The 47,202-nt window shown below is 57.9% G+C and carries 41 protein-coding genes, 1 tRNA gene and 1 other RNA gene (1 of these 43 cut by a window edge); 31 read left to right on the top strand and 12 right to left on the bottom strand.

Going from position 1 to position 47,202, the window contains the following annotated elements:
• From Q7V20_RS16225 to Q7V20_RS16240, 4 genes are all read right to left on the bottom strand, one after another.
• Positions 1-225, bottom strand: partial view of a phosphomannomutase/phosphoglucomutase gene (locus Q7V20_RS16225; protein ID WP_304793395.1) — the beginning only. Its footprint begins 1,152 nt before the window's first position; 225 of the gene's 1,377 nt are visible here — the first part of the coding sequence; its start codon is at positions 223-225; the stop codon falls past the left edge of the window.
• 83 nt (positions 226-308) lie between these two features.
• Positions 309-1,241 carry a lipopolysaccharide heptosyltransferase II gene (gene waaF, locus Q7V20_RS16230; RefSeq protein ID WP_304793398.1) on the bottom strand — a complete coding sequence of 311 codons (933 nt, stop codon included), beginning with the start codon at positions 1,239-1,241 and terminating at the stop codon, positions 309-311.
• 31 nt (positions 1,242-1,272) lie between these two features.
• The gene (locus Q7V20_RS16235) at positions 1,273-1,461 is read right to left on the bottom strand and encodes a zinc-finger domain-containing protein (RefSeq protein ID WP_304793401.1); all 189 of its coding nucleotides are present in this window, start codon (positions 1,459-1,461) and stop codon (positions 1,273-1,275) included.
• Between the two features lie 169 nt (positions 1,462-1,630).
• The gene (locus tag Q7V20_RS16240) at positions 1,631-2,551 is read right to left on the bottom strand and encodes a branched-chain amino acid transaminase (protein ID WP_304793404.1); all 921 of its coding nucleotides are present in this window, start codon (positions 2,549-2,551) and stop codon (positions 1,631-1,633) included.
• 163 nt (positions 2,552-2,714) lie between these two features.
• On the opposite strand from Q7V20_RS16240, the gene Q7V20_RS16245 reads away from it, so the two are divergent.
• Positions 2,715-4,016 (top strand): adenylate/guanylate cyclase domain-containing protein, encoded by a 1,302-nt coding sequence (locus Q7V20_RS16245; RefSeq protein ID WP_304793407.1) that lies wholly within the window; start codon positions 2,715-2,717, stop codon positions 4,014-4,016.
• Here the strand turns inward: Q7V20_RS16245 and glnE are convergent.
• Entirely contained in the window at positions 4,013-6,715 is a 2,703-nt protein-coding gene (gene glnE, locus Q7V20_RS16250; RefSeq protein ID WP_304793410.1) for a bifunctional [glutamate--ammonia ligase]-adenylyl-L-tyrosine phosphorylase/[glutamate--ammonia-ligase] adenylyltransferase, read from the bottom strand. The two genes, Q7V20_RS16245 and glnE, sit on opposite strands and share 4 nt — an antisense overlap.
• Positions 6,716-6,824: 109 nt before the next feature.
• Between glnE and Q7V20_RS16255 the strand changes: the two genes are divergently transcribed.
• From Q7V20_RS16255 to Q7V20_RS16270, 4 genes are all read left to right on the top strand, one after another.
• Entirely contained in the window at positions 6,825-10,682 is a 3,858-nt protein-coding gene (locus Q7V20_RS16255) for a YhdP family protein (RefSeq protein WP_304793413.1), read from the top strand.
• A 125-nt stretch (positions 10,683-10,807) separates the two neighbouring features.
• Positions 10,808-11,590 carry a carbon-nitrogen hydrolase family protein gene (locus Q7V20_RS16260; protein ID WP_370652486.1) on the top strand — a complete coding sequence of 261 codons (783 nt, stop codon included), beginning with the start codon at positions 10,808-10,810 and terminating at the stop codon, positions 11,588-11,590.
• Positions 11,587-13,023: a metalloprotease TldD gene (gene tldD / locus Q7V20_RS16265; protein ID WP_304793419.1), complete on the top strand. Its 1,437-nt coding sequence runs from the start codon at positions 11,587-11,589 to the stop codon at positions 13,021-13,023. The genes Q7V20_RS16260 and tldD overlap by 4 nt, the downstream gene beginning before the upstream one ends.
• A 71-nt stretch (positions 13,024-13,094) precedes the next feature.
• Complete coding sequence (locus Q7V20_RS16270; RefSeq protein WP_304793422.1) at positions 13,095-13,520, top strand: bacteriohemerythrin; 426 nt, start codon at positions 13,095-13,097, stop codon at positions 13,518-13,520.
• 14 nt (positions 13,521-13,534) lie between these two features.
• Here Q7V20_RS16270 and Q7V20_RS16275 read toward each other — a convergent pair whose 3' ends face one another.
• Entirely contained in the window at positions 13,535-13,930 is a 396-nt protein-coding gene (locus Q7V20_RS16275; RefSeq protein WP_304793425.1) for a hemerythrin family protein, read from the bottom strand.
• Positions 13,927-14,331, bottom strand: a complete 405-nt coding sequence (locus Q7V20_RS16280; protein ID WP_304793427.1) for a bacteriohemerythrin — start codon at positions 14,329-14,331, stop codon at positions 13,927-13,929. Before Q7V20_RS16280 ends, Q7V20_RS16275 begins: the two co-directional genes overlap by 4 nt.
• 56 nt (positions 14,332-14,387) lie before the next feature.
• Between Q7V20_RS16280 and Q7V20_RS16285 the strand changes: the two genes are divergently transcribed.
• From Q7V20_RS16285 to efp, 17 genes are all read left to right on the top strand, one after another.
• Entirely contained in the window at positions 14,388-15,314 is a 927-nt protein-coding gene (locus Q7V20_RS16285) for a bifunctional riboflavin kinase/FAD synthetase (RefSeq protein WP_304793430.1), read from the top strand.
• Positions 15,307-18,114, top strand: a complete 2,808-nt coding sequence (ileS, locus tag Q7V20_RS16290) for an isoleucine--tRNA ligase (protein ID WP_304793433.1) — start codon at positions 15,307-15,309, stop codon at positions 18,112-18,114. Before Q7V20_RS16285 ends, ileS begins: the two co-directional genes overlap by 8 nt.
• Positions 18,107-18,583 (top strand): signal peptidase II, encoded by a 477-nt coding sequence (gene lspA, locus Q7V20_RS16295; RefSeq protein WP_304793436.1) that lies wholly within the window; start codon positions 18,107-18,109, stop codon positions 18,581-18,583. The genes ileS and lspA overlap by 8 nt, the downstream gene beginning before the upstream one ends.
• Positions 18,564-19,487 carry a 4-hydroxy-3-methylbut-2-enyl diphosphate reductase gene (gene ispH / locus Q7V20_RS16300; RefSeq protein WP_304793440.1) on the top strand — a complete coding sequence of 308 codons (924 nt, stop codon included), beginning with the start codon at positions 18,564-18,566 and terminating at the stop codon, positions 19,485-19,487. Before lspA ends, ispH begins: the two co-directional genes overlap by 20 nt.
• A gap of 17 nt (positions 19,488-19,504) precedes the next feature.
• The gene (locus tag Q7V20_RS16305) at positions 19,505-20,536 is read left to right on the top strand and encodes an FAD-binding oxidoreductase (protein WP_304793443.1); all 1,032 of its coding nucleotides are present in this window, start codon (positions 19,505-19,507) and stop codon (positions 20,534-20,536) included.
• A 45-nt stretch (positions 20,537-20,581) separates the two neighbouring features.
• Positions 20,582-20,657 (top strand) — tRNA-Thr (locus Q7V20_RS16310).
• 42 nt (positions 20,658-20,699) lie between these two features.
• Entirely contained in the window at positions 20,700-21,881 is a 1,182-nt protein-coding gene (locus tag Q7V20_RS16315; RefSeq protein ID WP_304793446.1) for an efflux RND transporter periplasmic adaptor subunit, read from the top strand.
• Positions 21,878-22,567 (top strand): ABC transporter ATP-binding protein, encoded by a 690-nt coding sequence (locus tag Q7V20_RS16320; protein ID WP_304793449.1) that lies wholly within the window; start codon positions 21,878-21,880, stop codon positions 22,565-22,567. The genes Q7V20_RS16315 and Q7V20_RS16320 overlap by 4 nt, the downstream gene beginning before the upstream one ends.
• Positions 22,568-22,697: 130 nt before the next feature.
• Positions 22,698-23,906: an ABC transporter permease gene (locus Q7V20_RS16325; protein WP_304793452.1), complete on the top strand. Its 1,209-nt coding sequence runs from the start codon at positions 22,698-22,700 to the stop codon at positions 23,904-23,906.
• Between the two features lie 54 nt (positions 23,907-23,960).
• Positions 23,961-24,245, top strand: a complete 285-nt coding sequence (locus tag Q7V20_RS16330) for a DUF6516 family protein (RefSeq protein WP_304793455.1) — start codon at positions 23,961-23,963, stop codon at positions 24,243-24,245.
• Positions 24,242-24,625 carry a hypothetical protein gene (locus Q7V20_RS16335; RefSeq protein ID WP_304793457.1) on the top strand — a complete coding sequence of 128 codons (384 nt, stop codon included), beginning with the start codon at positions 24,242-24,244 and terminating at the stop codon, positions 24,623-24,625. Before Q7V20_RS16330 ends, Q7V20_RS16335 begins: the two co-directional genes overlap by 4 nt.
• A 49-nt stretch (positions 24,626-24,674) precedes the next feature.
• The gene (locus tag Q7V20_RS16340) at positions 24,675-26,417 is read left to right on the top strand and encodes a hypothetical protein (RefSeq protein WP_304793460.1); all 1,743 of its coding nucleotides are present in this window, start codon (positions 24,675-24,677) and stop codon (positions 26,415-26,417) included.
• Positions 26,414-28,147, top strand: coding sequence for a hypothetical protein (locus tag Q7V20_RS16345; RefSeq protein WP_304793463.1), 1,734 nt, complete (start codon positions 26,414-26,416; stop codon positions 28,145-28,147). The genes Q7V20_RS16340 and Q7V20_RS16345 overlap by 4 nt, the downstream gene beginning before the upstream one ends.
• A gap of 4 nt (positions 28,148-28,151) precedes the next feature.
• On the top strand, positions 28,152-29,351 hold the full coding sequence (locus Q7V20_RS16350; protein WP_304793466.1) for an ABC transporter permease: 1,200 nt from the start codon (positions 28,152-28,154) through the stop codon (positions 29,349-29,351).
• 90 nt (positions 29,352-29,441) lie between these two features.
• The gene (locus Q7V20_RS16355; RefSeq protein ID WP_304793469.1) at positions 29,442-30,284 is read left to right on the top strand and encodes a 23S rRNA (adenine(2030)-N(6))-methyltransferase RlmJ; all 843 of its coding nucleotides are present in this window, start codon (positions 29,442-29,444) and stop codon (positions 30,282-30,284) included.
• A 6-nt stretch (positions 30,285-30,290) separates the two neighbouring features.
• The gene (earP, locus tag Q7V20_RS16360) at positions 30,291-31,547 is read left to right on the top strand and encodes an elongation factor P maturation arginine rhamnosyltransferase EarP (RefSeq protein ID WP_304793472.1); all 1,257 of its coding nucleotides are present in this window, start codon (positions 30,291-30,293) and stop codon (positions 31,545-31,547) included.
• Positions 31,548-31,746: 199 nt separating this feature from the next.
• Positions 31,747-32,304 (top strand): elongation factor P, encoded by a 558-nt coding sequence (gene efp / locus Q7V20_RS16365; RefSeq protein ID WP_304793520.1) that lies wholly within the window; start codon positions 31,747-31,749, stop codon positions 32,302-32,304.
• A gap of 233 nt (positions 32,305-32,537) precedes the next feature.
• On the opposite strand, the gene Q7V20_RS16370 is transcribed toward efp, so the two are convergent.
• The 3 genes from Q7V20_RS16370 to Q7V20_RS16380 form a co-directional block, all read right to left on the bottom strand.
• Entirely contained in the window at positions 32,538-33,440 is a 903-nt protein-coding gene (locus Q7V20_RS16370) for a D-hexose-6-phosphate mutarotase (protein WP_304793476.1), read from the bottom strand.
• 29 nt (positions 33,441-33,469) lie between these two features.
• Positions 33,470-35,254: a GspE/PulE family protein gene (locus tag Q7V20_RS16375; protein ID WP_304793479.1), complete on the bottom strand. Its 1,785-nt coding sequence runs from the start codon at positions 35,252-35,254 to the stop codon at positions 33,470-33,472.
• A 214-nt stretch (positions 35,255-35,468) separates the two neighbouring features.
• A complete protein-coding gene (locus Q7V20_RS16380) occupies positions 35,469-36,455 on the bottom strand; it encodes a hypothetical protein (protein ID WP_304793482.1) in 987 nt (328 codons plus the stop codon).
• A gap of 241 nt (positions 36,456-36,696) precedes the next feature.
• Between Q7V20_RS16380 and Q7V20_RS16385 the strand changes: the two genes are divergently transcribed.
• Genes Q7V20_RS16385 through Q7V20_RS16395 form a run of 3 tightly spaced genes read left to right on the top strand, consistent with a single transcriptional unit; the run spans position 36,697 to position 39,998 of the window.
• Positions 36,697-38,643 (top strand): adenylate/guanylate cyclase domain-containing protein, encoded by a 1,947-nt coding sequence (locus Q7V20_RS16385; protein WP_304793483.1) that lies wholly within the window; start codon positions 36,697-36,699, stop codon positions 38,641-38,643.
• Between the two features lie 30 nt (positions 38,644-38,673).
• On the top strand, positions 38,674-39,162 hold the full coding sequence (locus Q7V20_RS16390) for an SH3 domain-containing protein (protein ID WP_304793486.1): 489 nt from the start codon (positions 38,674-38,676) through the stop codon (positions 39,160-39,162).
• Entirely contained in the window at positions 39,159-39,998 is an 840-nt protein-coding gene (locus tag Q7V20_RS16395; protein ID WP_304793489.1) for a M48 family metalloprotease, read from the top strand. The genes Q7V20_RS16390 and Q7V20_RS16395 overlap by 4 nt, the downstream gene beginning before the upstream one ends.
• A 10-nt stretch (positions 39,999-40,008) precedes the next feature.
• Here the strand turns inward: Q7V20_RS16395 and Q7V20_RS16400 are convergent, their stop codons facing one another.
• Complete coding sequence (locus tag Q7V20_RS16400; protein WP_304793491.1) at positions 40,009-41,271, bottom strand: OmpP1/FadL family transporter; 1,263 nt, start codon at positions 41,269-41,271, stop codon at positions 40,009-40,011.
• Positions 41,272-41,655: 384 nt separating this feature from the next.
• On the opposite strand from Q7V20_RS16400, the gene Q7V20_RS16405 reads away from it, so the two are divergent.
• The 6 genes from Q7V20_RS16405 to Q7V20_RS16430 all read left to right on the top strand — a co-directional run bounded on the left by Q7V20_RS16405 (position 41,656) and on the right by Q7V20_RS16430 (position 46,710).
• Complete coding sequence (locus tag Q7V20_RS16405) at positions 41,656-42,783, top strand: YgcG family protein (protein ID WP_304793494.1); 1,128 nt, start codon at positions 41,656-41,658, stop codon at positions 42,781-42,783.
• A 171-nt stretch (positions 42,784-42,954) separates the two neighbouring features.
• Positions 42,955-43,368: a hypothetical protein gene (locus Q7V20_RS16410; RefSeq protein WP_304793496.1), complete on the top strand. Its 414-nt coding sequence runs from the start codon at positions 42,955-42,957 to the stop codon at positions 43,366-43,368.
• Positions 43,355-43,687, top strand: a complete 333-nt coding sequence (locus Q7V20_RS16415; protein ID WP_304793499.1) for a hypothetical protein — start codon at positions 43,355-43,357, stop codon at positions 43,685-43,687. Before Q7V20_RS16410 ends, Q7V20_RS16415 begins: the two co-directional genes overlap by 14 nt.
• 158 nt (positions 43,688-43,845) lie before the next feature.
• Positions 43,846-45,153 carry a hypothetical protein gene (locus Q7V20_RS16420; RefSeq protein WP_304793502.1) on the top strand — a complete coding sequence of 436 codons (1,308 nt, stop codon included), beginning with the start codon at positions 43,846-43,848 and terminating at the stop codon, positions 45,151-45,153.
• A gap of 79 nt (positions 45,154-45,232) precedes the next feature.
• Positions 45,233-45,832, top strand: a complete 600-nt coding sequence (locus Q7V20_RS16425; RefSeq protein WP_304793505.1) for a type IV toxin-antitoxin system AbiEi family antitoxin domain-containing protein — start codon at positions 45,233-45,235, stop codon at positions 45,830-45,832.
• Positions 45,829-46,710 carry a nucleotidyl transferase AbiEii/AbiGii toxin family protein gene (locus Q7V20_RS16430; RefSeq protein WP_304793508.1) on the top strand — a complete coding sequence of 294 codons (882 nt, stop codon included), beginning with the start codon at positions 45,829-45,831 and terminating at the stop codon, positions 46,708-46,710. Before Q7V20_RS16425 ends, Q7V20_RS16430 begins: the two co-directional genes overlap by 4 nt.
• A gap of 192 nt (positions 46,711-46,902) precedes the next feature.
• Here the strand turns inward: Q7V20_RS16430 and ssrA are convergent.
• Positions 46,903-47,202, bottom strand: a transfer-messenger RNA (tmRNA) gene (ssrA, locus tag Q7V20_RS16435); the annotation flags it as partial.

The raw sequence follows: 47,202 nt of genomic DNA on the forward strand, positions 1-47,202 counted from the left end.
GATCACGTTGATGCCGCTCTTCTGGATGCCGCGCGCCAGGGCTTTGGCGAACCCGGGGCCGGACAAGCGGCCGTCGCGGCCGATGGCGATGCCGGTCTGTTTGCGCGCGACCGCTTCGGAGCCGATGGCATGACCGATGGCTTCCACGATTTCATCTGTTAGCGACTTGCCGACGATGCCGCGTATGTCATACGCCTTGAAGATTTCTTTGGGAACGCTGGCCATGACTATTCTTTCTTTTGCAGGGTGATGTGTCGGGCGACTTCTTTCGGGGGAATCTTGATCATGCAGTTGAAATGGCCCAGCGGTCACTCGCGCTTGAAGCAGGGGCTGCACGGCAGGTCGAGTTTGAGCACCTGCGCCTGTGCCGACAGGGGCGGTGTGAACTGCGGGCTGCTGGAGCCGAAGATCGCCAGTAGCGGGCGGTCCAGCGCGGCGGCAATGTGCATCAGGCCGGAGTCGTTGCTGACCACCAGGTCGGCGCAGGAAATCAGCGCGACCGCTTCGGCAATGTCGGTTACGCCGCACAGGTTGCGGCAGGGTTCGTTGCCCAGCGCGATGATGGTGTCGGCAATATCCTTGTCCTTGGGCGAGCCGATCAGCCAGATTGCATAGCCGTGGGCGCGCAGATACTGGGCCAATTCGGCGTAATACTGGGGCGGCCAGCGCTTGGCCGGGCCGTATTCCGCGCCGGGGCAGAACACTGCAACGGGTTTGTCGCGGTACAGGCCGAATTTTTCCAGGGCCTGCTGGCGCTGCGCGTCGCTCACCTGCAGGTGCGGATTGGCCAGCGGACGCGGAATCTCGGCTTGCGGGGCTTCGGCAAGCTGGGCGAAGCGCTCCACCATCAGCGGCAGCGCTTTCTTGTTCAGTTTGCGCGCGTCGTTGAGCAGGCCGTAACGCATTTCGCCCACGAAACCGGTACGCACCGGGATGTCGGCAAAGAAGGGCACCAGCGCGGATTTCCACGAGTTGGGCAGCACGATGGCCTTGTCGTATTGTTTGTCACGCAATTGGGCGCCGAGCGAACGCCGGGCGGACCAGTTGAAATCACCGTGCGGAAAGGGGTTGACGATGACGTCGTGGACTTCCGGCATCAGCCGCAGCAGCTTCTCCGTCCAGGGCGGAGCCAGCACATCGAGACGCACACCCGTATGTCGTTGTTGCAGACGTTGCAGCATGGGCTGCATCAGCACGCAGTCGCCCACCCAGCTCGGTGCGATGATGAGGATGTTTTTCACTTGGTGTCGGGCGGAGGAAGAAAACTGCGCTTCAATGATGTCCCTTGGGCAATTCGCCCTTGAACTTGTACAGCGTGCCGCAATACGGGCAGCGCGCCTCGCCCAGCTTGTCCACCGGTATGGCAACGCGCGGGTGCGCACTCCACAGGCTGACTGCCGGGGTCGGGCAGTACAGGGGCAAGGCTTCTGCGGTGACTTCGACGTAACTATCGTTCGACATATTTTTCCCCCGGGTTTTACGGCCACCTCTAATATTCCAAATTTCGTCGCAATACTGCGTTGCTCTCAAAAAATTACTCCTTACATATCACACATATGCCGCGTCGTAATTTTTTGCTCGCGCCTTGTCTTGCTTAGAACTTTGAATTATTAGAGGCGGCCTTGCGTTGTTATACGTGCGCCAGCCAATCGGCGTACTTGGCGTTCTTGCCGGCGACGATCTCGAAGAAGGCCGCCTGCAGTTTGGTCGTGACCGGTCCGCGGCAGCCTGCGCCTATGGTGCGGTTGTCCAGTTCGCGGATGGGCGTGACTTCGGCTGCGGTGCCGGTGAAGAAGGCTTCCTCGGCGCAATACACTTCGTCGCGCGTGATGCGCTTTTCGATCAATTCCAGGCCCATGTCCTTGGCCAGCGTGACGATGGAGTCGCGCGTGATGCCTTCCAGGCACGAAGTCAGGTCCGGCGTGTACAGCTTGCCCTTCTTCACGATGAAAATATTTTCGCCCGCGCCCTCGGCCACGTAGCCGTCCACATCCAGCAGCAGTGCTTCGTCGTAGCCGTCGTGCGCCACTTCCTGATGCGCCAGGATGGAGTTGGTATAGGTGCCGACCGACTTGGAACGGCACATGTTGATGTTCACATGATGGCGGGTAAAGCTGGAAGTTTTTACGCGGATACCTTTGGCCATGCCTTCTTCGCCCAGGTACGCCCCCCACGGCCATGCGGCCACGGCGACATGCACGCTGATGCTGGTGGCGGCGATGCCCATCGCTTCCGAACCGTAGAACACGATGGGGCGGATGTAGCAGGATTCCAGCTTGTTCGAGCGCACGACTTCCTTTTGCGCTTCCATGAGTGTGGCCTTGTCGAACGGCATCTTCATCTTGAAGATAAAAGCCGAGTTGAACAGTCGGTCGGTATGCTCCTGCAGGCGGAATATCGCTGTTCCCGTTGTGGTCTTGTACGCCCGCACGCCTTCGAATACCCCCATGCCGTAATGCAGCGTATGGGTAAGCACGTGGGTGGTGGCTTCGCGCCAAGGTACGAGCTTGCCGTCGTACCAAATGAAGCCATCGCGGTCGGACATGGACATGGTGATTTCCTTAATTCGTTTTGTTGTTGCGAGGGCAGCGATTCTAGCTGTTTCTGCTCCGATAATGAAGCGCGGGGATGGAATGAGTGCGGGTAATGCGTTTTGGCGTATTCCTTTTGCGGCAGTTACGTGTAATCATCGCTTACATACGCGGGGGGGCGGAATGGCGCAGCACATCGGTTCGCAGGAAATCAAGCCGGAAATGATGGATACGCAGGAAGAGAAGCTGCGCAAGAGTCTGCTCATCTTCGCGGCGGCATTCATGACGTTGGGGGTCATGCTGTGGCTGGCCATCTATTGGGCGATGGGGATTAATTTTTCCAGCAACGTTCCGTTGGGTTATCAGGTCATCTCGGTCGCCTCGCTGGTTTACTACGTTAAGACCCGCAATTTCGAAGTGCTTCGCTTCGTCCAGCTTTCCCTGTTCCTGTTCGCCCCCTTCATCATGCAATGGAGCATCGGCAGTTCGGTGACTTCCAGCGGCGTGGCTTTGTGGGCGCTGCTGGCACCGATCGGCGCGCTGGTGGTGTCGAACTGGCGCGAATCCATCCCCTGGTTTTTTGCCTACATCGTGCTGACGGCCGTGTCCGGCTTCTTCGATTTCTACCTGAGCACCGGCTCCGCGACGGGCATTCCGATGAACACCATCGGCGTGTTCTTTGCGCTCAACTTTGCGGCGATGTCGTCCATTGTGTATTTCCTGGTGCGCCACTTCGTCATCGAGACCGAAAAGATCAAGACCCAGCTCGACCAGCAGCATGCCCTGCTGGCGGAAGAACAGAAAAAATCCGAGCGTGTGCTGTTCAACGTGCTGCCCTCCAACATTGCCGAGCGCCTGAAGAACAACCAGGGCCTGATCGCCGACGGGTACGCCGACGTCACCGTCATGTTCGCCGACCTGGTCAACTTCACCCAACTCACCGAGCAGATGTCGCCCGAACAGATGGTGGGGCTGCTGAATACGGTGTTCTCCGGTTTTGACGACCTTTCCGAAAAATACGGCTTGGAGAAGATCAAGACCATAGGCGATGCCTATATGGTGGTGGGAGGGCTGTCGCGCGAGCGTCCGGACTATGTGGAAGATATGGCGAACATGGCCATCGAGATGCTGGATTTCGTCGCCAAGCATCCGGCACTGGTCAAGCGCGATCTCGGCATCCATATCGGTATTGCCACCGGTCCGGTGGTGGCGGGCGTGATCGGAACCAAGCGCTTTATCTACGACCTGTGGGGCGATACGGTCAACATCGCCAGCCGGCTCACCGACGATGCCAAGCAGGGCAACATCCTGTGCGACAAACTGACTTTCAACCGCCTGCGCCACGAGTTCCTGTTTGAGCCGCCCAATGTGCTCAACGTCAAGGGCAAGGGCGAAATGACGTCGTATCGCCTTATCGGGCGCGTCGGGCAGAACACCAGCAACATCTATCAGTTGCCCGCATCCGGCACGGCCGTCACCGGCTAATCCGTTTCCAGCAGGACTTTCCAGAGCGCCAGCACCGGGGCGGTATCCAGCCTGTCCTGCGCGATGCGGCACGGGGACTGGTTGTTCAGGCGCATCTGGTGCTGAATGACGCGCAGTTCCCGGTACAGTTCGCGCACCCGGTTGCTGATTTCAACGTCGATCAAATTCAACTTTGCTGCGGTTTCCAGCAGGGCGAGATTGCCGCTGTTTGCGGTCAATTCGGCGTGCGCGGCGGCATGCGCCAGCACCAGAAACTGCACCATGAACTCGATGTCCACCATGCCGCCGCTGTCGTGTTTGATGTCGAACAAGTCGGTCGTGTTCGCATGGCCTTCGTGCATCTTGCGGCGCATCTCGATCACATCCAGCCGCAGTTTGGCAATGTCGCGCGGCATGCGCAGCACTTCGTTGCGGATGCGGCCGAAATCCGCGCCGACAGCGGCATCGCCCGCGCAATAGCGGGCACGCGTCAGCGCCTGGTGTTCCCACACCCAGGCATTCTTGCGCTGGTATTCCTCGAATGCGCCTATCGAACTGACCAGCAGGCCGCTGTCCCCGTTGGGGCGCAGGCGCAGGTCGACTTCGTACAAACGCCCGGAAGCGGTGTGGCTGGAGAGCAGGGTATTGATGCGTTGCGCCAGGCGCGCGTAGATTTCGCCCGCTTCGGGATGGTCGTCGTCGTACAGGAACACGATATCGAGATCGGAGGCGTATCCCAGTTCGCGCCCTCCCAGTTTGCCGTAGGCGATGACGGCGAAGCGCGCGTCCTCGCGGTGCTTCTTCCGCGCATCGCGCCAGCACTGGCGCAGCGCGTGGCGCAGGATGAGATCGGCGAGGTCGCTCAGGTGGTCGCTCAATTTTTCCAGAGGCAGCAGTCCCTGCAGATCCATTGCCAGCAGATGGAAGGTCTGCGTCTGCTGGAACTGGCGCATCGCGTCCATCTCGCGTTCGGTGTCGCCCGCGTGCGCTTCGAGTTGCATCGCAAGCTGCGCATCCAGTGCCGCCCAATCCGGCGCCACGTACAGTTCGCGCGTATCCAGCAATTCGTCGAGCAGGATGGGGTGCTGCGTCAGGTAGTCGCCCGCCCAGGCGCTGGCGGCAAGCAGGCGCACGAGGCGCGGCAAGGCTTGCGGATATTCGGCCAAGAAGGCGAGATAGGCCGCGCGCCGCGCGATGGCTTCCAGCAGCACCAGCGTGCGGCGCAGTGCCGCGTCGGAGTTGGAGGTTTCCGCGCACAGCTCGGCCAGACGCGGCACCAGCGCATCCAGGCGGTGGCGGCTGACTTCAGGCAGTTGCTGGTAGCGGCTGCCGTTGCGGAATTGCAGCAGGTTTTCGGCCAGGGACGCACTGTCGGCGAAGCCGAGCTTGGCGAGCGCAGCATCGAGTTCTTCCGTCTTGGCGGCGTCGTGCCACCAGGTGCATTCGGTGGCTTCCTGCTTCTCGCCGAACACGGTTTCGAATTGGCGGCTGACGAAGTCGCGCAGCGGATCGAGCGCGGCGAGCAGCGCCGCATAGTCGGCAAAACCCATCGCGGTCGCGATGACGGCTTGCACTTCGGCGTCTGCGGGCAATTCCTGAGTCTGCTGGTCGTCCAGGTATTGCAGGCGGTGTTCGAGGTTGCGCAGGAAAATATAGCTCTCGTTCAGGCGTGTGACCGTGTCGGCGCTGAGTTCGCCGTTGAGAACCAGTTGGCGCAGCACCTGCTGCGTGGGGCGGATGCGCAGGCGCACATCGCGACCGCCGCGAATCAGCTGGAATACCTGTGCGATGAATTCGATCTCGCGTATGCCGCCGGGGCCGAGCTTGATGTTGTGAAACCGGTCGCGGCGCTCCACTTCGGCACGGATCTGCGCATGCAGTTTGCGCATGGAATCGAAGACGCCGAAATCCAGGTATTTGCGGAACACGAACGGCTGCGCGAGTTTTTCCAGTTCTGCGGTGTGCAGGCAGTTCGCGGGCGACACGACGCGCGCCTTGATCCACGCATAGCGTTCCCATTCGCGTCCCTGCGCCACCAGATACTCCTCCAGTGCGGCAAAGCTCATGGTCAGCGGGCCGCTGTCGCCGTAGGGGCGCAGGCGCATGTCGACGCGGAATACATAGCCGTCCGCGGTCAGGTCGTTGATGAGGGCAATCAGTTTGCGCCCGAGACGGTTGAAAAACTCGTGGTTGTTTACGGTTCGCGGGCCATCGGTTTCGCCGTCCTCGGGATAGACGAAGATCAGGTCGATGTCGGAAGAAACGTTGAGCTCGCCGCCGCCCAGCTTGCCCATGCCGATCACCAGCAGTTCCTGCGGTTTTCCGCTTTCCGCCCCGAGCGGTTGTCCGTATTGCGCCACCAGCGCCTGCATGGCGTGGCGGTGCGCATGCTGCACGGCGAGTTCGGCGAGAGCGGTCATGCTGCGCATCACTTCGTCCAGATCGGCAAGCCCGTTCAGGTCGCGCGTCAGCACATGCAGCATTACGCGCTTGCGCAGGCCGCGCAAAGCCGCAGACAGCTGTCCTTCGTCTTCCGCAGGCAGTGCTTCCAGCCAGCGGCCGATGGCTTGGCTATCGCAAGGGGCGAGGTAATGGTCGCGCAGCCATCCGGTCAGCTCCGGCTCGGCATCGAGCAGGCGGGCGAGATAACGGCTGCAGTGTCGCGCATGGCTCACCATTGCGTCGAAATCGGCTGTGGGGCGAGGGTTTTCGGTATTCATGGAGGGGGCTTCGGGTTAAAATGGTTGCACTGTCCTTTGTGCCGCATTATAGGTTCTTCATGTCTCCCGCATCCCACAACTTGAAACTATCGCACCGTACTTGCGCACGATGCTGAAAGACTCTTTCCTACGCGGTCGGCGCAGGACGGGGCGTTTCACGCGCATTGCGCTGGAACTCGCGTCGCTGTTTGTGATCGTCGGCGCCGTAGTGCTGCTGACATTGCGCTATCAGATCTTGCCGAATATCGAGCGCTATCACGCGCAAATCACCACCGCCGCGAGCGCGGCCATCGGGCAGCCACTGACCATCGGCAAGATAGGCGCCGACTGGGATGGCTTGCGGCCGCGCCTGTTGCTGTCCGATGTGCAGATTCTGGACAAGCAGGGGCAAGTTGCCCTGAGTCTGCCGCGCCTGGAAAACACGGTGGCGTGGACGAGCCTGCCCGCCTTCGAGCTGCGTTTCCACAGTCTGCTGGTGGATCGTCCGGATCTGTCGGTGCGGCGCGATGCGCAGGGGCTTCTGCATGTGGCGGGAATCGCGCTGGGCGAGCGCTCCGGGGGCGAGCGCAGCAATTCGGACTGGCTGCTGCACCAGTCGAATATCGTGATTCGCAACGGGCGCATTACCTGGCAGGACGAATTGCGCGCCGCGCCGCCGCTGGTGCTGGAACAGGTCGACCTGAGCATAGACAACCGGCGTGGACGCCACCGCTTTGCGGTGCGCGCGTCGGCACCGGAGAAACTGGCTTCCCGCCTGGACGTGCGCGGCAGCTTTAAAGGCGACAGCCTGGCCGACATGGGCGACTGGCGCGGGGAACTCTACACCCGGCTCGAATACGCGGACGTGCTGGCCTGGAAGCCCTGGGTGACGCTGCCCAATGCGTTCAGGCACGGCAAGGGGGCGCTGCGCCTGTGGCTGGGTTTCGAGCAGGGTGAGCTGCGCAGCGTGGATGCCGATGTCGCCCTGGCCGGCGTGCAGGCGCGCCTGTCGGAAGAATTGCCGCAGCTTGAACTGCGCGAGATGCGCGGGCGCATCGGCTGGCATCAACTGGAACGCGGCTTCGAGGTGGTCACGCAGCGGCTTTCACTGCAGATGCGCGACGGCTTTGAATTGAAGCCGACGGATTTCTACCTGCGCCTCATGCAGGGCGATGGCGCCAACCAGCAGCCTTCCGGCGAGATACGTGCAAACTCGCTGCGCCTGGGCGGGTTCGTCAAATTGATGAACTATCTGCCGCTGAACGAGGACATCAAGAAACGCTGGATGGAGGCCGCGCCGCGCGGCGAAGTCGCCGACCTGCAGGCGCAGTGGCAGGGCGGTTTCGACGATATCGCCCGGTATGAAGTCAAGGCGGTCTTCGACGGATTGTCCATGCACCGTGTCGGCAACCTGCCCGGGTTCTCCGGCCTGAGCGGCAAGGTGGATGGCGCGGACAGCGGTGGCGCGCTGGTGCTGGACAGCCGCAAGCTCAAACTCGACGCGCCGCAACTGTTTGCGGAGCCGGTGGAGTTCGACAAGTTGACGGCACGCCTCGGTTGGCAGCGCAATTCGCGCGGGCTTGAGATCAAGTTGAGCAACGTCGAACTCGCCAATGCCGATCTGGCCGGAACTATTTTCGGCAGCTACCAGGCCGAGGCCGACGGTCCCGGTTCGGTCGATGCCACGGTGGAGATGACACGCGTCGCGGTGCAGCGCACCGCGCACTACACGCCGGTACCGGCGGTGAACAAGAAAACGCGCGACTGGCTGCAGGCCGCGCTGCAGGACGGGCAGGCGGACAGGTTCCACGTGCGCCTGCGCGGCAATCTGCGCGATTTTCCCTTTGTCGGCAATGCGCGCGGCATCTTCCGTCTGGAAGCGCGGGCCAAGGGTGTGGACATGGAGTTCATCGAGGGCTGGCCCAGACTTGAAGATGCGCAGGCCGAGTTGCTGATCGAGGGCAACAAGCTGGAAGTCAGGGCGAAGACGGCCACGACCAACGGCGCGCGCCTGCAAAACGTCGTGGTGGGCATTCCCAACCTGCTGGATCACAATCTGCTGCTGCAGGTGCGCGGCGAGGCGGTGGAGTCGACGCAGCGCTGCCTGGACTACATCGTCGCGAGCCCGGTAAACGGCTATCTCGACGGATTCACCGAGGGCATCACGGCCAAGGGCGATGGCAAGCTCAGCCTGCAAGTCGACATACCGCTGACCGGCGAGGAGCCGGTCAAGGTGCGCGGCGACTACCGTTTCGTGAACAACGAAGTCGACATCGGAACGCAGGTTCCGCTGTTGCGCAAGGTGAACGGCGCGCTCATGTTCACCGAGTCGTCGGTGAATGCGGGGGATATAAACGCCCAGATACTGGGTGGTCCGGCGCAACTGATGGTACTCAGCGAAAATGGTGCGCTGGTTACCAAGGCCAGCGGCAAGCTCGATCTGGACAATCTCAACAAACTGAAACCGCATCCCCTGCTGAATCGCGTGCATGGCAGCGCCGACTGGCGGGCCGATATACACGTGCAGAACAAGCTGGTCGATGTGACGGTGGACTCCGAGCTGCAGGGCATCGCATCGAACTTGCCCGCGCCCTTGGATAAACGCGCCGGCGAGCGCATTCCGCTGCACTTCGAGCAAAAGAGCATCAATCCGAAGCAGGACATGCTGAGCCTGAAGTATGGGGCGCTGCTCGATGCCAAGCTGGCGCGGGTGAAGGATGCGGAAGGGATATGGAATTACCGCAGCGGGCGGGTCGCACTCGGCGGCGCTGCGGTCACGCGCGGCGGGAGCGGGATATGGGTCGTCGGCAATTTGCCGCACGCATCTCTGGAAGGATGGAGCGGTCTGGGGCTGGGTAATGGCGCCGGCGGAACGCTGCCGAATGTGGCGGGCATCGACGTGAACGTGGACAAGTTGACCGGCTATGGCAATACCGTGGGTGAACTGGACATCAAGGGCAGTTCGCGTAACGGCCTGCTCAGTTTGCGCCTTGCCTCCAGGGAATTGAACGGTGATGTGATCTGGCAGCCGCAGGGCAACGGCAAATTGCTGGGCCGTTTCAGGAACGCGATGCTGGGCGAAGGCCCGGGCGAGGCGGCGCCGGACGTGGCGGCCGATTCGGAGAATATAGGGGCGCCCGACAACACTTCTTTCCCGGAAGTGGACGTTGCGGTGGAGAAGCTTACCTACAAGGGGCGTCAGCTCGGCAAGCTGGAGGTGGCGATGAGCGAAGCCGGCGGCGATGTGCAGTTGGACAGTCTGTTGCTCATCAATCCGGACGGCGTGCTGAGCATGAGCGGCAAATGGCAGGCGGCGCCGGAACAGACCCAGGTCAAGCTGCGCGTGGATATCAGCGATGCGGGCAAAATCCTGTCGCGTTCCGGTTATCCCGACAGCCTCAAGGATGGCAGCGGCACGCTGGAAAGCGATCTGCGCTGGTCGGGGGCGCCGGGTAGCTTCAACAATGCCAAGCTGAACGGGACGATGAATCTGAAAGTGGGCAAGGGGCGTTTTCTCAAGCTCAACGATTCCAAAGTGGGCACGCTGAAGCTGCTCGGGGTGCTGAGTCTGCAATCCCTCCCCAAGCGCATCACGCTCGACTTTACCGACGTGTTCAGCGACGGCTTCCAGTTCGACAGCATCACCGGCAACGCGCAGATCGTGAACGGCCTGTTGCTGACCAACGACATGAAACTCTCCGGAGCCTCGGCAAAGGTCACCATGACCGGACAGGTCGACCTGAACCGCGAAACGCAGAACCTGAAGGTGCGCATCATGCCGACCATAGGCGATAACGTGTCGCTGCTTTCCTTTGCGGCCGGTCCCGTGGTCGGTGTGGGGGTATTGCTGGCCAACAAGATTTTGCGCGATCCTCTCGATAAGCTGGTGTCGTTTGAATACAATGTAAGCGGCAGTTGGGCAGACCCCAAGGTCGACAAGGTTGTGCAGTCCAAAGCGGTTCAGAACGGGCCGCTCACCGGCGAATGAAGTGCAGGAAAAACGTAACGCCCGAATAACCGATAATTTGAAAGCCATCGAATATGTCCAATCTCGATAACACCCAGTCCCGCATTGCCGCGCAACTCAGCGCATTCAAGGTTGCAGCCATCCAGATGGCCTCCGGCCCCAAGGTCGAAGGCAATCTGAGCGAGGCGCGACGCCTGATCGCCAATGCGGCCGAACAGGGCGCGAAACTGGTGGTGCTGCCGGAGTTTTTCGCCATCATGGGCATGAACGAGCAGGACAAGGTGAAGGTTCGCGAACAGCCCGGTCAGGGGCCGATACAGGGTTTCATGAGCGAGATGGCGCGCAAGCACAAGATTTGGCTCATCGGTTCGCTGCCGCTGGCGGCCAGCTCTCCGGACAAGGTAATTAACAGTTGTCTGGTGTTCGACGAGGCGGGCGCGCAAGTGGCGCGCTACGACAAGATCCATTTGTTCAACCTGACGCTGGGCAACGAGCACTACAACGAAGCCAGCACCATCGAGGCCGGAAACAAGGTGGTGGTGGTGGATAGCCCGTTCGGTCGCATCGGTCTGGCGGTGTGTTACGACCTGCGTTTCCCCGAGCTGTTCCGGGCCATGAAGGACGTGAACATCATCGTGCTGCCTTCCGCATTTACCGCCACCACCGGCAAAGTGCACTGGGAGCCGCTGGTGCGCGCTCGCGCCATCGAAAACCTGTCCTACGTCATTGCTGCGGCGCAGGGCGGCTACCATGTGAGCGGACGCGAGACGCACGGCCACACCATGGTCGTCGATCCCTGGGGGCGCATCATGGACGAGTTGCCGCGCGGTTCCGGCGTGGTCATCGCCGAAGTGAATCCCGGCTACCAGGCCAGCCTGCGCAACAGCCTGCCGGTTCTGTCGCACCGCACTTTGTCCTGCAATACATGAGCACGATCCTGCAACAGGCGCAACGCGCGCTGCTCACCGCCCACGGACTGGAAGCCCGCCATCTGGAGCAGGTGTTCGGCAAGATGCTCGCGCACAAGGTGGACTACGCGGACCTTTATTTTCAGTACAGCCGCGCCGAGAGCTGGTCGCTGGAAGAGGGCATCGTCAAATCCGGCAGCTTCAACATCGACCAGGGTGTGGGCGTGCGCGCGGTGAGCGGCGAGAAAACCGCTTTTGCCTATTCTGACGACATCACGCTGAACGCGCTGGAAGATGCCGCGCTGGCCACGCGCGCCATTGCGCGCCAGGGTGGCAAGCAGAAGGCGGCTCATCTGCACGCGGGCAAGTCGCATGATCTTTACCTGCCGCACGACCCCATCGCCACCCTCGGCGCCGGGGAAAAAGTGCAACTGCTGGAGCGCCTGGAACGCTGTGCGCGCGCGCTCGATCCGCGCGTCACGCAAGTGATGGCAAATCTGGCGGGCGAATACGATGTGGTGTTGATGACGCGCAACGACGGATTGATGAGCGCCGACATTCGCCCCCTGGTGCGACTCTCGCTGCAGGTGATAGTGGAAGGAGGCGGGCGTAGAGAGCAGGGTTCGTCGGGCGGCGGCGGGCGTTTCGGCTTCGACTATTTCACCGAAGAAGTGTTGCAGCGCTATGCAAAAGAAGCGGTGCACCAAGCGGTGATCAATCTCGATGCGCGCCCGGCCCCGGCGGGCAACATGACCGTGGTGCTGGGCAGCGGCTGGCCGGGCATTCTGCTGCACGAAGCGGTGGGTCACGGACTGGAGGGTGACTTCAATCGCAAGGGCAGTTCGTCATTTTCGGGGCGCATCGGCGAGCGCGTGGCGGCCAAGGGCGTCACCGTGGTGGACGACGGCACCATCGCTGGGCGGCGCGGCTCGCTCAACGTGGACGACGAGGGCAATCCCACGCAGCGCACCGTGCTGATCGAGGACGGTATCCTGCGCGGCTATCTGCAGGACACGATGAATGCGCGCCTGATGGGCGTGCCGGTGACCGGCAACGCGCGGCGCGAATCGTTCGCGCACCTGCCCATTCCGCGCATGACCAACACCATGATGCTCAACGGCGACAAGACGCGCGACGAAATCATCGCCTCGGTCGAGCACGGCCTGTATGCGGCGAACTTCGGCGGCGGGCAGGTGGATATCACCAGCGGCAAGTTCGTGTTCTCCACCACCGAGGCGTACATGATCGAAAACGGCAAGATTACCTATCCGGTGAAGGGCGCGACGCTGATCGGCAACGGCCCGGATGCGCTGATGCGCGTGAGTATGATAGGCAACGACATGGCGCTCGATCCGGGCGTGGGCACTTGCGGCAAGGAAGGGCAGAGTGTGCCGGTGGGTGTGGGGCAGCCGACGCTGAGAATCGACGGGCTGACCGTGGGGGGGACGGCGTAGGCAATGTCCCTGGAATGAGGCGGCCTGCGTTCGGATTGGAATAAATAACAGACTGGACAGGGAGAGCAAAGATGGCACTGGTATGGCGTGAACAGTTGAGCGTGGGCAACGAGGTGATCGATTCCGATCACCGGTATCTCATCGATATCGTCAACCGGATCGAGGAATCATTGGGCAACAAAAATCGGAAAGAACTGATTGCCGGGGTGGATAGCCTTGGCAATTACTCGCAGCAGCATTTCGTCAGGGAAGAAAAGATCGCGCTTGCGGCCGGCTACAAACAGGTGCCCAACCTGAGCGAATCCCACGCCGCTTTGCTCGTGAAACTCGAACAGGTAAAGCGTGACGTGGAAGCGATGGGGCAGGAATGGTCGGCTGAAACGGCCAAAGCCCTTACTTCCTTGCTGCGGGACTGGCTGATCGACCATGTCATCAAGGAAGACCTGCTGATGAAGCCCACGCTGCAGAAGCATTCCCCGTTGTTTGATCCGCGATAGTGCGGGCCGCAGGGCTAGGTATCTGCCTGTCGCGGCAGCGACAGGTGTTTTGCCGTGATGAAATCGCGCATGTTCACGTGGCTGACGAACCATTCGGCCAGTTCGTTCTCCAGATAATCCAGCAATACCTTGCGGTCATGTCTTTGTTGCCACTGAGCGATGCGCTGCGCCAGCTTGTTCAGCGCGCGGTCGTGGTGTGTCTTGTGTCCGTCGGCGCCGGGGAAATTGGCCGTTTGCATGGCCTGCTCCTCGGCGGCGAACTGTTGTTGCAGATGCTGTTGCAGGCTTTGCAGTTGTGCGTCGATCTCGCCTTCCGGGGCTTCGTTGTCCAGCAGGTCGAGCAGGGCGTTGAGCAGTTCGGCGAAGGCGGAATGGTCGAACAGTCGCGCGGGATCTACGGTATGGCTCATGTCCGCACCCCGCGCTGCGCTTCGATGAAGCCCGCTGTCACGAAATCCATGGTTGCCACGTGGTTGACGAACCAGTCGCCGACCGGCCCTTCCAGCCAATCGCGCAAATCGTCCCGCTTTCGCCCTTGTTTCCAATAGGCTATCTTCGCCGCCATGTCGGCCAGTACGGCGTCGTGCTCGCCTTTGTGTACGGGGGACGGGGGAAAGCGGGTTTCCTGCATATGGCGTTCTTCCTCTGCAAAGTGGTGGCGGGTGTGTTCCAGCAACTCGTCGAGCGATCCATCCAGCGCGGTTTCCGGTGATAGTGCGTCCAGTTGGGTGAGCAGTCCGGCACGCAGCGCGACGAACTCGGCATGGTCGCGGTTCATAAAGTCGAGAGGGACTTGAGGGTAGTTCAACATAGATTCCTTGTATGGGTGGGGCTCGGCGGCCCATCTCACGGTATAATCCGCGACCTATGCAAATTCTACGCGGTCTTTACTCTGCTGACACTCAAACGGTTGCGGTCACCATCGGTAACTTCGACGGCGTTCATCTCGGCCATCAGGCGCTCCTCAATGAACTGAAGACGGTGGCGCACGGGCGCGGGTTGCAGACGGCGGTGGTGATCTTCGAGCCGCATCCGCGCGAATTCTTTGCCCCGCAACAGGCTCCGGCGCGGCTCACCAGCCTGCGTGAAAAGCTGGAGCTGTTCGAGACAATGGGCGTGGATCGTGTGCACGTGTGCCGTTTCGACGCGCAGTTTGCGCAGAAGTCTGCGGCAGAATTCATTCTTGCACTGCATGAAAAACTGCATGCGAAGTTCGTGCTGATCGGCGACGATTTTCGTTTCGGCAGCGGGCGTGCGGGCGATTTTGCGCTGGTGCAGAAGATTGGCGCCGAGCGCGGCTTCGAGGTTCAGGCGGAGCACAGTGTCCTGCACGAAGGCGTGCGCATTTCCAGCACTGCGATACGCGCGGAATTGGCGGCGGGGCAGATTCGCAAAGCGCGCGAATACCTGGGGCGACCCTACAGTATCAGCGGGCGCGTGGTGCACGGCGATGCCACGGGACGCAAACTGGGCTATCCCACGGCGAATATCCAGTTGAAACACAATCTGCCGCCGCTAAAAGGGATATACGTAGTGCTGGCGCATGCCGAAGGGCTGGGTGTGCTGCAGGGTGTGGCGAGCCTGGGCGTACGCCCGACGCTGAAAATAGATGCCAAACCGGTGTTGGAAGTGCATCTGTTTGAATTCGCGCAGCAGATTTACGGCAAGCATCTGCGCGTGGAGTTCCTGCAGAAGCTGCGCGACGAGCAGAAGTTTAACGGGTTGGACGAGCTGACGCGGCAGATCGCGTTGGATGTTGAAAATGCAAAGCAATGGTTCATAGATCATGAGTGAAGACAAAAAGAAATATCCGCTGAATCTCCCCGACACGGCATTCCCGATGCGCGGCGACCTCGCCAAGCGCGAGCCGCTGATGCTGGCGCAATGGCAGGCGCAACAGCGCTACCAGCGCATCCGCGCAGCGGCGAAGGGGCGCCCGAAATTCATTCTGCATGACGGCCCGCCTTACGCCAACGGCGATATTCACCTCGGCCATGCGGTGAACAAGGTGCTGAAAGACATCATCGTCAAGTCCAAGACGCTGGCCGGGTTTGATGCTCCGTACGTGCCGGGTTGGGATTGTCACGGCCTGCCCATCGAGTTGCAGGTGGAAAAGAAACACGGCAAGGCCATCCCCGCATCGCAGTTTCGCGAGCTGTGCCGCGAATATGCGAAGGCGCAGGTGGAACGCCAGAAAAAGGACTTCATCCGCCTCGGCATCATCGGCGACTGGGATCATCCCTACCTGACCATGGATTTTCAGACCGAGGCCGACATCATTCGCGCGCTCGGCAAGATTCATGAGCGCGGCTACTTGTATCAAGGGCGCAAGCCGGTGAACTGGTGTCTGGATTGCCAATCCGCATTGGCCGAAGCCGAAGTGGAATACGAAGACAAAGTCTCGGCAGCCATCGACGTCGGCTTCGAGGTGAAAGACAAACATGCCGTGGAAAAGGCGTTCGGCGTATCGCTGCCGGGCAGCGCCAAGGTATATGCGGTGATCTGGACCACCACGCCGTGGACCTTGCCTGCCAACCAGGGTGTAAGCGTGCATCCGGCGCTGGAATACGACCTGATCAAGACCGACAAGGGCTACCTGATTCTGGCGTACGATCTGGCGACCGATTGCCTGAAGCGCTACGAATTGGGCGGCAGCAACGACCGCGGCGACGGTGTCGCTGCCACTTGCTATGGATCGGCACTGGAAGGACTGTCTTTGCAGCACCCGTTCTACGACCGCGTCGTGCCCGTCATCTGCGGCGAACATGTCACGCTGGAAGCGGGTACCGGGCTGGTGCATACCGCACCGGCGCACGGCGTGGACGACTACGTGGTCGGCCAGCGCTACAACCTGCCGAACGAGAATCCCGTGGGCGACGACGGCAAGTTCATCTCCACCACGCCCGCAGTCGGCGGCACGCCGCTGGCCGGCGTGTTCGTGTGGAAAGCTAACGATATCGTGCTGCAAGCGATTGAGGCGAGCGGACACCTGCTGCATCAGGAAAAAGTGAAGCACAGCTACCCGCATTGCTGGCGCCACAAAACGCCGATCATCTTCCGCTCCACGCCGCAGTGGTTCATTGGCATGACTCAGGGGGAGCGCGAGCCGTTGCGCGATTTGGCGAACAAAGCCGTCGATCAGACGCAGTTCTTCCCGTCCTGGGGGCGCGCACGTCTGGAGGCCATGATCAAGAATCGTCCCGACTGGTGCGTGTCGCGCCAGCGCAACTGGGGTGTGCCGATGCCGTTCTTCGTGCACAAGGAGACGATGGCACTGCATCCGCGCTCGACAGAATTGCTGGAGCAGGTCGCCAAACTGGTGGAGAAGTCCGGCATCGAAGCGTGGTTCAGCCTGAATAGCGTGGACTTGCTGGGCGACGACGCGCCGCATTACCGCAAGCTCTCCGATACGCTGGATGTGTGGTTCGATTCCGGTGTGACGCACTTCTCGGTGCTGCGCAAGCGTGAAGAATTGGCCTATCCCGCCGACTTGTACCTGGAAGGTTCAGACCAGCATCGCGGCTGGTTCCAGAGTTCGTTGCTGACAGGTTGCGCAATCGACGGACGCGCGCCCTACCGGCAATTGCTCACGCACGGCTTCACGGTGGACGAGAAGGGCCACAAGATGTCGAAGTCCAAGGGCAACGGCATCGAGCCGCAGGATATTTGCAACAGGCTGGGTGCAGACATGCTGCGCCTGTGGATCGCCTCGACCGATTATTCGGGTGAAATCTCGCTGTCAGAAGAAATATTGAAGCGCGTGACCGACAGCTACCGCCGCATTCGCAACACACTGCGCTTCCTGCTGGCGAATATCGCCGACTTTGATATCAAGCGCGATGCGATGCCCGTGGATCAATGGCTGGAAATCGACCGCTACGCGCTGTCGCTGGTGCAGAAACTGCAGGAAGAAGTGTGCGGCGATTACGAATGCTATGAGTTTCACTTCGCTGTGCAGAAATTGCAGGGCTTTTGTACGGAAGAGTTGGGAGGTTTCTATCTCGATATCCTGAAAGACCGTTTGTACACCGCAGGCGAGAACTCCAAAGCGCGCCGTTCCGCGCAGAACGCGCTGTATCACATCACCCAGTCGCTGGCGCGATTGATTGCGCCTATCCTGAGCTTCACCGGCGAAGAAGTGTGGGCGGTGTTGAACGGCAAGGACAGCGAGAGCGTGTTCGAGCAGCTCTGGTACAAGTTGCCCGATTCCGGACTGAAGGGCGCAGAAGTTAGCGCCTGGACCGACATCCGGGCCGTGCGCGAACAAGTGAACAAGAAACTGGAAGAGCAGCGGACGACCGGCGCCATCGGCTCAGCCCTGCAGGCCGAAGTCGATGTGTATGCGCCGAAAGCGACCTTCGAACTGCTTTCGCGTCTGGGGGATGATCTGCGGCTGGTGTTCATCACTTCGCGCGCCAATGTGCATCTGCGCGAGGGCGAGTTGGAGATCAGCGCCGTGCCGAGCGCGCACGCCAAATGCGAACGCTGCTGGCATTACCGCTCAGATGTTGGCAGCGATGCCGCGCATCCGACATTGTGCGGGCGCTGCGTGAGCAATCTGTTCGGTAGCGGCGAGGCGCGCACTCATGCTTAAGCGCTGGTTGTTGATTTCGGCTGTCGTCATCGTGCTCGACCAGTTGAGCAAGGCAGCCATCAATAGCCATTTCGTCTATGGCGAGAGCATGGCGGTCACGTCGTTCTTCAACCTGGTGCTGGCGCACAACACGGGTGCCGCATTCAGCTTTCTGAGCGAGGCGGGTGGTATGCAACGCTGGCTCTTCAGCTTCGTGGCCGTTGCCGCTTCGGTCTGGATCGTGTGGCTGCTGCGCAAACACCAGACGGAAATGCTTTTCAGCTTTTCGCTGGCCTTCATTCTGGGCGGTGCGCTGGGTAATTTGATCGACCGCATTGCCTACGGCTACGTGGTGGACTTTCTGGATTTCCACTGGAGCGGCTACCACTTCGCCGCGTTCAATGTGGCCGATTCCGCCATCACCTGCGGGGCCGCCTTGTTGATCTGGGACAGTTTCAGGGGCAAAGAGCATGGAACTGCTGCTCGCTAATCCGCGCGGATTCTGCGCGGGTGTGGATCGCGCCATTGCGATTGTCGAGCGTGCTTTGGCTTTGCACGGCGCGCCCATCTATGTGCGCCACGAAGTGGTGCACAACAAATTCGTGGTGGACAGCCTGAAAGCCAAGGGCGCGATTTTCATCGAAGACTTGGCCGATGTGCCCTCCGGCAGCATCCTTATTTTCAGCGCGCACGGCGTGCCGCAATCGGTGCGGCGTGAAGCCGAGGCGCGCGGCCTGACCGTGTTCGACGCGACCTGCCCGCTTGTGACCAAGGTGCACATCGAAGTCTCGCGCATGCGCCAGCAGGGCAAAGAAGTCATCATGATCGGCCACAAAGGTCACCCCGAAGTGGAAGGCACGATGGGGCAAAGCACGGGTGGCATGTATCTGGTCGAGACGCCTGCCGATGTCGAAAACCTGAAAGTGCAGGACGAACTGAACCTGACTTATGTTACGCAGACCACGCTGTCCATCGACGATGCGAGCGTCACCATCGCTGCGCTCAAAGTGCGCTTCCCGGCGATCACCGGGCCGCGCAAGGACGACATTTGCTATGCCACGCAAAACCGCCAGGATTCGGTCAAGATGCTGGCCAGGCAATGCGATCTCGTCATCGTGGTCGGCTCGCCGAACAGTTCCAACTCCAACCGGCTGCGCGAAGTGGCAAAGAATCTCAACGTACCGGCCTATCTCATCGACAATGCCAGCGAACTCCGGCCGGAATGGCTGCAAGCCAAACCGCGCGTCGGAATCACCGCCGGCGCCTCCGCGCCGGAAGTGCTGGTGCAGGAAGTCATTGCGCGTCTGAAAGAGTTGGGCGCCGTCAGCGTGCGCGAAGCGGACGGCATTCGGGAGAACGTGGTGTTCCCCTTGCCGAAGGCATTGGCCGGGTAACGAACAAGGGTGGCCAATTGAAATCGAATCTGGTGATAGGCGCCGGCGCGCTGGGACTGGCAACGGCGGAGGCGCTGTTGCGGCAGGGCGACGATGTGACCGTGCTGGAACGGGGTTTGGTCGGCCGGGAGTCTTCGTGGGCAGGCGGAGGGATTTTGTCCCCGCTTTGTCTATGGGATTATCCGGATGAAGTGAACCGTCTGGCTTTGCGCGGAATGAGCCAGTTCGGCGCGCTGGCCGAGACGCTGCTCCAGTCTACCGGCATCGATCCCGAATATAACCGCTGCGGCATGCTGGTATTGCCGCCGTTGGATATGCAGGCGGCCATGACATGGTGCACGGCGCATGGCGTGAAGGTGCAGCAACAGGGCGACGGCTTGTTGTTGCCCGACGTCGCCCAGGCCCGCAACCCGCGCCTGTTGCAAGCCCTGCGCGCAAGGGTCGAAAAGCTCGGCGGGCGCATCGTCGAACAATGCGAAGTCGGGGAGGTCGTGGTCAATGCCGGCCGGGTCGGGCATCTGGCGACGACGCAGGGCAATTTCAGCGCGGACGCCTACATCGTGACCGCAGGCGCATGGAGCAAGGTGCTGTTGGGCGCACACGCGCTGAAGCTCGACATCAAGCCGATACGCGGCCAGATGCTGCTGTTCAAATTCGACACGCCCCCGCTGCCGCATATCGTGCTGCAGGGCGATGTTTACCTCATTCCGCGACGCGACGGCCATTTGCTGCTGGGCAGCACGCGCGAAGATGCGGGCTTCGACAAATCCACCACCGATGAAGCACGCGAAATGCTGCTGCAACGGGGCGCCGCCTTGCTTCCCGCCCTGCGCGACAGGCCCGTGGTCAAGCACTGGGCGGGCTTGCGTCCGGCTTCGCCCGGCAATATCCCCACCATAGGCCGCCATCCGCAACTGCCCAACCTCTACATCAACAGCGGCCATTTCCGCTACGGCGTGACCATGTCCCCCGCAGCCGTGGAAGTGCTGCTCAATACCATGAACGGGACGCCGCAACCTTTCGATGTTTCTCCTTATCTTTGGCGTTAATCGTTGCCGCTTGGTAGCCTCTCCGCTTATAATCCGCGCCGGAAGGCCGATGTAGCTCAGTCGGTAGAGCAACGCACTCGTAACGCGTAGGTCACCAGTTCGATTCCGGTCATCGGCACCACCTTCCAGTTTCACATTTCGCAGTGAACAGTCAGGAGCAGCAATGACTTTCCCGCAACTCGGCAGCATTCCTCCGAAGTACAAGAAATTTGCCATTCTCGCTATCGTCGTCGCCGCATTGGCGGTCGGCATCGGGTTTCTCACGCGCAGCAAACCCATTTCAGTTGTACTGCAAAAAGTCGAACGCGGCACCGTGGAAGCGTCGGTCAGTAACACGCGCGCGGGCACCGTGAATGCGTGTCGTCGCGCCAAGATGTCGCCGTCCGCGGGCGGGCAGATATCCAAGCTGCGGGTAAAAAAGGGCCAGCGCGTAAAGAAGGGTGAGGTGCTGCTGGAACTGTGGAATGACGACCTGCATGCGCAGGAAAGCCTGGCCCGGGATCAACTCAATGTCGCGCTGACGCGGGTGCAGGAAGTCTGCACCATGGCCGATGCCGCGCAACGCGACGCCGTGCGCTCGCAGGAACTGCGCGACAAGGGATTTATCTCCGCCCAGCAACTTGATCGCGCGCTCACCGATGCGTCGGCACGCCAATCCGCCTGCGCCTCGGCCAAGGGCGACATCGAACAAAGCAAATCGCGCATCGAACTGGCGCGCGCCGGGCTGGATCGCATGGTGCTGCGCGCACCGTTCAACGGCGTGGTAGCGGATATCAGCGGCGAACTGGGTGAATACGCAACGCCGTCGCCGCCCGGCATTCTGACTATCCCCGCCATCGACCTGATCGACGACAGTTGCCTTTATGTGAGCGCGCCCATCGACGAAGTGGATGCCGCCAAACTCAAGGTCGGGCAGCGCAGCCGCATCACGCTGGACGCGATCAAGGGCCGCACTTTCGACGGCAAGGTACGGCGCATCGCACCCTATGTGCTCGACCTGGAAAAACAGGCGCGCACGGTCGAAGTGGAAGTCGAGTTCGACAAGCTCTCCGCCAATGACAACCTGCTGGTCGGCTACAGCGCCGATGTCGAGATTATCCATGACGTGCGCAAGCAGGTGCCGCGCATCCCGGCGCAGACGCTGATGGAGGGCAATCGCGTACTGTTTTACGGCAGCAAAGGCATGCTGGAAGAACGCAAGGTGGCGACCGGATTATCCAACTGGGAATATACCGAAGTGGTCTCCGGTCTGAATGAAGGCGACCAGATCGTGTTATCGCTGGACAGGGCGGGCGTGAAGGCGGGCGTGCGCGTCGTGCCGGAAGAAGCCAAGCCGGCACAATGATCGAACTGCAAAACGTCTGCCGCACCTTCACCGTCGGCGACCAGCAAGTCGCCGCATTGCGCGATATCGACCTGCGCATTGATGCGGCCGAATACATCTCCATCATGGGGCCGTCCGGCTCCGGCAAATCCACCATGCTCAACATGCTCGGCCTGCTCGACCGGCCGACCTCCGGCACCTATCTGCTGGACGGCGGCAATGTTGGCGATCTGGACGACGAGCAGCAGGCGCGCGTGCGCCGCGAGAAGATCGGTTTCGTGTTCCAGTCATTCCATCTGGTGCCGCGCCTCACTGCAGCGCAGAACGTCGAGCTGCCGATGATCCTCGCGGGAATCCCCGCAGAAGAGCGCAAGGCGCGCGTGCGGGTGCTGATGCAGAACTATGGTTTGTCCGACCGTGCCGACCACAAGCCCGATCAACTCTCCGGCGGCCAGCGCCAACGCGTGGCCATTGCCCGCGCCACGGTGATGAATCCCACCGTGCTGCTGGCCGACGAACCCACCGGCAACCTGGATCGCACCACCGGTTGGGAAGTGCTCAAATTGCTGGAAGGGTTGCTGGAGCAGGGCATCACGCTGGTGGTGGTGACGCACGATGCGGAGATCGGGGCGCGCGCCAAACGGCAGATTCATATGTTGGATGGGCGCATCGTTTCCGATGAATCGAATCAAAATGATTCAAAGTAAAACTCTTTCCCGTCAATCCGGCGCAGGCCGGAATCCAGCGTTGTTATTCAATAGGCATTTAATTGTTGTCCTGCTTCGCAGGGCTTGTTCAATTTGCTGGATTCCGGCATGCGCCGGAATGACGCGGTAAATGAGATTCACCGATACCCTCCAGTTCGCTTCCGGTAGCCTGCGCGGTAGCCCGACCCGCACGCTGTTGATGATCCTCGCGATGTCCATCGGCGTTGCGGCGGTGGTGGTGCTCACCGCGCTGGGCGAGGGTGCGCGCCGTTACGTGGTGGACCAGTTCTCGTCGTTAGGCACCAATCTCGTCATCGTGTTGCCGGGTCGTACCGAAACAGCAGGCATCGGTCCCGGCCTGATGTCCGGGCAGACGCCGCGCGACATCACGCTGGAAGACGCGCAGGCGCTGCTGCGCAGCCGCGCCATCAAGCGCATCGCCCCGCTTACCGTCGGATCGGCCTCGCTGTCGCGCGGCGCGCTCAATCGCGAAGTGGTGGTGCTGGGTTCCACCGCCGAGTTGGTTGAGGTGCGCCACATGAGCGTCGGTATCGGCAGGTTTTTGCCCGCAGGCGATATCCGCGAAAGCGCCTCGGTGTGCGTGCTCGGCAACCGGATGAAGCAGGAATTGTTCGGCAACGAACAGGCCGTGGGGCAGTGGGTGCGTCTGGGCGACCGGCGCTTTCGTGTGATCGGCGTATTGGCCTCGCAGGGCGAATCCATGGGCTTCAATACCGACGATCTGGTCATCATTCCGGTCGCGTCCGCGCATCAGTTGTTCAACACTTCGGGCCTGTTTCGTATCCTCATCGAAGCCAGAAGCCGCGACTACATCGAGCAGGCCGTGCACGATGCCGAGACCATCATGACCGAGCGCCACGGCGGCGAGCGCGATGTGACCGTCATCACCCAGGACGCGTTGCTGGAAACCTTCGACCGCATCCTCACCGCGCTGACCATGGCGGTGGGCGGTATCGCCGCCATCAGTCTGGCGGTGGCGGGCGTGCTGATCATGAACGTGATGCTCATCGCCGTTGCGCAACGCGTCAAAGAGATCGGCCTGCTCAAGGCGCTGGGCGCGCCCGGCAAACAGATACGCCTGCTGTTCTTCGCCGAGGCGGCACTGCTGTCCGCAATCGGCAGCGCGGCCGGTCTGGCGCTGGGCTATGCGGGCAGCATGATCATCGGGCAACTTTATCCAGTACTGCCGGTGTCGCCGCCCTGGTGGGCAGTGATTGCCGCCTGCGCCACGGCGCTGGGTACCGGCATCCTGTTCAGCGTATGGCCCGCGCGGCGTGCGGCGCGGCTCGATCCGGTGGCCGCGTTGGCGGGGAGATAAGTCTTGTTGGTATGGTGCTTGACACCATAAAATGCCGGAGCACATAATCCTTCCATGAGCGCTAACGCCGATTTGCTCTATCGCGAGAAACGCAGCTATGCCGGTGGCGTCGTCGAACTGGTGGTTTGGCGGGTGCCGGAGCCGGTTCCTCCGTCTGAGCATCCATTCAAATACCGGCTGGTTTATGTGCGCGACGGTAAGCGACTGGTTGGTTACGACAACGAGCGCGGCAAGGGCGATCATCGGCATGTGGGTAAAACCGAATTGCCTTATTTGTTCGTGGATGAAATCCGCTTGCTCGAAGATTTCTGGCAAGACGTATTGGAGGCGACGAAATGAAAACTGAAAGCGCCGTACTGCACCTGACTGTCGGGGAGCCAATGACAGCCAGCCTTGCGCGAGCCTCTGCCGCAATGAAGTCGGCTAAACAAGGCAAGTCGGCACAACCCTATTTCGGCGTGGGGTTCGATGATGTGGGCGAATTGTTCTCTGTCTTTACTCCAAAACGATGGGAATTGATCGGGACTCTGCGCGAAGGCGGTGCGATGACGGTCGCTGAACTGGCAAGGCAACTCAAACGCGACTACAAGAATGTGTACAACGATTGCGAACGCTTGATCGAGTGGATGGCAATCGAGAAAGACGCCGCCGGCTTGGTCTACGCCCCTTACGACGAGATCGTGGTGGACATGAAATTGCCGGACAGGCGAGCCGCGTAACGATAAACATGCCCAATATATTTTCCTAATGGCAGTGGAGTTACCTATCGTGAGCTATCGAGATGAGTTGTTGAAAGCATATAACGAAGGTAATTTTCTAAATGCAGTATATGACTGCCTGTCAGCAGATCATGAGGCACGTCAAGAAGTAGTTTTTGAATTGGCATCGTTGCATAACGAAAAACTGGTCGATGTTGTGGAGGCGTTCTCCGCGCTCAGCAACGGTTCAGCCAACGGGCCGGACTTTTTTCTCACACGTGATGTTTTTCAACAGGCTTTGCCGCATATCGATGCGGCAGTCCTGCCGGTGATGCGATGCGTCCTGAATTTGTATCGTAGTGCAGGTCAAGATTTTGCTGCCGGCACGATTGTTGGACAGTTTGTGGAGTATTGCGCTAGGCAGTTGCCTCGTTCGAGAGACGCGTTAACTGAAATCGAAGCCAATCCGAATGACTTCTCGGATTTGCTGGCTGCCACCCTTTCTGCGGGGTTTCGCTCTGATTGTCAGACATTCTTGTTGCACGCGGTGCGTTTGAGTAAAGACGCAAATATCGATTTGAGGCGAGGGGCAGTTATTTCCATTGCAAACTTTGATTCTCAGGGAAATGCAGCATTTCTTGAGGAAGCTGTTGCTGGAATCGAAAGCTGTGTTGATAGGGAAATAGAAGATAGTGTTCTTGCGGCATCCTTGCGAACAATTTATGCGCTACTGCGGCAGGATGGGAATCAGGAAGAGCGCTTTACTGAGTTAATCGCAAAGGTGTTGTCGAAAGGGAACGAATTTACGATTCACGCAGCATCAGAGGTTTTATTCTTGCACACCGCAGCGCTACCTGAGCCGCTTGTCGGCATGTTGCTGAGCAATCTGACTCGTGTCAAACCAACTCATAAAGGTACGCTGGACAACATCGATTATGGTATTTCGCATCTGATAAAAGGCGGTAGCCCTGAATCTGCTATCCGCTGGCTGGAAGGCATGTTGCTTACACACCCAAAAGAATTGTCGATAGGGATGTTTGATAGTGTTGTAGGGGTGATTCTTGGTGATAATGTGCTGCTAAGTAAAATCCTTACACGATGGCTCGTGCTGGGTGAGAGGGCGTTGTGTAGTGCTGTTCATGACATTGTGGCAGGAGCATATCATCGAGAAGAGAGGTTGTTGGAGATTGATATATCGGAGCTGCAATCAACGGATGCTGTGCATATGTTCTTTCTGGCAAGAAAAATTATCGGCTACCTATTTATGCAGCCAATCAGCGCAGCGTCCCTTATGGTATCGCTGATGCGGCAGACAGAAGATGTTGAAGTTCTGGCTGAGTTAGGCGCCCTGCTTTTCGATCCCTTGTTGCTCAACTACACCGGTAAAGTTCGCGAGTATGCTGTCCAGCAAGTAAACGTAGAGAATGGAAAGGTGAAGGAAGCGCTGGAAGAAGCCATTAAGGCGGTTGATGAGTACCTGGAGGGTTTGCGTTCAGTGGGCGTTCTTCCTGCACTGTACCCAAGCACAGCGCAGAGAGAAGCATACAGGCGGCAATTTTCACGCCAAATGACGAAATCCATGGAGGAAGTAGAAGAAAAATCTGTATTCTCTAAACTGTTCACAAAAAGTGTTTTGCTCTATGGCGGGAAATCAATCAATTATGTTCATGGCGTAAATGGGCAGATGCATCGCATGGAAACCCCCTTGCATTCTCACGGGGTCGAGATCGAGTTTCCGAGAATGCAGAATCTTGATCCATTTGGATTGGATTACATGCTCAGGGTTTTCAGGAATGAAAGATTCCAGGCATGAAGCTCATCCTTAAACAGTATCTATCTTCCTTAAGGGAACGCGACGAGCTGGATGTAGTGCTCCCTGATCTTCTTAGTCAGCTTGGTCTGAATGTGTTCTCGCGCCCGGGGAGGGGGACCACTCAGCGTGGCGTGGATGTGGGAGCCGTTGGTTGTTTGGAGGCTGGGGATGAGAAGGTTTTCCTGTTCTCTATCAAAGCAGGTGATTTAACTAGGAAAGACTGGGATAGCGATTCAGAGCAATCTCTCCGCCGGTCACTCAATGAAATCATTGACGCCTACATTCCTCATCGCCTTCCCGTTGAACATCGTGGGAAAAAGGTGGTGATTTGCATTTGCTTTGGTGGTGATGTCCAGGAACAGGTGCGTGAGCAACTTAAAGGGTTTGAAGAACGAAATACTTCTGAAACCATTTCATTTGAAGAATGGAATGGCGACAAACTCTCCGAACTCATTCTGTCGAATTTCCTCAGAGAAGATTTACTTCCGGAAAATTGTCGTGCGGATTTGAGAAAATCGCTGGCCCTGCTCGATGAGCCGGAAGCATCGTACCGTCATTTTGAAAGGCTTGTTGTTGCTCTTTCTGGAAAGGACGGCGAAAAGGATGTTGGGCGAATTACCTCAATCCGGCAAATAAGCATTTGTTTGTGGGTGCTGTTTGCGTGGGCTCGTGAAGCAAAAAATATGGAGTCGGCGTATTTGGCTGGTGAATTGGCGCTATTGCATGGCTGGCATATCTTGAAAGCATATATAGAGAAAAGCAATAAGTCAGCACAGGCTGTTCAGGATGCATTCCTCTCCATTTTTTCGGCATATCAGCAAATATGCGCCGAATTCCATCTAGCCAATACTCTACCGCATGTCGAAAAAAAACATGCCCTCTCCAGTGCAATTCGGGCATCCAATAGCCTCGATATTAATCTCAAACTATTCGACTTGTTGGGGCGCCTTGGAATAAGCGGAGTTTGGGCTTATTGGGGAGCTAGAAGGTGTGTTGATGGTGAAGAGGTGATGCAGCAGAAATATTTCCAGGATACTTGGGAGTATGTTTCGGCTATCAAGGCATTAATAACCAATAATCCTGCCTTATTGCTGCCTGCGAAGGATGATCAGGCGATAGATATTTCTATTTCCTTATTGGCACTTGCAACAGAGGCAAGCAATCATCGATATATTGAGAGCTGGTTTGTAGAAATGATCGATCGTGCCAATTTTTCATATCAAGTGCATGGGCATTATCCCAGCACGCAGAATTCTTATAGCGAGCTGCTGGAACACCCACAATCTGGTGACAGTGCATACAGAGAGACCGTTACTCAAGGGAGCATCCTGTATCCATTGATCGGACTGTGGGCAGCTCTTGTGCAAAATGAAGGGGTGTATGGCAAGGTTATGGAATTGAAAAAGAAATTGCTGAGACATTGCAATTTTCAGTTCTGGTATCCAGATGAAAATTCTGAAGAGCATTTCTATGCAAACAAAGATGCACATGGAGCTACTCTTTCCCATCTAGGTCTTGAGCGTGGTATGGATGTGTTTCTTGCTCAAGTCTTTGGGGAGTGTGAGCAGACGACTCATTTTCAAGAACTGTCCGCTATTAAATTTGCTTGGTGGCCGATAATAATCGTTGCTTGTCGACACTATCGTTTGCCTTTGCCGATACAACTATTTGATGGCTTACGGAAGAAAGAGCAAGGCGAAACAGGAACGACCACAACGGCACAGGAATGATGATATGTACCTGCGCGACCTCATCACCCTCACTTCCTCAAGCTTCCTCACCTACCGGATGCGCAGCTTTCTCACCGGGCTGGGCATCGCCATCGGTATTGCGGCGGTCATTCTGCTCACTTCCATCGGCGAGGGCCTGCACCAGTTCATGCTTTCCGAATTCTCGCAGTTCGGCACCAACATCATCAGCGTGCAACCGGGCAAAACCCAGACGCAAGGCGGCAACGTCGGCATCTTCGGTTCGGTGCGGCAACTGACGCTGGAGGATGCCGATGCCTTGCGCCGCCTGCCTTACGTGGAATATGTGATCCCCGGTTTGGCGGGCAACGCGGAAGTGCGCGCCAACGGCCTGTCGCGGCGCACCATGGTGCTGGGCGAGGGGCGCGATTTCGGCAAGGCTTTCACCATGAAGGTGCAGAGCGGTGGTTTCTGGACGGATGCGGACGACGAACAGGCGCGCGCGCAGGCGGTGATCGGTGCCAAGATCCAGCAGGAACTGTTTCCAGGAATCAACCCGCTCGGCCAGTACCTGCGCGTCGGCGGGCAGCGTTACCGCGTGGTCGGGGTGATGGAATCGAAGGGACAGATCCTCGGCATGGACATGGACGATACGGTGTTCATCCCGGCCGCGCGCGCGATGGAATTGTTCAATCGTCCGGGGCTGATGGAGGTCAACGTCAGCTACCGCGCCGATGTCCCGGCGGACACGGTGATTCGCCTCATCAAGGAACGCATGATCGAACGGCATGGGCGCGAGGACTTCACCATCATCTCGCAGGAACAGGCGCTGGAGGTACTGAGCTCGGTGCTCAACATCCTTACCTTCGCCGTGGGCGCGCTGGGCGGCATCTCGCTGCTGGTCGGCGCCGTCGGCATCCTCACCATCATGACCATGGCCGTCACCGAGCGCACGGCCGAGATTGGCCTGCTGCGTGCGCTGGGGGCACGCGAGAAGCAGGTGCTGACTTTGTTCCTGAGCGAAGCCATGATTCTGTCCGCGCTGGGCGGGCTGATGGGGCTGCTGCTTGGTGTTGGCACAGCGCAGGGGCTGCACCTGCTGTTTCCGGCCTTGCCGGTGCACACACCCTGGCTGTATGCCGTGCTGGCGGAACTGACCGCGATCACGATCGGCCTTGCGGCGGGTGTTGTCCCTGCCATGCGCGCGGCGCGGCTCGATCCGGTGGAGGCGTTGCATGCGGAGTGACCGCTCCGCTGGCATAATCCTGTAGTTTCCAATTCATTCGCACAGATAATCAACAGCGAATCAATTCGCGTCAACAAGTAAGGAAATTTCATGCTGAGTTACCGCCACGCTTTTCACGCCGGCAACCATGCCGATGTGCTCAAGCATCTGGTTGAACTGGAACTGCTGCGCTATCTGGCGCAGAAAGCCAAACCCTACTGGTACATCGACACGCACGCGGGTGCGGGATGCTACGAACTGGATAGCGACTACGCGGCGCAGAACGCCGAGTTCGAGAGCGGCATCGCCCGACTGTGGGATGCGGAAGGTCTGCCAAAGTCACTGCAGGAATACGTGGCCATGGTCCGGCATTTCAATCCGGACGGAACCCTGAAACTCTATCCGGGTTCGCCTCTGGTCGCACAGTATGCGCTGCGTGAGCAGGACCGGATGCGCCTGTATGAACTGCATCCGACCGATCATGCAATTCTCGAAGAGAACTTTGCCCACGACGCACAGGTGCTGATGCAAAAGGCCGACGGCTTCGGCGCGCTCAAGGCGCTGTTGCCGCCGCCGCCGCGCCGCGCCTTCGTGCTCATGGACCCGCCCTATGAAGAAAAGCAGGACTACCAGCGCGTGGTCAAGGCGCTGCAGGAAGGCTTGAAGCGTTTTGCCACCGGTACTTACGCGGTGTGGTATCCGCAATTGCAGCGCAGCGAATCGGTGCAACTGCCCGCACAATTAAAGGAACTCCCCGTCAAAAGCTGGCTGCATGTCGCGCTGAGCGTACAGCGCCCCTCCGCAGACGGCTTCGGCATGCACGGCAGCGGCATGTTCGTCCTCAACCCGCCGTGGACCCTGTATGCCACCCTGCAGGAAGTCATGCCGGTGCTGGCCTCGCGCCTGGGGCAGAACGGCGAGGGGAGTTTCATTCAGGAACAGCAGGCCGCCTGACTCGCAATGGCTGACACCGTGGGTAAAACAATTCGCTGCGACATCTTCTGCTCCGTGGTCGACAACTACGGCGACATCGGCGTGTGCTGGCGCCTGGCGCGGCAGCTGTCCAATGAGTACAGCATGGTGGTGCGGCTGTGGGTGGATGACCTGCGCAGTTTCGGCAAGTTGTGCCCGGAGGTGGACTCGACGCGGGATGAGCAGCGCTGTCGCGGGGTGGAAATCTTGAAATGGGTGCCCGAGACTTTCATCCCTCACCCCCAACCCCGTAAGAACTCCCTTTCCCACTGGGAGAGGGCGGGGGGTGAGGGGCGGGCGAGGGGAGGGGCGGACTTGGTGATAGAGGCGTTCGCGTGCAAATTGCCGGAAACTTATATGCAGGCGATGGCTGCGCGGGAACCGAAGCCGGTGTGGCTGAACCTCGAATATCTCTCTGCCGAAGACTGGGTGGAGGGTTGTCACAAACTGCCTTCGCCGCATCCGAGCTTGCCGCTGACCAAGCATTTCTTCTTTCCCGGCTTTACGGAAAAGACCGGAGGCTTGTTGCTGGAGCGCGACCTGCTGGCGCGGCGCGATGCGTTTCAGTCTGATGCGGGCGCGCTGCAGCGCTATTGGCAGGGACTTGGCGTGTCCAAGCGCGCAGCGGGCGAATTGCGTGTGTCCTTGTTCGGTTATGAGAACGAGGCGATGGAAGCATTGCTGGGCGCTTGGGAGTCTGGTGATCTGCCCGTGACTTGTCTGGTGCCGGAAGGGCGCTCCCTGCCTCAGGTGGCAGGGTTTTTCAGCCAGAAAACCGGCAAGGCGGGTGAGGTCTGGCAACGCGGCAATCTGCGCGTGCATGCGCTGCCCTTCGTCGAGCAGGAGCGTTACGACGAATTGCTGTGGGCTTGTGACGTCAATTTTGTGCGTGGCGAGGATTCCTGTGTGCGGGCGCAATGGGCTGGGCGGCCTTTCATCTGGCAGATTTACCCGCAGCACGATGGGGTGCATCTGGAAAAACTGGAGGCGCTGCGCGCGCGCTATGCGGCGGGTTTGCCGCCCGAAGCAGCGCAGGCAGTCAGGGATTTGTGGCTGGCCTGGAACGGCGGGCCAGACATCTCCGGGGCATGGGGGCGCTTTGCGGCGCATTTCGGGGTGCTGGGCCTGCATGGCCCAAAATGGGCCAATCGGCTTGCGTCCAATAACCTCGCCCGGAATCTGCTGGATTTTTACCGTGAACTGGCCGCTTCGGACCTCCAGAAAATCATCGCAGGAAAGTGGTAGTCTTTTGATTGGTTGGGATATTCCTGCTTTATCTGGGTGGCGAGTCGCCGTGTGGCAGCTACCCTATCAATCCGGTGGGGTAAACAGGCCGGTCACCAACCAGGCTAAAGTTCGCAAAATGCTGCGCGATCATCTCGCAAATTTGTGGAATATTCGGGTAAAATCCGCGCCTTCGAAATTAAGCATTAGGCAGATCGCTATGAAAATCGCTCAAGAACTCCGCGCAGGTAACGTCATCATGGTTGGTGCCGAGCCTATGGTTATCCTCAAGGCCGAATACAGCCGCTCCGGCCGCAACGGTTCCGTAGTCAAGATGAAGATGAAGAATCTGCTGACCGATTCCGCAAAGGAAACGGTATACGCAGCGGACGACAAATTCGAACAGATCATGCTGGATCGCAAGGAAGTGACCTATTCCTATTTTGCAGACCCGATGTATGTGTTCATGGACGGCGAATACAACCAGTACGAGATCGAAGCCGAATGCATGGGCGATGCGCTCAACTACATCGAGGACGGCATGCCTTGCGAAGTGGTGTTCTACAACGAGAAAGCCATCTCGGTGGAGTTGCCCAACACCATCGTTCGCGAAGTGATCTACACCGAGCCGGCCGTGCGCGGCGACACTTCCGGCAAGGTGATGAAGCCTGCCAAACTCAGCACCGGTTACGAGTTGCCCGTATCGGCATTCATCGAAATCGGCGACAAGATCGAAATCGACACTCGCACCAACGAGTTCAAGAAGCGCGCGAACTAAGCACGCTTTGTCGATGCAATAAAAAAGAGCCGCTGCGAAGCGGCTCTTTTGTTTGGTACGCGTATGGTTGGGTAGGTTGGGAAAAGCGCAGCGTGCCCAACATTGAGAATGATGATTTATTTGTTGGGCACGCTGCGCTTTGCCCAACCTACGGATGCTCTTTGCTTTTGGGGTACGCCGACGTCCTTGTCGGCATGTTTTCAAATGAGCCGACGGGACGTCGGCGCTCCCGACTACAACTTCTCCACGCTATACACCACCACCAGCTTGTGCGTCTCATCCGGCGCCAGCTTGACGACGTTCTCCATCGCATTGCCGCTTTCCACGCACACCATGCCGCGGTGGCCGTTTTCGCCGAAGTCGCCCATCTTGTCGGCTTTTTCGGTCCACGGGTTCCACACCACGGTCGACATGCTGCCCTGCTTGGCGATGCGGATGGCGCGTTTCAGGCCCTTGTCCTCGATCACACAATCGGCGGCGGTATTGACGTAAACGCGGTCCACTTCGCTTTCAATGACGATGCCGTCCTTTTGCGTGCAGTGCGCAAAGTCCTGCACCTTGTCCAGATAGGCGCAGTCTTCCAGTCCGCGGATGGTCATCTTGGCCACATCGCTGATCTGGAAGTAAGTATGCAGGGCTTCGCCGAGTTCGAAGGCCGCATTGCCGGTGTTGTGCGTGGACAGTTCCACGCGCAAGGACTTGCCGACCGTCACCGACAGTTGCAGGGTGCAGGGGTGCGGCCATTGCGTGCGGGTGACGTCGCTTTCGACCAGGCCGAAGCGCAGGAAAGTCGAGCCGTCGGGCAGCGCTTTGGTTTCAAAAATTTCCCAGGGCACGGTGCGCGCAAAGCCGTGTCCGGGCAGCTTGCTGTCCGTCTTGTGCGGGCCGAACCACGGCCAGCAGATCGGCACGCCGCCGCGTATGGATTTGCCCGGAGCGAACTTGGCGAACGGTGACAGCCAGATTACCGGCTCTTCGCCGCGCGGCTGGAAGGTGGCGATATGCGCGCCCTGCAATGCGATGTTGGCGAGCGCGTGATGGTTGGCAACCTCGGCGACGATCATGCCTTCGGCAATCTCCTTGAATTGCACGTGGTTGCCGATGGCGAAGCGTTCGTTGAGTTCTGTCAGTGTCATGTCGGTTCCTGTTTAACGATGTAAATAAATCAAACTTGTTCGGCCGGGGGTGAAGTTTTCAGCACCTCGTCCAGCGTGGTCACGCCGGATGCAACCTTGAGCGCGCCGGAAATGCGCAGTGGTTTCATGCCTTCGCGGTTGGCCTGTTCGCGCACGGCGGCAATGTCGGTCTCGGGGGTGATGAGCTTGCGCAGTTCCGGCGACATGAGCAGGATTTCGTAGATGCCGATACGCCCCGAATAGCCGGTCATGCGGCACTCCAGGCAACCGTGCGGCCGCTGCAGTTGGGTCGGACGCGTTGCTTTCCACGGTGCAACCAGACCATTCCACAACTCGATGTCGTCTTCGCGTATCGGAGTCGGCTGTTTGCAATGCGGGCACAGCGTGCGCACCAGACGCTGCGCCATGATGCCGAGCAGCGTGGCGTTGAGCATGTAGTACGGCACGCCCAGATCGAGCAGGCGCGTGATCGCGGAAGGCGCGTCGTTGGTGTGCAGCGTGGAGAGCACCAGGTGGCCGGTGAGCGCGGCCTGGATCGCCATTTCGGCGGTTTCAAGATCGCGTATTTCGCCCACCATGATGATATCCGGGTCCTGCCGCATCAGCGCGCGCACGCCCTCGGCAAACGTCAGGTCCAGCCCGGTTTGTATCTGCATCTGGTTGAATGCGGGCTCCACCATTTCGATGGGGTCTTCCAGCGTGCACACGTTTACCGCCGGTGTTGCCAGGCTCTTGAGCGTGGAATACAGCGTGGTGGTCTTGCCGGAGCCGGTGGGGCCGGTGACGAGGATGATGCCGTTGGGCTTGGCGGTCATCATCTGCCAGCGCGCACGGTCGTCGTCGGAGAAGCCCAGTTCGGAAAAGTCGCGCACCAGCACTTCCGGGTCGAAAATGCGCATCACCAGTTTTTCGCCGAAAGCGGTGGGCAGGGTGGACAGACGCAGTTCGATCTCCTGTCCTTCCTGGGTGCGGGTCTTGATGCGGCCATCCTGCGGGCGGCGCTTTTCCATCAGGTCCATGCGTCCCAGCAATTTGATGCGGCTGGTCATCGCCGTGATCACCGACATCGGCAGTTGATGCACCTGATGCAATACCCCGTCGATACGGAAACGCACAATGCCCATTTCGCGGCGCGGCTCGATGTGGATGTCGGATGCGCGCTGGTCGAAGGCGTATTGCCACAACCAGTCCACGATGTGGACGATATGCTGGTCGTTGGCGTCGAACTGCTTGTTGGTCTTGCCCATTTCGACCAGTTGCTCGAAGGAGGCGAGATTGCCGGACTCCACATTTGCCTTGGTGGCGCTCTTTACCGAGCGCGCCAGATTGTAGAACTCGATCAGATAGCGGTTGATGTCGGTCGGAGACGCAAAGACGCGGCGGATTTCCTTGCGCGAAGTCTGTTTGACCACGGCTTCCCAGTTGCGCAGGAAAGGCTCCGAGGTCGCCACCACCAGTTCGTTGCCCTCAATGCGAATCGGCATGATGGAAAAACGGTTCGCATAGTCGATGGACATCAGATCGACGAGGTTGGAGAAGTCGATCTTCAGCGGGTCGATGTGCAGATATTCCAGGCCGACCTTGCCGGCCAGCCATTCCGTGAGGATATCCAGCGTCAGGATGCGCTGCGGCGGAATGAGCGAGCGCCAGGCTTTGCCCGCGACGATCACCAAGGGATGGTCATCATGCCGTCGGACGTGTCTCTCGTTGAAGAGCGCATCGGTATCGTCCTTGGCGACCATGCCGTCGGCGACCAGCAAATTCAGCACTTCGGCTAATTTAAGCTTGTGTTCCGGGTGTTCCTGGGCGGCCATGTTTCGTTCCCACAACGATACCGCGTAAGTACCGTTTTAATTGTTGGAGGCGGTGAAAAGCGCATTCGTACCTGATTGCCACACCCGCTCTGTCGGCTTAAGACAGCACAGCCGGAAGACGCCAGGCGCGGAGATTATAGCGCGCGGTGAAAGTGGCGATTAAAAAAAGAGCGCCAAAACTGCTGGCGCTCTTTATTGTGGGTGAGTCTGAAGTTCAGAGTGACGCCCAATTTGTATTGATGGTGAATGGTGTCGTTCCATCGCTTCCGGTTATCACAACATTCACACAATCTGGATCAGGGGTCAGCAGCACATAACTTCCGCCTCCGCCGTTAATCCGTAGGGAACCTCCATTTGCAAAACCGTAGGGATTGTTGCATGCAGCGTTGGCTGTAAGCGGCGTCGGTGTGTAAATGTAGAGTGTGCCAGTCAAAGCACTACTATTCACCATCATGCCAATGCCGAAGCTGGTTTGGGTTGAGTTTGCAGATATCCCAAATGAATAGTCGGTTATCCCGAATGTTCCGTCAATGCTGCTGAGTGTATTGAGTGCTGTTCCGGAAATTACATAAGATATGGAAGTTAAGGCATTGCCCACGACTGTGTAATCCATGGTCATTGCCAAATTGCCATTCATTAACAAATCTTCGGCTGTGCTGATGCTATGGTAGTTAGTGAATGTTGAGGTAATTCTGATATGGGTAGGGCTGTTCGCTGGTGTCATCTCCGCGACACTGACAGACATGGAGCCATCCAGAGTTATGCCCGGATTCACACAATCTGTATAGGTAATAGTCGCAACGTCACCAACATCAAAAAAGGTGTCGTTGTTATTGTCTGTATAACTCATTACTGCAGTTCCAGAGGTGGCGCAAAGCAGGTTTTCATCCGGAATTGCCTTTGTACCTGCAGAATGCAACTGCCCTCCACGTGCAAGTTCAAACAACGCCAAGGCAGCATTCGCTGCACCTGTGGCTTTGTCTGCAGCCACGCTACGGACAGGGGCCGAGGCGGCGTTACCTGAACTGCTAACTTGGCTAGTCGAACTCATGCCTTTTGCAGCGACATCTGTAGCTGTGGATGAGGTGATCTGCACAGTGCCGACAGGAACGGCGGTGTCACCTGACGATCCCCCTCCGCCGCAACCCGCCACCAGCAATACGATGCCCAAGGGCACCAGCGTCAATTTCAGATTCCTCACGATTCCACCTCCTTTGTCAGATTGGGTATTTATCAGTACATCGCAACAAGCGCCGTGGAATCCTATACCAAAACCACAAAAACGGTATAGTCAAAATGGACTATATGGTTGGCTCGGCAGGCCTATATACTTGACCGGGCTTGAGGATTGGGAATATGGTTCCAGCGCGGGGAGTTTGCCTACAGATTGGTGGATTCTTTAGGCTGAAAAAACAACAAATAACGCAAGTCATTGGGCAGACATGATCAATAAAGCCGGGGTGTCGCTTCTTATCGCGCTTCTGATGTTCGCCATATCCGTGGTTGGGTATTCACTTGGTGCTTTTCATAAACCCGAGCTTTTTGCTTATGATATTCAGGCGAAGATGTTGCGTTCGGACAAGATTCCGGACCGCAGCATCAAAGTCATCCTCGTGGATGAGGCCGCGCTCAAGTCGATGAACGAGATTGCGGGCAGGTGGCCTTGGCCGCGCGCGATCTGGTCCGATCTGCTGGAGTTTTTGTCCATGGGCGGCGCGCGTGCCGCGCTGTTCGATATTCTGTTTCTGGAACGGCAGGACAAGGCCAACGACGGCACCTTGCGCACTGCGACCAGAGACTTTCGGAATGCTTACCACAGCATGATGATCTCGCGGGAGCAGGCGGATGAGGGCGGCCGTGACGCGGCCGCGCTGAGCGGTGCGCTCCCTGCGGATTTCGTCAAACGCTTTGCTTTGACGGGCGTGAGCGATACGTCCAAAGCCAAGCCGGGCATCGAAAACAACAGTTTTGCATTGCCCATTGCGGGCCTTTCCGAGGTTTCCAAAGGGGTGGCGGTGGTTGAGTTCGCGCCCGACAGCGATAACGTCCTGCGGCGCACCAAACCGCTTCGCGAATATCGGGGCGATTATTTCCCCGTGCTTGGCCTGGCACCTTTTGTCGACAGCAAGACGCCCGTCGATATCGGCGACGGAGCGATCAAACTCGACGGCCACACGCTGCCCGTCGATGCCAACGGCAATTTCATCATTAATATGTATGCGCTGGACAAAGTGGACACCTATTCCATCAGCGGCGTGTTCTCGTCCCTGCAGAAAATCAGGAATGGGGATGTGGACGAGGTGCTGGTGCATCCGGACGAGTTCAAGGACAGCATCGTGTTCATCGGCACCAGTGCCGTGGGCACGGCGGATCTGAAAGCGATCCCGATGGGGGCCGGGGCGCCCGGCGTGCTGTTGCACGCTTTCCTGGCGAGCAATTACTTGCAGGACGATTTCATGAACCCGCCCGACAGAAGGTTGACGTATCTTTCCCTCTTGGTTGGAGTGTTTCTGACGTCCTGGGTGGTGTTGTTTTCGCGGCGATTCCTGGTCAGGATGCTTTTGCCGCTGGCCATGCTGGCGGGCTATGTCGGCTTTGCGCTGCTTTCGTTCAGGTCGAACACGCAAGTCGAGATGGTGCCGTTTGTATTTGCCCTGTTTTCAACCGGATTCCTTTCATTCGCTTATCTGACGTTTACGGAAGGCGCCGAGAAACGCCGCGTCTCCCAGCTTTTTACCCAGTACGTTTCCAAGGATGTGCTCGACGAGGTGTTGAACAATTACGAAGAGTATGCAAAGTCCAGCGCGGGCCAGAAGGTCGAGATTACGGTGCTGTTCTCCGATATACGCGGGTTCACCACCATGTCGGAGACCGAGGCGCCGGAGAAAATCGTTGAAATGCTGAATGTGCACTTCACGGTGATGGCGGACATCATCCTGAAGCACAACGGCACCATCGACAAATACATAGGCGATGCGATCATGGCATTCTGGGGCGCGCCCGTCCGGACCGATAATCATGCCGAACAGGCGGTGTTGGCCGGACAGGAAATGCTGGAAGGGCTCAAGGAGGTTAACCGGATCCTCAAAGAGCGCGGCTTTGCGCATGAGATCGCCATCGGCGTCGGCATCAACACGGGCGAGGCCACGATTGGCAACATCGGCTCTGAGATCAAAAAGAACTACACCGTGGTGGGCGACACCGTGAACCTGTCGTCGCGGCTTGAAAGCATTACCAAGGAGCAGAAGGTTCCGCTGATATTTTCGGAATACACCTACGAGAAGATCAAGGGCAAAATCGCTTGCAGGCTGATCGGCAAGGTGACGGTGAAGGGCAGGGGACAGGCGGTGGATATCTACACCACGGGTTCTGACGGCGGGACGGATTAAGCGGGCATTCATTTGTTTGAGGAGAAAACCATGAAGAAGCGGATTTTGTTGTTAACGGTGTTTGCGGCGAATATGTTGCTTGCCGCGACTGTGGGTGCGGAGCAGCTTTATTACGTGCAGAGCACCAGGGCAAAAATACTCTCTGCCCCAACCTTCCGGTCCAACGTGCTCGCCGAAGTCGGAATGGGGCAGACGCTTACCGCAAAGGGCAAAGAAGGCAGTTGGATCAAGGTGGCGGTTGGCGACAAGGAAGGATACGTCTCGTCGCTGCTTGTTTCCACGCACCGTCCCTTCAAGCGTGGCGGCTACATCAAGACCGACGATGCCGAAATCAAACAGGGGGTACGACGCAGGTCGTCGTCGTTTGCCAGCGCCGCTGCGGCGCGCGGCTTGACGAAGGAAGACCGGAAGCGCGCGGACACAGAAGACCGGGTTGATTACAAGGCGCTGCAAAATATGGAAGCACTGTCGTTCAGCGACGACGAGGTCAGTCAATTCATGGAAGGGAGCAAACCATGAGACCGACCGAATACCTGAAAATGGCGGCTTTGGTCGCGTTGGTGTTCGTTTCTCTGTCGGCCTCGGCCGGTAAAGATTGGCGCGAAAGGGCTTCGACGGAAGACGAATTTTCCGAGGGCGATGTAGCAGCCGAGGTTGCATTCGGCCGGGAAATTTCAGCCCGAATACTTGGAAGATACAAGGCAAATAACAATCCGGCCCTGATCAAATACGTCAATCTCGTCGGGCTCTCGCTGGTGCGCAGCACGAACCGGCCGGAACTGGAATACCGCTTCATGGTGCTGGAAACGAACGACGTGAACGCCTATGCCGCACCCGGGGGGTATGTATTCGTCACAACCGGGGCGTTGCAGTTGATGAAGGACGAGTCCGAACTGGCAGGCGTGCTTGCGCACGAGATTGGGCATGTGACGGAAATGCACGTGGTGAAGGAACTGAAAATAAAGGGGGCGGATGATTCGCTCACGTCTGGTCTTGCGCAATTGGTGGGAGGAAGCACCGAGTCAGCGCGGGCGGCTTTCTCTCAGGCAGTCGACAAGGGGCTCGACATCATTTTCAAGGATAACTACAAGCGTGAAGACGAGATGCAGGCCGACAAAAGCGCGGTGATTGTCTGCGCACTTGGCGGCTACGATGCATCGGCATTGGCCAGGTACCTGGACCGCACGCGCGCCATCAAGGAAAAAGTGCCCGATCCGGACGGGACGCATCCGACTGCGGACGCAAGAATTTCACAGATCAATGAGATCATTGCGGCGAATGGCATGGACGCCACCAACGCCGCCAGCAATCAGAAGCGATTTGCAGCGGCGATGAAAGGGCTGAAGCGGCTGTAGGGGGCGGTTGTTAGTACGACGATGACAGGAAGAGCAGCCAGCCTAGGGTCGTGGCGTTTTGAACACTCTGGTCATTGCGCATCTGGGCTTTGCCTGTGCCGTAGTTGACGCTCCCCCCCACGGTGACTGACGAGCTTCCCGAGAAATTGGTGAGGCTCAAACTTGCTCCGTACAGATTGATTTGTTCCTCGATGTTGGTAACGCCAGCCTGTATATCCGGGGTGTTGGCCATGTTGGTGAAAACACCGGCTCTGACGGCCCACTTTCGCGTCATGTAGTACTCTGTACCCAAAGCAAAATTATATGTGGCTACTTTATCTACGAAGATTGGGTCCTCAACCGCAGTGTTGTAGCTCCAGTCTGCTGAAATGAGCAGATCCTTGCTCGCGAAATACGCAGCACCGATCGCCAAATGAGTTGGGTATTCCCGTTTCTCCGTGAAATTCAGAATGACGGGGGTGCGAACGGTTGTAGGCGGCGCCGTGGAAGAAGTGCAGCCGTTGGTAACCGAGTCCCAGCATGTTTCCTGGCCGGTGGCGCTCGAGCTCATAATAAACGTCTTTGACAGTGCGAAGCCGAGGGATACCTTCTCAACTGGCGACCATGAGACGCCAATAATCGGCTTGATTCCCGTTTCGTTCATCCTGAAGTATTTGTTCGTCCACCCTGTGCTCGTGCCTGAGCCGGTATCCATTCTTTCCACAAATTGGTTCAGAACAATTTGCACGTCTCGCTGATGTACGTAGAGCGTGAGTCCAACAGAAAGGTCGTCATTGATTTCTGCTGCAACTGTGGGGCCAACGTTATAGGTGCTGTCTCGATTGCTTAGATTAATGATTTGACGGGAATAATTGTCTACCACGTTGTTGGTGAATTCCTGATTCTGGTTCTCGCTCACAGCATCCGGTACTGCATATGAAAAGCCGATCTTGTATTTTCCAAGCGGTTTAACGATACCGAAATAATTGGCTAACAACGCGGATGAGTTACGTTCGAACGATTGATTGCCGATTACGTTTTCGAATTCTTTTGTCTGTGAGTAGAAGGCGTTGACGCTGGCTGAAAAGTTTCTGTCGCCCACGAACACGATTCCGGCCGGGTTGTAGTACATGCCGGTAGCATCGTCTGAGACTGCGGTATAAGCGCCGCCCATGCCCGCAGCGCGGTCCCCGATCAGCATGTTGTTGTAGTGAAATTCGTCCGCTGTGGCGATTTCGCCGCAGCACAGCAAAGACAAGCCAAGTAGAATTTTTCCACGCGCAGAATTGATCACAGTGCCCCCTTTAAAATGGTGTGCAACCCATCTCCAAACCATCTGTCTGCTGCTTTCTATTGTTTCTGCCGTATCTACTACCCGGCCAGGCGCAGTTTTCGGTTTCCCCCAAAGCCCTTCCGACGAATTGACTTGCCAGCGGCGGGTTTTATGGTATCAGTTTTTCGGGGGCTGAGCGTTGAGGATATTGGGTTCCAAATCCCCTACCCGCCAATTTCGCGGTGACGGGAAATTGACTTGGGTGGTTGGATTTCCTATCCTCCAAATCGTCGCGCCAGGAATAGGAAATTTCAGGGGTAATGCAGAGGAAATGCGGACCGACTGTGTGCGCTGAAGTGTGCAAGATCGAACTTGCATCTATTGTTTTCTTTTGGGAGCCCGGATATGGCTGGTCTTTTTCGTTTTGTACTGCTCGTCTGCCTTGTCTTTGCCAGCCTCGGCAGTCCGGGATACGCCTTCGATGCGCCTGCCTTTCAGGGTGATGTGCTGGATGAGGCAGGCGTGCTGGATGAGGCGGACAAGGCTGCGCTGCTGGCAAGGATTCGCATATTGCGCGAGTCGGACGGTGTCTGGGCGGCGATCTATGTCGCGCGCGACTTGCAGGGCGACACCATCGAGAATGCGACGGTAAAGATTTTCGAAAAATGGAAGCTGGGCCTTGCCGGCAAGGACAACGGGCTGCTCATAATGATTGTGCCGAGCGCTCGGCAGATGCGTATCGAGGTGGGTTACGGTTTGGAAGGCTTCATCACGGATGTATTCAGCAACCGGATAATCAATGAGCAATTTAAACCGGCCTTTCGCGAACAACGCTACACCGATGGGCTGCTTGCCGGCTTGGAGAGATTGGCTGCTGCAGCACGGGGTGAGGTCCAGGCGGAAGGCCCGCCCCCCGATCCCGTCTTGGCGCCGCCGCAGGATATCAACTGGGACGGGGCGTGGGCCAGATTCGGATTCTCCCTCGGCGCCAACCTGATGCCGATCCTGCTGTATCTGCTGGCCCGGTATTACGGTCGCATTAAGGGGCGAGTGGAACAGGAAAAAAAGAATACCGGCACAGGATTGGGCGAGATCAAGACGATGTTCATACTGTTCAGCTTCTTCGGTGTCTTTTTCGGGGTGTTCTATGCAGTGTTTGGCGCCGCGTTCGCAGGAGAGCCGGATATTCTGTGGGTTCTGATGGCGGTGAACGGGTTGTTTGCCGGTTTGTTCGTACTGCCTTTTGCATTCAAGGCGAGCAGTTACCTGTCTGCTGACGTATTCCGGCGCCAGCAGGCACGGGGGCGTTTGTTGCGCATCAAGAAACGATCCAGTAAGGCGCGCAACATCTTTGGCGTCTGGTTCGATCCGGCTCAGGTCAGCGTCAGCGGCGGCGGTACTATGCCGGAGCCGCGCAGTTCGTCGTCGGGATCATCTTCCGGCTCTGGTTCCAGCTCCAGTTCCAGTTCCAGTTCTTCCTCATCCTCCGGTGGAGGTCGATCCGGTGGCGGCGGGGCTTCGGGAAGCTGGTGAGTGGCCCAAGTCTTTGAAGACGTTTTGTGAGCGAAACTGACTTTGCCAGGCCGTCAATATTGAAGTGCTGGTTGGTGGGGGAGATGACATATTGAACCCGCATCCGATCTGTCATTGAGTCGGCAAATGACTTGAGCAAACCTGCTGTAAATTGTTGGGTGTCGAATCAAGATGAAAACGCCTAATTACTGGATCGAATATGCCGCCGACTGGCGTTTGGCACCCATGGCCTACTGGGTTCACGTTGAAGCGGATGGTAAGCCATGGGCGCGCGCAGAGCGCTTCGAGCCGCCTGCACCCGCCGCTGTGCCACACAAAGGGTTCCCGATTATATGTGTGGAGTTCGGCGAATTTACCCTGCAGTTTTCATCGCAAGCCCAGATTGCGGAGTGTATCCGCGTGCTGTCACTCTCTCCATTACCGACCACTTCCCGGCTGGTTGCATTACGCAACCCGGGAGTCGGATTGAACAGTCACTGGCTGAGCCGTCTCCCGTCCGGGATCAAGTCGCCGAAAAATCGGGCGCTATGCGTCAAGACACTGGTTGCCGTGCTTTCTAAAATGTCGGGTAGTGCCAATCCTTGAGCAGTTGCATGAATATGCAGCCGATATTGAATTGACATCAGCGTCATTTCTTCATTCTGGTCAATCTGCTTGCGTTGAGATTGAGCGGGAGTTTCTATGTCTGCTCAAACATATGTATCAAGGCATATTCGTATCAATTTCCCGCGTCGTCGTGTTTAAAAAAAAAGCCCATCCTTTGCGGATGAGCTTTCGTTTTATTGGTGGGGCGGCGGGAATTGAACCCGCGCTTCTCTGCCCTTACGCTATCGGCCACTTGGGCATAACTACCGCTTGGGAATTTCTGCAAAATACCCCCAAAAATACCCCCGCTTTGACTTGATGGAAATTGCTCTACCGAACCTGAGATCGGGTCAACTCACCGGCATTGAGCTGGCGAATGACTGGTGCAATTCTATAAAATAATCGCCTCGTTCACTTTGCACATTTTTCAGTTCAATATCGAGCACAGCACTAGTTGATGGTTCCTCATTTATTGCCATGACAGCCACAGACGATTCCTTGGGTAAATCCGCAGATTCGCAAGAAAAGCTCGAAACCCCGTTAACGCGCGAGGCCCTGTACGCACTTGTCTGGTCCGAGCCGATGCTTAAGGTCGCTGCGAAGTTTGGTGTTTCATCCAGCTACATGGCGAGGGTCTGTACACGCATGAATGTTCCTCGGCCCGAGCGCGGCTATTGGGCAAAACTTGCTGTAGGTAATACGCAGAAGCAAGTCCCTCTCCCTGAAGCTCACCCAGGAAATGAATTGATCTGGTCTCGGGATGGCAGCAGCGAACATGTTCCCAGACCATTACCAAAGCCTCCAGTCCATACACGGCGCATGCGAACGACCCCCACGCTGCGCATGAGTCAGCACCCTCTCATCAACGGTACCAAGGCGCTTTTCGAATCTGGGCGGCTCTCTTATGGAGGAGAGTATCTAAAGCCAGCGAAGAAGCTACTGGTAGATATGGCCGTGACTAAAACCGGGCTCGACAAGGCGCTGTCTTTCGCCAACCAATTCTTCTTGTCGCTTGAGGAACATGGCTATCGCGTCGTTATTGCACCACATGGTGAACACCTTCGAAGAGAAGAGGTAGATGAGCGCGAAAATCCAGGTAAGCACCGCCATTTCAACAACCTTTGGTCGCCGGGGCGCGACACCGTAGTCTATGTGGGGACGGTGGCGATTGGTTTGACAATCATTGAGATGTCGGAGGAGGTGGAGGTTCGCTACGTCAATGGCGAGTATGTTCGGGTGAGGGATTATGTTCCACCAAAACGCGGACGGTATGCCGTCGATCATTCTTGGACAACGATGAAAGATATTCCCACTGGAAGGTTGTGCTTACAGGCCTACTCCCCTTATGCAAGAGCAAAGTGGAAAAAGCAATGGCGAGAAACGACAGCAGCTCGCAGTCTTGATGCGCAAATAAGGGGGATTGTGAAAGAGTTGGAGGAGGCCGCAGTTGAAGTTGCCCACCTTGTCGAGGAGGGAATGCGTCAAGCAGAGATTGAGCATCAACAGTGGGAGGCTCAACGGCGGGAATGGAGGCGCGAAGAGGAGGAGCGTCGAACTGCCAAAGCACTAAAGCAAAGTAGAGAAGATCTGCACCATATTATTGATCGGTGGGCAGAATCAAACCGCATCGAGCAGTTTTTCGTTGAAGCAGAGCGGAGGGCCGCAGCCTTGGATGCGGAAGAAAGACTTAGGCTCCTTGATCGATTGAAGCAAGCTCGCGAACTGATTGGCAGCATCGATGCCCTGGATCATTTCTTGGACTGGAAGTCGCCCGATGAGCGGTGATGCTTTTGAGCTTCACCGGGCGTTGTTCCAATATTGCGGTATTTGTGCATAATTACCGAAAATATGGAACAATGCCAATATGACCACGACTGAAAGCCATATCCAGACACTCCTGCGCAGTGCAGGCACAGCACGATCACGTGAACTGGTCGCGGCGGGCATTACCCGTAGCCAGATTTCGCGAATGGTTGCGGCAAGCCAACTGGTGCGGGTGGCGCGGGGGCTGTATACCATGCCCGGCTACAAGGGGGGGGAGCATAGCGCGCTGGTGGCAGTGGCGAAGCGCGCACCCTATGTGGTATTTTGCCTGCTCACGGCACTGCGCATTCACGATCTGACAACTCAGGCGCCATACGAGGTCTGGATCGCTATCGGTAACAAGAGTCATCCACCCCGCCTTGAGTATCCGCCGCTGCGCACAGTGCGTTTTTCTGATGCCGCACTGACATCAGGCGTAGAGACGCGGCAACTTGATGGCGTGAAGGTGCAAGTAACTTGCGTAGCCAAGACGGTGGCAGACTGTTTCAAGTTTCGCAACAAAATCGGTCTGGATGTAGCGCTTGAGGCGCTACGTGAGGCGCGCCGAGCAAAGAAGGTGAGTGCCGACGATCTATGGCGATATGCGAAGATCAATCGTGTGACCAATGTGATGCGCCCTTATCTGGAGGCGGTAGCGTGACAGTGGATCTGATAGCGTCGATACATGCTCGCTTGTTGAATAAGGCCAAGGCGCGTGGCGAGGACTTCAACCTCATCCTGACGCGTTATGCGATTGAACGCTTTTTGTATCGTCTCTCCCTCGCTCCGGCGCGTGACGTATTTTGGTTAAAAGGGGCGCTACTGTTTGATCTGTGGTTTGACGTACCGCACCGGCCAACCCGCGACGCAGATTTTCTCGGCTTCGGCCCGATTGATATCGAGGCACTCGCGAATACGGTACGTGAAATCTGCGGCATCGATGTGGATGATGGCATGACATTCGACCCTGCTTCGATTACGGTTGAGGAAATCCGTGAGGAAGCCCGATATGGTGGTTTGCGTGTACGGTTGGTGGCCAGGCTTGGGAATGCACGTAATACGGTTCAACTCGATGTCGGTTATGGGGACGCAGTAACGCCGGGGCCGGAGGAAGCGGTTTACCCAACCTTGCTGGAAGAGCTGCCAGCGCCACGCTTGCGCGTTTATCCACGTGCGGCAGTGGCGGCTGAGAAGCTGGAGGCAATTGTGAGTCTCGGTATGGCAAACAGTCGGATGAAGGACTACTTTGATTTGCGAGCCTTGGTGCACGAGGGAGTACTGGATGCCCGGCAATTGGGCGATGCAATTGCAGCAACGTTTCAGCGCCGTCAAACATTGGTGCCGGAAAATATGCCGCTTGGTCTGACTGATGAGTTTGCATACGACACGACGAAGCAAGCTCAGTGGAAAGCGTTCCTTGGAAAGAATCGGCTTGATGCATCGACGCTGAATGAGGTCATTGAGGAGATTCGAAGTTTTGTCACGGAGCCACTTAAGTTGGCGCGGCAGAGGAATGGGGAGAACGAGATAGGTTTTTAGCTTATCGGTGGAGGCGGGGAATTGGCCTCGCATTCGCCTGCATGCGAATGCCGCTCCAGGCTACAAACAGCACGCAGGTGCTGTTTGTTTAACGCTCTCCGCCCCGCTCCCGTGCCGGACGCAGATTCAGTTTCCGTGCAATCTTTACGCAACAAATAGAAACGACACCACAAGGGTGTCGTTTCTATTTGTTGGTGGAGGCGGCGGGAATTGAACCCGCGTCCGCAAGCCCTCTACAGGCAGTTCTACATACTTAGTCTGGTTATTTAATTTTATCCGGCAGACGCCAACCGACAGGCTGCTACTGGACGAGTCACCTAAATTTAATGTTATACAAAGTAACCCTGCATAACACGATTCCGTGTAAATGATCCCACTCATCGCGGCATTACTGCCTTGAGCCCCTCCACGGACAGCAGGGTGTGGGATCTAACCGGTTAAGCGGCTAGAGCGTACTTTTCGTCGTTTGCGACTATTGGTTTTCCAGCTGAT

The organism is Aquabacterium sp. (assembly GCF_030652515.1).
Classification (GTDB): Bacteria; Pseudomonadota; Gammaproteobacteria; order Burkholderiales; family Burkholderiaceae_C; genus Aquabacterium.

Bases quoted from the DNA above. Each gene is read 5' to 3' on its own strand.
- Q7V20_RS16280 (WP_304793427.1), bottom strand. From the start codon at position 14,331: ATGTTGAACTACCCTCAAGTCCCTCTCGACTTTATGAACCGCGACCAT.
- Q7V20_RS16375 (WP_304793479.1), bottom strand. From the start codon at position 35,254: ATGGCCGCCCAGGAACACCCGGAACACAAGCTTAAATTAGCCGAAGTG.
- Q7V20_RS16385 (WP_304793483.1), top strand. From the start codon at position 36,697: ATGATCAATAAAGCCGGGGTGTCGCTTCTTATCGCGCTTCTGATGTTC.
- Q7V20_RS16275 (WP_304793425.1), bottom strand. From the start codon at position 13,930: ATGAGCCATACCGTAGATCCCGCGCGACTGTTCGACCATTCCGCCTTC.
- Q7V20_RS16355 (WP_304793469.1), top strand. From the start codon at position 29,442: ATGCTGAGTTACCGCCACGCTTTTCACGCCGGCAACCATGCCGATGTG.
- ispH (WP_304793440.1), top strand. From the start codon at position 18,564: ATGGAACTGCTGCTCGCTAATCCGCGCGGATTCTGCGCGGGTGTGGAT.
- efp (WP_304793520.1), top strand. From the start codon at position 31,747: ATGAAAATCGCTCAAGAACTCCGCGCAGGTAACGTCATCATGGTTGGT.
- Q7V20_RS16260 (WP_370652486.1), top strand. From the start codon at position 10,808: ATGGCCTCCGGCCCCAAGGTCGAAGGCAATCTGAGCGAGGCGCGACGC.
- Q7V20_RS16255 (WP_304793413.1), top strand. From the start codon at position 6,825: ATGCTGAAAGACTCTTTCCTACGCGGTCGGCGCAGGACGGGGCGTTTC.
- earP (WP_304793472.1), top strand. From the start codon at position 30,291: ATGGCTGACACCGTGGGTAAAACAATTCGCTGCGACATCTTCTGCTCC.
- Q7V20_RS16335 (WP_304793457.1), top strand. From the start codon at position 24,242: ATGAAAACTGAAAGCGCCGTACTGCACCTGACTGTCGGGGAGCCAATG.
- Q7V20_RS16330 (WP_304793455.1), top strand. From the start codon at position 23,961: ATGAGCGCTAACGCCGATTTGCTCTATCGCGAGAAACGCAGCTATGCC.
- Q7V20_RS16420 (WP_304793502.1), top strand. From the start codon at position 43,846: ATGACAGCCACAGACGATTCCTTGGGTAAATCCGCAGATTCGCAAGAA.
- Q7V20_RS16245 (WP_304793407.1), top strand. From the start codon at position 2,715: ATGGCGCAGCACATCGGTTCGCAGGAAATCAAGCCGGAAATGATGGAT.
- Q7V20_RS16395 (WP_304793489.1), top strand. From the start codon at position 39,159: ATGAGACCGACCGAATACCTGAAAATGGCGGCTTTGGTCGCGTTGGTG.
- Q7V20_RS16370 (WP_304793476.1), bottom strand. From the start codon at position 33,440: ATGACACTGACAGAACTCAACGAACGCTTCGCCATCGGCAACCACGTG.
- Q7V20_RS16235 (WP_304793401.1), bottom strand. From the start codon at position 1,461: ATGTCGAACGATAGTTACGTCGAAGTCACCGCAGAAGCCTTGCCCCTG.
- Q7V20_RS16390 (WP_304793486.1), top strand. From the start codon at position 38,674: ATGAAGAAGCGGATTTTGTTGTTAACGGTGTTTGCGGCGAATATGTTG.
- lspA (WP_304793436.1), top strand. From the start codon at position 18,107: ATGCTTAAGCGCTGGTTGTTGATTTCGGCTGTCGTCATCGTGCTCGAC.
- Q7V20_RS16270 (WP_304793422.1), top strand. From the start codon at position 13,095: ATGGCACTGGTATGGCGTGAACAGTTGAGCGTGGGCAACGAGGTGATC.
- ileS (WP_304793433.1), top strand. From the start codon at position 15,307: ATGAGTGAAGACAAAAAGAAATATCCGCTGAATCTCCCCGACACGGCA.
- glnE (WP_304793410.1), bottom strand. From the start codon at position 6,715: ATGAATACCGAAAACCCTCGCCCCACAGCCGATTTCGACGCAATGGTG.
- Q7V20_RS16285 (WP_304793430.1), top strand. From the start codon at position 14,388: ATGCAAATTCTACGCGGTCTTTACTCTGCTGACACTCAAACGGTTGCG.
- Q7V20_RS16410 (WP_304793496.1), top strand. From the start codon at position 42,955: ATGAAAACGCCTAATTACTGGATCGAATATGCCGCCGACTGGCGTTTG.
- Q7V20_RS16240 (WP_304793404.1), bottom strand. From the start codon at position 2,551: ATGTCCATGTCCGACCGCGATGGCTTCATTTGGTACGACGGCAAGCTC.
- Q7V20_RS16320 (WP_304793449.1), top strand. From the start codon at position 21,878: ATGATCGAACTGCAAAACGTCTGCCGCACCTTCACCGTCGGCGACCAG.
- Q7V20_RS16325 (WP_304793452.1), top strand. From the start codon at position 22,698: ATGAGATTCACCGATACCCTCCAGTTCGCTTCCGGTAGCCTGCGCGGT.
- Q7V20_RS16315 (WP_304793446.1), top strand. From the start codon at position 20,700: ATGACTTTCCCGCAACTCGGCAGCATTCCTCCGAAGTACAAGAAATTT.
- Q7V20_RS16405 (WP_304793494.1), top strand. From the start codon at position 41,656: ATGGCTGGTCTTTTTCGTTTTGTACTGCTCGTCTGCCTTGTCTTTGCC.
- Q7V20_RS16345 (WP_304793463.1), top strand. From the start codon at position 26,414: ATGAAGCTCATCCTTAAACAGTATCTATCTTCCTTAAGGGAACGCGAC.
- tldD (WP_304793419.1), top strand. From the start codon at position 11,587: ATGAGCACGATCCTGCAACAGGCGCAACGCGCGCTGCTCACCGCCCAC.
- Q7V20_RS16350 (WP_304793466.1), top strand. From the start codon at position 28,152: ATGTACCTGCGCGACCTCATCACCCTCACTTCCTCAAGCTTCCTCACC.
- Q7V20_RS16425 (WP_304793505.1), top strand. From the start codon at position 45,233: ATGACCACGACTGAAAGCCATATCCAGACACTCCTGCGCAGTGCAGGC.